The 56090-nt window shown below is 55.2% G+C and carries 58 protein-coding genes, 1 tRNA gene, 1 other RNA gene and 3 pseudogenes (1 of these 63 only partly in view); 31 read left to right on the forward strand and 32 right to left on the reverse strand.

The window, feature by feature from the left end; all coding sequences use genetic code 11:
- Positions 1–3 precede the first annotated feature (3 nt).
- Complete coding sequence (locus ABJI08_RS02465; RefSeq protein WP_348400530.1) at positions 4–600, reverse strand: IS6 family transposase; 597 nt, start codon at positions 598–600, stop codon at positions 4–6.
- A gap of 275 nt (positions 601–875) precedes the next feature.
- Between ABJI08_RS02465 and ABJI08_RS02470 the strand changes: the two are divergent.
- Positions 876–1046: pseudogene (locus ABJI08_RS02470) on the forward strand (IS3 family transposase); the annotation flags it as partial.
- A 21-nt stretch (positions 1047–1067) separates the two neighbouring features.
- Here ABJI08_RS02470 and ABJI08_RS02475 read toward each other — a convergent pair.
- The 4 genes and pseudogenes from ABJI08_RS02475 to ABJI08_RS02490 form a co-directional block, all read right to left on the reverse strand.
- Complete coding sequence (locus ABJI08_RS02475; RefSeq protein ID WP_348400531.1) at positions 1068–1331, reverse strand: amidohydrolase family protein; 264 nt, start codon at positions 1329–1331, stop codon at positions 1068–1070.
- A 46-nt stretch (positions 1332–1377) separates the two neighbouring features.
- Positions 1378–1692: pseudogene (locus tag ABJI08_RS02480) on the reverse strand (amidohydrolase); the annotation flags it as partial.
- A gap of 51 nt (positions 1693–1743) precedes the next feature.
- Positions 1744–1989 carry a hypothetical protein gene (locus ABJI08_RS02485; protein ID WP_348400238.1) on the reverse strand — a complete coding sequence of 82 codons (246 nt, stop codon included), beginning with the start codon at positions 1987–1989 and terminating at the stop codon, positions 1744–1746.
- Positions 1982–3022 (reverse strand): nuclear transport factor 2 family protein, encoded by a 1041-nt coding sequence (locus ABJI08_RS02490; RefSeq protein WP_348400239.1) that lies wholly within the window; start codon positions 3020–3022, stop codon positions 1982–1984. The genes ABJI08_RS02485 and ABJI08_RS02490 overlap by 8 nt, the downstream gene beginning before the upstream one ends.
- Before the next feature lie 129 nt (positions 3023–3151).
- On the opposite strand from ABJI08_RS02490, the gene ABJI08_RS02495 reads away from it, so the two are divergent.
- The 15 genes from ABJI08_RS02495 to ABJI08_RS02565 all read left to right on the forward strand — a co-directional run bounded on the left by ABJI08_RS02495 (position 3152) and on the right by ABJI08_RS02565 (position 18041).
- On the forward strand, positions 3152–4201 hold the full coding sequence (locus ABJI08_RS02495; protein WP_348400240.1) for an ABC transporter ATP-binding protein: 1050 nt from the start codon (positions 3152–3154) through the stop codon (positions 4199–4201).
- A gap of 82 nt (positions 4202–4283) precedes the next feature.
- Positions 4284–5510 carry an extracellular solute-binding protein gene (locus tag ABJI08_RS02500; RefSeq protein WP_348400241.1) on the forward strand — a complete coding sequence of 409 codons (1227 nt, stop codon included), beginning with the start codon at positions 4284–4286 and terminating at the stop codon, positions 5508–5510.
- Positions 5511–5625: 115 nt separating this feature from the next.
- A complete protein-coding gene (locus ABJI08_RS02505) occupies positions 5626–6654 on the forward strand; it encodes a sugar ABC transporter permease (protein WP_348400242.1) in 1029 nt (342 codons plus the stop codon).
- A 1-nt stretch (position 6655) separates the two neighbouring features.
- Complete coding sequence (locus tag ABJI08_RS02510; RefSeq protein ID WP_348400243.1) at positions 6656–7537, forward strand: carbohydrate ABC transporter permease; 882 nt, start codon at positions 6656–6658, stop codon at positions 7535–7537.
- A 113-nt stretch (positions 7538–7650) separates the two neighbouring features.
- Positions 7651–8616, forward strand: a complete 966-nt coding sequence (locus ABJI08_RS02515; protein WP_348400244.1) for an ester cyclase — start codon at positions 7651–7653, stop codon at positions 8614–8616.
- 127 nt (positions 8617–8743) lie between these two features.
- On the forward strand, positions 8744–9271 hold the full coding sequence (locus ABJI08_RS02520; RefSeq protein WP_348400245.1) for an ester cyclase: 528 nt from the start codon (positions 8744–8746) through the stop codon (positions 9269–9271).
- A gap of 14 nt (positions 9272–9285) precedes the next feature.
- A complete protein-coding gene (gene hisD / locus ABJI08_RS02525; protein ID WP_348400246.1) occupies positions 9286–10596 on the forward strand; it encodes a histidinol dehydrogenase in 1311 nt (436 codons plus the stop codon).
- Positions 10596–11648 (forward strand): ester cyclase, encoded by a 1053-nt coding sequence (locus ABJI08_RS02530; protein WP_348400247.1) that lies wholly within the window; start codon positions 10596–10598, stop codon positions 11646–11648. Before hisD ends, ABJI08_RS02530 begins: the two co-directional genes overlap by 1 nt.
- Positions 11648–12412, forward strand: coding sequence for an SDR family oxidoreductase (locus ABJI08_RS02535; protein ID WP_348400248.1), 765 nt, complete (start codon positions 11648–11650; stop codon positions 12410–12412). Before ABJI08_RS02530 ends, ABJI08_RS02535 begins: the two co-directional genes overlap by 1 nt.
- A complete protein-coding gene (locus ABJI08_RS02540) occupies positions 12409–13428 on the forward strand; it encodes a LacI family DNA-binding transcriptional regulator (protein ID WP_348400249.1) in 1020 nt (339 codons plus the stop codon). The genes ABJI08_RS02535 and ABJI08_RS02540 overlap by 4 nt, the downstream gene beginning before the upstream one ends.
- Complete coding sequence (locus ABJI08_RS02545; protein ID WP_348400250.1) at positions 13425–14399, forward strand: ester cyclase; 975 nt, start codon at positions 13425–13427, stop codon at positions 14397–14399. Before ABJI08_RS02540 ends, ABJI08_RS02545 begins: the two co-directional genes overlap by 4 nt.
- Before the next feature lie 150 nt (positions 14400–14549).
- Positions 14550–15512: an AraC family ligand binding domain-containing protein gene (locus ABJI08_RS02550; RefSeq protein WP_348400251.1), complete on the forward strand. Its 963-nt coding sequence runs from the start codon at positions 14550–14552 to the stop codon at positions 15510–15512.
- A gap of 19 nt (positions 15513–15531) precedes the next feature.
- Positions 15532–16653 carry a cobalamin-independent methionine synthase II family protein gene (locus ABJI08_RS02555; protein ID WP_348400252.1) on the forward strand — a complete coding sequence of 374 codons (1122 nt, stop codon included), beginning with the start codon at positions 15532–15534 and terminating at the stop codon, positions 16651–16653.
- Positions 16653–17345, forward strand: a complete 693-nt coding sequence (locus tag ABJI08_RS02560; protein ID WP_348400253.1) for an alpha/beta hydrolase — start codon at positions 16653–16655, stop codon at positions 17343–17345. Before ABJI08_RS02555 ends, ABJI08_RS02560 begins: the two co-directional genes overlap by 1 nt.
- Entirely contained in the window at positions 17346–18041 is a 696-nt protein-coding gene (locus tag ABJI08_RS02565) for an RraA family protein (protein WP_348400254.1), read from the forward strand. It abuts the gene before it with no gap.
- Between the two features lie 252 nt (positions 18042–18293).
- Here the strand turns inward: ABJI08_RS02565 and ABJI08_RS02570 are convergent.
- From ABJI08_RS02570 to ABJI08_RS02585, 4 genes and pseudogenes are all read right to left on the reverse strand, one after another.
- Positions 18294–18999 (reverse strand): annotated as a pseudogene (locus ABJI08_RS02570) (IS6 family transposase).
- 29 nt (positions 19000–19028) lie between these two features.
- Positions 19029–19340 (reverse strand): biotin/lipoyl-binding protein, encoded by a 312-nt coding sequence (locus tag ABJI08_RS02575; protein WP_348400255.1) that lies wholly within the window; start codon positions 19338–19340, stop codon positions 19029–19031.
- Positions 19321–20436, reverse strand: coding sequence for an AI-2E family transporter (locus tag ABJI08_RS02580; protein WP_348400256.1), 1116 nt, complete (start codon positions 20434–20436; stop codon positions 19321–19323). The genes ABJI08_RS02575 and ABJI08_RS02580 overlap by 20 nt, the downstream gene beginning before the upstream one ends.
- 364 nt (positions 20437–20800) lie before the next feature.
- Entirely contained in the window at positions 20801–21211 is a 411-nt protein-coding gene (locus ABJI08_RS02585; protein WP_348400257.1) for a hypothetical protein, read from the reverse strand.
- A gap of 202 nt (positions 21212–21413) precedes the next feature.
- On the opposite strand from ABJI08_RS02585, the gene ABJI08_RS02590 reads away from it, so the two are divergent.
- A complete protein-coding gene (locus ABJI08_RS02590; protein ID WP_348400258.1) occupies positions 21414–21725 on the forward strand; it encodes a hypothetical protein in 312 nt (103 codons plus the stop codon).
- A gap of 357 nt (positions 21726–22082) precedes the next feature.
- Here the strand turns inward: ABJI08_RS02590 and ABJI08_RS02595 are convergent.
- From ABJI08_RS02595 to ABJI08_RS02665, 15 genes are all read right to left on the reverse strand, one after another.
- Positions 22083–22172: transfer RNA gene (locus tag ABJI08_RS02595), tRNA-Ser, on the reverse strand.
- A gap of 71 nt (positions 22173–22243) precedes the next feature.
- Entirely contained in the window at positions 22244–22966 is a 723-nt protein-coding gene (locus ABJI08_RS02600) for an alanyl-tRNA editing protein (RefSeq protein WP_348400259.1), read from the reverse strand.
- Positions 22963–25377 (reverse strand): DUF3772 domain-containing protein, encoded by a 2415-nt coding sequence (locus ABJI08_RS02605; RefSeq protein WP_348400260.1) that lies wholly within the window; start codon positions 25375–25377, stop codon positions 22963–22965. The genes ABJI08_RS02600 and ABJI08_RS02605 overlap by 4 nt, the downstream gene beginning before the upstream one ends.
- Before the next feature lie 7 nt (positions 25378–25384).
- Positions 25385–26416: a cysteine synthase A gene (locus ABJI08_RS02610; protein ID WP_348400261.1), complete on the reverse strand. Its 1032-nt coding sequence runs from the start codon at positions 26414–26416 to the stop codon at positions 25385–25387.
- 53 nt (positions 26417–26469) lie between these two features.
- Positions 26470–27585, reverse strand: coding sequence for an NUDIX domain-containing protein (locus ABJI08_RS02615; protein WP_348400262.1), 1116 nt, complete (start codon positions 27583–27585; stop codon positions 26470–26472).
- 4 nt (positions 27586–27589) lie between these two features.
- Positions 27590–28030, reverse strand: coding sequence for a TrgA family protein (locus ABJI08_RS02620; RefSeq protein ID WP_348400263.1), 441 nt, complete (start codon positions 28028–28030; stop codon positions 27590–27592).
- Positions 28030–29238 carry a cyclopropane-fatty-acyl-phospholipid synthase family protein gene (locus ABJI08_RS02625; protein WP_348400264.1) on the reverse strand — a complete coding sequence of 403 codons (1209 nt, stop codon included), beginning with the start codon at positions 29236–29238 and terminating at the stop codon, positions 28030–28032. The genes ABJI08_RS02620 and ABJI08_RS02625 overlap by 1 nt, the downstream gene beginning before the upstream one ends.
- A gap of 65 nt (positions 29239–29303) precedes the next feature.
- Positions 29304–30722, reverse strand: a complete 1419-nt coding sequence (locus ABJI08_RS02630) for a deoxyribodipyrimidine photo-lyase (protein WP_348400265.1) — start codon at positions 30720–30722, stop codon at positions 29304–29306.
- 44 nt (positions 30723–30766) lie between these two features.
- Positions 30767–31987, reverse strand: a complete 1221-nt coding sequence (locus tag ABJI08_RS02635; RefSeq protein ID WP_348400266.1) for an aminotransferase class V-fold PLP-dependent enzyme — start codon at positions 31985–31987, stop codon at positions 30767–30769.
- A 39-nt stretch (positions 31988–32026) separates the two neighbouring features.
- Positions 32027–32443, reverse strand: coding sequence for an HIT family protein (locus ABJI08_RS02640; protein WP_348400267.1), 417 nt, complete (start codon positions 32441–32443; stop codon positions 32027–32029).
- 206 nt (positions 32444–32649) lie between these two features.
- Positions 32650–33642: an acryloyl-CoA reductase gene (acuI, locus tag ABJI08_RS02645; RefSeq protein ID WP_348400268.1), complete on the reverse strand. Its 993-nt coding sequence runs from the start codon at positions 33640–33642 to the stop codon at positions 32650–32652.
- A gap of 13 nt (positions 33643–33655) precedes the next feature.
- Positions 33656–34759, reverse strand: coding sequence for a dimethylsulfoniopropionate demethylase (locus ABJI08_RS02650; protein WP_348400269.1), 1104 nt, complete (start codon positions 34757–34759; stop codon positions 33656–33658).
- Entirely contained in the window at positions 34759–35268 is a 510-nt protein-coding gene (locus ABJI08_RS02655; protein ID WP_348400270.1) for a DinB family protein, read from the reverse strand. Before ABJI08_RS02655 ends, ABJI08_RS02650 begins: the two co-directional genes overlap by 1 nt.
- On the reverse strand, positions 35268–35954 hold the full coding sequence (locus ABJI08_RS02660) for a DUF1326 domain-containing protein (protein WP_348400271.1): 687 nt from the start codon (positions 35952–35954) through the stop codon (positions 35268–35270). Before ABJI08_RS02660 ends, ABJI08_RS02655 begins: the two co-directional genes overlap by 1 nt.
- An 18-nt stretch (positions 35955–35972) precedes the next feature.
- Positions 35973–36734 (reverse strand): DUF2182 domain-containing protein, encoded by a 762-nt coding sequence (locus tag ABJI08_RS02665; RefSeq protein WP_348400272.1) that lies wholly within the window; start codon positions 36732–36734, stop codon positions 35973–35975.
- A gap of 91 nt (positions 36735–36825) precedes the next feature.
- Here ABJI08_RS02665 and ABJI08_RS02670 point away from each other — a divergent pair, with 91 nt between their 5' ends.
- The 11 genes from ABJI08_RS02670 (at position 36826) to ABJI08_RS02720 (ending at position 44383) form a co-directional block, all read left to right on the forward strand.
- Positions 36826–37560 (forward strand): FCD domain-containing protein, encoded by a 735-nt coding sequence (locus tag ABJI08_RS02670; protein WP_348400273.1) that lies wholly within the window; start codon positions 36826–36828, stop codon positions 37558–37560.
- 231 nt (positions 37561–37791) lie between these two features.
- Entirely contained in the window at positions 37792–38208 is a 417-nt protein-coding gene (locus ABJI08_RS02675; protein WP_348400532.1) for a twin-arginine translocation pathway signal, read from the forward strand.
- Positions 38209–38221: 13 nt separating this feature from the next.
- The gene (locus ABJI08_RS02680) at positions 38222–38869 is read left to right on the forward strand and encodes a ferric reductase-like transmembrane domain-containing protein (protein ID WP_348400274.1); all 648 of its coding nucleotides are present in this window, start codon (positions 38222–38224) and stop codon (positions 38867–38869) included.
- Between the two features lie 5 nt (positions 38870–38874).
- Positions 38875–39229, forward strand: a transfer-messenger RNA (tmRNA) gene (gene ssrA / locus ABJI08_RS02685).
- A gap of 74 nt (positions 39230–39303) precedes the next feature.
- Entirely contained in the window at positions 39304–39732 is a 429-nt protein-coding gene (locus ABJI08_RS02690) for a nuclear transport factor 2 family protein (RefSeq protein ID WP_348400275.1), read from the forward strand.
- Between the two features lie 126 nt (positions 39733–39858).
- Positions 39859–40665, forward strand: a complete 807-nt coding sequence (locus tag ABJI08_RS02695; RefSeq protein ID WP_348400276.1) for a chromate resistance protein ChrB domain-containing protein — start codon at positions 39859–39861, stop codon at positions 40663–40665.
- A 1-nt stretch (position 40666) separates the two neighbouring features.
- Complete coding sequence (gene chrA / locus ABJI08_RS02700; protein ID WP_348400277.1) at positions 40667–41911, forward strand: chromate efflux transporter; 1245 nt, start codon at positions 40667–40669, stop codon at positions 41909–41911.
- 82 nt (positions 41912–41993) lie between these two features.
- The gene (locus ABJI08_RS02705; RefSeq protein WP_348400278.1) at positions 41994–42455 is read left to right on the forward strand and encodes a ClpXP protease specificity-enhancing factor SspB; all 462 of its coding nucleotides are present in this window, start codon (positions 41994–41996) and stop codon (positions 42453–42455) included.
- 130 nt (positions 42456–42585) lie between these two features.
- Positions 42586–43980 carry a class II fumarate hydratase gene (gene fumC / locus ABJI08_RS02710; RefSeq protein ID WP_348400279.1) on the forward strand — a complete coding sequence of 465 codons (1395 nt, stop codon included), beginning with the start codon at positions 42586–42588 and terminating at the stop codon, positions 43978–43980.
- A complete protein-coding gene (locus tag ABJI08_RS02715) occupies positions 43980–44156 on the forward strand; it encodes a DUF4169 family protein (RefSeq protein WP_348400280.1) in 177 nt (58 codons plus the stop codon). Before fumC ends, ABJI08_RS02715 begins: the two co-directional genes overlap by 1 nt.
- Positions 44156–44383, forward strand: a complete 228-nt coding sequence (locus tag ABJI08_RS02720) for a ribbon-helix-helix domain-containing protein (protein WP_348400281.1) — start codon at positions 44156–44158, stop codon at positions 44381–44383. The genes ABJI08_RS02715 and ABJI08_RS02720 overlap by 1 nt, the downstream gene beginning before the upstream one ends.
- Before the next feature lie 58 nt (positions 44384–44441).
- Here the strand turns inward: ABJI08_RS02720 and ABJI08_RS02725 are convergent, their stop codons facing one another.
- On the reverse strand, positions 44442–44852 hold the full coding sequence (locus ABJI08_RS02725; RefSeq protein WP_348400282.1) for a SufE family protein: 411 nt from the start codon (positions 44850–44852) through the stop codon (positions 44442–44444).
- 124 nt (positions 44853–44976) lie between these two features.
- Here ABJI08_RS02725 and ABJI08_RS02730 point away from each other — a divergent pair, with 124 nt between their 5' ends.
- Entirely contained in the window at positions 44977–45468 is a 492-nt protein-coding gene (locus ABJI08_RS02730) for a hypothetical protein (RefSeq protein WP_348400283.1), read from the forward strand.
- A 58-nt stretch (positions 45469–45526) separates the two neighbouring features.
- On the opposite strand, the gene rnd is transcribed toward ABJI08_RS02730, so the two are convergent.
- From rnd to zwf, 6 genes are all read right to left on the reverse strand, one after another.
- Positions 45527–46684 (reverse strand): ribonuclease D, encoded by a 1158-nt coding sequence (gene rnd / locus ABJI08_RS02735; protein ID WP_348400284.1) that lies wholly within the window; start codon positions 46682–46684, stop codon positions 45527–45529.
- An 87-nt stretch (positions 46685–46771) separates the two neighbouring features.
- Positions 46772–47365: a phosphoribosylglycinamide formyltransferase gene (gene purN, locus ABJI08_RS02740; RefSeq protein WP_348400285.1), complete on the reverse strand. Its 594-nt coding sequence runs from the start codon at positions 47363–47365 to the stop codon at positions 46772–46774.
- Positions 47362–48408 carry a phosphoribosylformylglycinamidine cyclo-ligase gene (gene purM, locus ABJI08_RS02745; protein ID WP_348400286.1) on the reverse strand — a complete coding sequence of 349 codons (1047 nt, stop codon included), beginning with the start codon at positions 48406–48408 and terminating at the stop codon, positions 47362–47364. Before purM ends, purN begins: the two co-directional genes overlap by 4 nt.
- Positions 48409–48598: 190 nt before the next feature.
- The gene (gene pgi, locus ABJI08_RS02750; RefSeq protein ID WP_348400287.1) at positions 48599–50197 is read right to left on the reverse strand and encodes a glucose-6-phosphate isomerase; all 1599 of its coding nucleotides are present in this window, start codon (positions 50195–50197) and stop codon (positions 48599–48601) included.
- Positions 50198–50201: 4 nt separating this feature from the next.
- Positions 50202–50873, reverse strand: coding sequence for a 6-phosphogluconolactonase (gene pgl / locus ABJI08_RS02755; protein ID WP_348400288.1), 672 nt, complete (start codon positions 50871–50873; stop codon positions 50202–50204).
- A complete protein-coding gene (zwf, locus tag ABJI08_RS02760; protein WP_348400289.1) occupies positions 50870–52321 on the reverse strand; it encodes a glucose-6-phosphate dehydrogenase in 1452 nt (483 codons plus the stop codon). Before zwf ends, pgl begins: the two co-directional genes overlap by 4 nt.
- Positions 52322–52500: 179 nt before the next feature.
- On the opposite strand from zwf, the gene ABJI08_RS02765 reads away from it, so the two are divergent.
- Positions 52501–53442, forward strand: coding sequence for a radical SAM protein (locus ABJI08_RS02765; RefSeq protein WP_348400290.1), 942 nt, complete (start codon positions 52501–52503; stop codon positions 53440–53442).
- Positions 53443–53468: 26 nt separating this feature from the next.
- On the opposite strand, the gene ABJI08_RS02770 is transcribed toward ABJI08_RS02765, so the two are convergent.
- A complete protein-coding gene (locus ABJI08_RS02770; RefSeq protein ID WP_348400291.1) occupies positions 53469–54164 on the reverse strand; it encodes a hypothetical protein in 696 nt (231 codons plus the stop codon).
- Positions 54165–54380: 216 nt separating this feature from the next.
- On the opposite strand from ABJI08_RS02770, the gene gyrA reads away from it, so the two are divergent.
- Positions 54381–56090, forward strand: the 5' portion of a protein-coding gene (gene gyrA / locus ABJI08_RS02775; RefSeq protein ID WP_348400292.1) for a DNA gyrase subunit A. It continues 1035 nt past the right edge of the window; the window shows 1710 of its 2745 coding nt (coding positions 1–1710); its start codon is at positions 54381–54383; the stop codon falls past the right edge of the window.

The raw sequence follows: 56090 nt of genomic DNA on the forward strand, positions 1-56090 counted from the left end.
GGTTCATCTTGAAATGTTCTCTTTGGGAAAGGCTGCGACCCTGATTGAAGTGATTGAAAATTGACGCGTGGACGAAGACGAATTTCTGTAAACTTCGCATGCGACGAAAACGGTGCATGGCCCTCTCTCGCCTTCGAAAAGGTAGATGTGAATTCTCAGCACGATTATTCTTCCAACGGCCCGTTTCTTGCCTGGTGAATTGCCGATGACCTTCATCGCAGCGCTATATGAATGCAATTTGTCAGTGACGACGACCTCAGGTTTGCCGTAGCGTTTCATCGCCTTTCTCATGAATTTAAGGGCTGCAGCGCGGTCTCGTCGTTTCGTGACATAGCTTTCCAGCACCTCACCTTCGTGATCAACCGCCCGCCAAAGGTAATGCTGGACGCCGTTGATTTTCACAAACACTTCATCCATGTGCCATTGCCAATTCGAGTAGCACCGCATCCGGCTGGCCCGTTTTCTACGGATCTCGGCTGCGAATAATGGGCCAAATCGGTTCCAACAAAAACGGATCATTTCGTGGCTCACATCGACGCCGCGTTCATGCAGAAGATCCTCCACGTTTCTAAGCGAAAGCGGAAATCGGACATACATCATCGCCACTAGGCGTATGACTTCCGGACTGGCTTTGAAATAGCGAAAGGGAGAGCGTTTTGTCAGACAACCAAGAGCCCTGGTGAGAAGATCGTTAAGGACCTTTGAATACCTCTGAGAACTGAACCGGTATGATCTAAAGTTGTCACTGAGAATTGCCCCATGTGAACGCACCGCCCTGATGTTTTTGCACAGGAAGAAATGGAGTGACGGACAGGATAGCACTAAAACCAAATGGCATGTGGCAACGGACCTATGCCCGGGCTTTGCATCCAGGTGAGCGTTGGTCGTTGGATTTTGTGGCCGACACGTTTGGTGCGTCCCGCAAGTTCCGTATGTTGGCCGTGAATGACGATTGCTGCCGTGAAAACCTGTGCCTGATGGCAGATACAAGCATCTCAGGTGCAAGAGTGGCACGCGAGCTGGATGCGCTTATGCGGATCTATGGCATCTTTGGTCATGGCGGAGCGCTACGAAACCGCTTTATCCGTCTCAAGTCGGTTTTGTCTGACAACGCCCCATGGAAACATGGAATAGAAATCTGCTGCGGTATCGTTGAAAACCGCTTGATGCATTTCGCGCGGAACAAGGTCGCGATGAGCATGAGCCAGTGTGGCATAGTTGGAATACAACTTGTCCACCGGAAAATTTGATCCAAACATCACGCGGCTCGGGCTGAACTGATCCAGGCAAGTTTCGACAATGGGACGAAAAGCTCTCTGTGCACCAATCATGATAAAACATGCCTAGACCAGATAGTTTGCACCGAACCTGCGGCTGGTCGGATAGCCCGTGCAGATCATTTGCCCAACGCGCCATCCCATCGCCGGTCCGGTCGTGCGGCGATCCGGCATGGCACAATGCCACGGCAGTATCAGAGGCCAGAGCAAGAAGCCTAGCGGTCTTTTCCATCAATTCCGGTATCAATTGTAGATCAAAACTCAGACCGCGTTGCCCTGCGGCTTGCAGACCGGCGACAAAGGCTCGGTTGTCGAGCAAGGTGTTTGTTCCTGTCACCGCGTCTTCGCCCGGATCACGTCCAACAATCTGGCGTATACCAACAACACTGGGCGGCGCTTGATAGGCATCCAGCATTGACTCCAGATCAGGCGCGGTAAGGTCAACAAACACCACTTGCTTTAGGGGTCAATCGGGGTTGGCATCCGCCACGGATTGTACCCAACGCGCCTCGGCCATGCTGTCTTCGGCACCCACCTGAACGTGCACCGATGCAGTTACCCCCTCGGCTGCAGCCTCAGCGCGGAATTCGTCAATCATGTAGTTGCGTTGAATTGGGGTCGGGTCTCCGAAAAACCGCTCCACACCGCGCGTCATCAGCCACGGATAATGAACCGTAGAAATATCCCAAAGGTGGTGATGTGCGTCAATCATATCTGACCCCTTTTGCACCAGTTTCACGGACCGCGTGGATGCCGGTCGCACGCCCCAGAATGTCAACACCCTGCATGTTCCAGAAATGCAGAAGATCAATGAAAATCCAATTCTCGGCCAGTTTGTCACCGTCTCTGCGGTAGATGTCGATCACCCGAAATTCGCCGGGGGTGTCGGTTGCGGGCATTCCCATGAAACCGCCCGACGGAGTGGCAGTGAAATTGGGCCAGCCGAAGAAGCCTCCGAAATTACCTTCTGCCAGGCGGGCGATATGTGACGTCTTGGACCGGTTGGAAAGCGTTGCGCGGAACGGGCCGGAATGCTGTTTGGCGTAACGTTCGATGGTATAGGTCGCACCGATACCCTCGGGTCCCCACCAGATCATGTTTTCACGCCATGTTCGGCGCAGTTCGTCCTCCAACCCAAGCCCGCTGTCCCATTGGCCCAGGTCGCGGATCATGGCTTCTATAACGGCGAGCGTTTTCAGCCCCGCGGCAGGATTTTGCTGTTCGAACATCAAGCCATCATGGGTCATAGGGCCGGGCTGCACCAGATGCGCAGCGGTTTGCGTCTGAAAAGGCTGAAGACCAGCCTGAACCATTATGTGAGGGATATCGAAATACATTGCCGTTTCGGTGATCTTGCCGTTTTCGACGCGGTGAAATTCGCAGTACCGCAACATGGCTATCTTTCCTGTTGGGGAAATACCAAGCCACGACTGATCAAACAGGCCCATCAGATGACCCATTGAAACGACCCATACGCCACCTTGTTCTGCAATGGTATTTTGACCGGCCATAAAGACATCCATGCGGCGCTGCATTGAGGTCAGAGCACCTCTCAGTGGGGTCCAGAACGATTCGGCGACGTCGCGCGCAGATGTAATTTCATTGAACGGATGAAACCCGCGCCAAAGATAATCTGGTGATGTGAACGCTTCCAATACCGCTGGAATACCGGCCCCGCGCGCACTGTCGAGGCGCGCATAGAAGTCCCTAACAATTTGTTTTTCTTCTTTAAAATTGCTGTTCATTGACGCAGTTCCTGGGTTTTCTCTAATTTTTGCATTCGATTGCAAAAACAAGTTGCCAAACAAATCGCCGCTTGTCTATGATCATTGCATACGCATGCAAAAATGTTTGCATTCCGTCAGGAGGAAAATATGGCCGAAATTCAACTCCGCAGTTTGTCCAAACGTTGGGGGTCTTTTGTGGGCGTCCACGAATTTGATCTGACCATTGCTGATAAAGAGTTTTTGGTTTTGCTGGGTCCCTCGGGTTGCGGAAAAACGACGACAATGCGGATGATCGCCGGACTTGAGGACGCCACTGAGGGCGATATTCTGGTTGACGGGAAAAGGGTCAACGATCTGGAACCCAAGGACCGCGACGTTGCGATGGTTTTTCAGAGTTATGCGCTATACCCGAACATGAACGTCTACGAAAACATCCGCTTCCCATTGCGGGTGCGAGGTGTTGACCCCAAAACCCACGATGAAAAGGTCATGCGCGCAAGCGCCATGGTTGAGCTTGACGATTTTCTACAACGCAAGCCGGCAGAGTTGTCCGGCGGTCAGCGTCAGCGTGTGGCGCTCGCTCGCGCCGTGGTGCGTGAACCCAACGTGTTCCTGATGGACGAGCCTTTGTCCAACCTTGATGCCAAGCTACGGGTGTCGACCCGCGCGCAGATCAAGAATCTCTCGCAGAAGCTGGCAGTGACCACGATTTACGTGACCCATGACCAGATTGAGGCAATGACACTGGCTGATAGGGTTGTGATCATGAAAGCGGGAATCGTACAGCAAGTCGGCACCCCGGTCGAGATTTACGACAAGCCCGCGAATGCCTTTGTTGCCAGCTTCATTGGCAACCCGGCGATGAACCTTATGGATGGCACGGTCAGCGGTGGGACATTCACCACGGAATGTGTGGAAATCCGCGGCCTTAATGCTCCGGATGGCCCTATGACCCTTGGCTTCCGAGCTGAGGACGCCAGCGTTGTCGACTCCGGCGGCCAAATTAACGCTCCGATCTACACTCAGGAGCTTTTAGGGGACAGCACCATGGTTTCGGTCCGCATCGGCGGCGCGCTGGTTTCGGTCAAGGCTGACAAGGCCTACCGCGCCGAGATCGACGACCAAGTCGCGATCCAGATCCATTCTGAACACTGCCATCTGTTTGATGCAGAAACAGGGGCACGCATAGAGGGTTAGTCCCTCTGACCAACACCTGAGTATCAGGGTCAACCCGGGTGCAGACTTCGAAGATGCACCCATTCTCTAAGGGAGGAACACAATGTTTCTAAAGAAATTCGCACTGGCAGGTTCAATGGCCGCCTTTGCCGCGACGGCAGGCCATGCTTGCGAAATCGGGGCACGGGTCAGCATTGTGGGCAACGAATTTGCCGCAATTCATGCCGTCGATTCCGCCGCAAAGGAATGCACGGGCGCCGAGGTGAAATCCAACCTCACCTCAGAACACCAGACCATCAACGTGGCTGGCTTGTCCGGCAATCCGTCGGAGTATACGACCGCCATCATTGCCAACAGCTCGATCGTGGCCCTGATGAACGAAGACGTCATCCGTCCGCTGAACGATTTGGTCGCCGAGCACGGCGATGGCTTGCTGAATAGCCAGATGATCAAAATTGGCGACGACATCATGGCCGTTGCTTTCATGGCCAATGCACAGCACCTGATGTACCGCAAGGACGTTCTGGAACAGGCTGGCGTCGAAGTTCCGACCACCTATGAAGAATTGCTTGAGGTTGCTGAAGCTATCCGCTCGCAGGGGATCATGCAGAATCCGGTCGGTGGTGCTTACAAATCTGGTTGGAATCTCGCCCAGGAATTCAACAACATATACCTTGGCTATGGTGGAACTCATTTCATGCCCGGTTCAGCCGAACCCAACGTGAACAACGAAGCTGGTGTCAATGCCCTCAACATGATGAAGGCGCTGTCCGAATACATGAACCCGGACTTCCTGACCCACGATTCCAACGCGACAAACGCCGAATACCGCGCGGGCAACGTTGCGATCATGAACATGTGGGGGTCGCGCGCGTCGCAGCAGGCCACCACAGAAGGCGTGCTTGAAGAAGTTGCGACCGGACATGCGATCGCCGCGCCACTGACTGTTGGTGGTGGCACGATCCCGGCATCCACCCTTTGGTGGGACGGCTGGACCGTCGGCAAAAACATCTCTGACGCAGAAGCCGAAGCCACCTTTATCGCCATGAAGCACGGTATCCGCCCCGAGATGCTCAACGACGAGACAAGTTCTCTGGCGGTTTGGTTGATTGATGGCTATGAGCCGACAGACGATGCGCAGGGCGTATTCGCTGCCGCTCAGATGGGCACGCCTCCTTATCCAATGCTGCCGTACATGGGTCTGATGCACGGCGCTCTGGGTGCAGAACTGTCAGACTTCATGCAAGGCAAAGAAAGCGCTGAACAAGCGCTTGCTGATATCGAAGCTGCTTATCGCGCCGCTGCGATTGAAAAAGGCTTCCTTCAGTAGGGCCGGCTTACATGGGCGGCCATTACATGGCCGTCCATTCCTTCGGTAGAGCCAACCCAGGTAGGCGACCAATACATGGCCGCCCACATTCTCAAAACCTCTCCGGGATTTCGCTATGCGCCATAAAACGTTCTTCTGGTTTTTCCTGCCCACCGGGCTCGCAATGCTGCTCTTTATTGCATTGCCGATTGTCTCGGTTGTGACGCAGTCGATATTCGCGCCCCATCCGGCGGTTCTCGTAGAGGTCGAAAGCTGCACCCCGCTTGTCGGGTGCACCACGGAAACCACCATCGATCAGGATGCCACCGCTGCTTTGCGCGCGGAAAAGCCACTGGGCCGCTTTGTCGGGCTCGACATCTATCTTGATCGGGGTCACCTGGCGGTCCAAGAACTCGGCGAGATCTGGGCCGCCAATGACAGCTGGGCCGGGTTTTTCTCAGACCTGAGCAACCTGCCGTTCTATCGCGCAATGGCCTTCACCCTGACCTTCACCTTTATCGTGACACCGCTCACCATTGTGATGGGGCTTGTCATCGCGCTGGCAATCAATTCATTGCACCGACACCTCAAGGGGCTGCTGATCTTCTTCTCGCTCCTGCCGATGATCGTGACCCCGCTGATCGGCTCGATGATCCTGTTCTGGATGATCGACAGTCGCGGTATAATTGGCACGGCCTTAGTCGGGCTGGCAGGAGATCCGGATTTCAGCCTCAAGGCCTCAACTGGGCTCATGTGGGTTGCATTGATGGTCTATGGTGTCTGGCACGCCGCCCCGTTTGCATTCGTGGTGTTTTATGCCGGACTTCAGACACTGCCAGGGGATCAGCTTGAAGCCGCCCAGATTGACGGCGCATCCCGCTGGCAACAGGTCAAATATGTAATCGTTCCACATCTGATGCCACTGGTCACTTTTGTTGCTCTCATCCAGTTGATGGATAATTTCAAAGTGTTCGAACCGATCGTGGGCTTCAATGCCGCCGCCCACGCGCAATCACTCAGTTATTTTGTTTTTAACGACATGAGTGGCGAAACCCGCCAGCTCTCCTCGGCATCTGCAACCTCGGTAATCACGATTATCGGCGTCGCCATTCTCTTGTCGCCAGTGCTTGTCCGCACCTGGCGCGACTTTAAAGGAGCAAAATAACATGGCCAGCCGTGCACAAAGAATGCCCAAAAGCCTGAGAATTGCCACAACACTTTTCGTGATCCTCTGGTTTGTCATTGCCGCCTTTCCCTTTGCCTGGACAGTCTGGGGATCGTTCAAAGTCGAGCTCGACTTTTTCTCGATTGCTGACTGGACCAATGGGTTTACCGGAGAACGCACGAAGGCGGTCTATGGGTCGGCTTTCACGGGTGCTGGCTATGAGGGCGCCTGGATTCAGGAAGAGTTTTGGCGCAGCGTCATCAACACCGGTATCGTCTGCTTCTTTGTTGTGACCATTTCATTAACGCTTGGAACGCTGGGCGGCTATGCATTGTCACGCTCGTCCCACAACTACACATTCTGGCTGCTGATGACGGCGCTGATCTTCCGTGCGATGCCTCCCATCACACTGGTTTCGGGCTATCTGCTGCCTTTCTACGAATGGAACCTCTGGGGCATTCTGCCAACCACCATCATCGTTCTGGTGGCGATCAACCAGCCGTTTACCCTGTGGATGCTGCATTCGTTCTTCAAGAACATCCCGAGTGAGCTGGACGAAAGCGCGAAGGTCGACGGCTGCAATCAATTTCAGGCATTTCGCCGCGTGATCATTCCGGTCATGTGGCCCGGGGTCATCACCACCGGTCTGTTCTCATTCCTTCTGGCCTATAACGACTTTGCGGTGTCTGTGATGCTGCTGTCGGAAAGCAACCGCACCATGGTTCCGGCCATTGCCGCGTTCCTCGGCACGACCCAGACCGAAGGTAATGTGATGTTCGCAGTCGCCGCCGTGGTTTCGGCCACCGTGCCACTGTTCATTCTTGTGATGTTCTTCCAGCGCCAGATTGTCGGTGGTCTGACCGCCGGTGCTGTCAAAGGCTGACCCGAGACTTCAAATAAACCTGCAAACAGATAGGAGAAAACCCCGCAATGTGCGCCATATCCGCCCGACCCCCGATGGGGATCGCAACAAAGACATCTCATGAAAACAAGCGCTTGTACGCGGATCTTCTGGAGAGTTTCACTGGCGGCTCGCTGGCATCTGTCGAACATGCGGTGGCGGAAGCCTTCGATCCCGTCGCACAGGTCAACGCCAGTCATCCGATCAACGAAGCCCGCGACGGCACAGGGTATTTCTCCGATATCATCGCGCCGATTGCCGACGCTTTTCAGGGGCTTGTTCGTCAGAACTATGTGATGATCGGTGGTGAATATCTGGGCACCGAATGGGTCACTTCAACGGGCTATTTCCATGGACATTTCACGCAGCCCCTGTTTGGCATCCCGCCCAGCGGCAAGCTTGCTTTTCTGCGGTTTGGTGAGTTTCACCGGATGGAAGGTGGCAAGATTGTTGAAACCCATGTCTACCTTGGGTTTGCCGAGTTGATCATCGCTTTGGGCCTTTGGCCCTTGGCGACAAGCCAGGGCTACGAGGGGGTTGTACCCGGGCCAGCCACTCATGACGGGATCGTCACCGGTGCGTCAGACCCGGTGCAGTCTCGCGCCTCGGCCGATCTGGTCGAGGGCATGCTGATGCAGCTTGCCACCGAAGACAACGCCTGGCGCCCGTTTTGGGATGCCCGCATGGTCTGGTATGGTCCTGGCGGGCTTGGTTCTTATCACACAGTGGATGCCTTTGCGGATTTTCAGCGTCCGTTCGAGACAACCTTTGACGGTTGGGGTGACGGCAAAGAAGACAGCATCAACGGCGTCGGTGCGAACTGCAAGGCAGGGGACGGCGGCTATGCCTTCCTGCACGGCTGGCGCATGATCACTGGCGTGCATGTGAAACCGTTTCTGGGTTTGGAACCAACTGGCAAACGTGTGTTCATGCGCGACTGCGACTGGTGGCGTTGTGAAGGCGGCAAGATCGTTGAGAACTGGTGTATGCTGGATATCCCGCATGTACTGATGCAACTGGGCTACGACCTTTTTGCCGAAATCTCGGAGCAGTCGGCATGAGCCGGTCCGCCCGAAGCAACGCGCAATCGCGCCATTCGGCCCTGAACAGGATGCCAAGGGATTTCTTGTATGTGGGGCCGCCCCCCACTGCAGCAAACCTCCCAAAGCAACCTGAAAGGATAAAGACATGAAGAGTTCACGCCCGGAACAGGCCGTGCTCACGCGTGACACGGACATGAGCAAAACCGACGAAACCCGCCGGGTGATCGAAACCATGGTGGACGGTCTGAACGACCACCGGATTGGCGATATAGGCGAGTTTTTCTCTGAGAACTTTCGCTGGATGGGCAATCAGGGATGCGGTACCAAAACCGGCCTGCGTGAGTTTCAGGACAATTGGCAGCGACCGTTTCAGGCCGCGTTTTCCGACAAGACATGCATCGACGAGGCGCGTCTTTATATGGGCGAGTGGGCGGCGGCCTTTGGGCGGCAGGAGGCGACGCACTCCGGTGAGTTTCTTGGCATCAAGCCGACCGGGAAACGGATTGAAATCCGCTATATGGATTTCTGGAAAGTGGTCGATGGCAAGATCGTCGATAACTGGGTGAACGTCGATTTCGCCCATGTAGTAGCACAACTCGGTGTGGACTTGTTCAACGGTGAGGGCTGGGAAGCCTATGATCGTGGCGATCGCATCGCCCCAAGACCAGACTAAGCGAGGAAAGAATAATGGCAGTAACCCACCTCAAACACGGCAGGCCCGAAGCAGACCGTGCTGAAGACGACGCCAAAACTGCGGCGGTTGTAACAGCGACGCTCAAGGATATTGAAACACGCGGCGATGTCGCCGTGCGCGAACTGGCCAACAAGTTCGACAGCTATGATCGCGACAGCTATCGTTTGAGCCAAGCCGAGATTGATGCGCTGATCGCCAAGGTCAGCCCGCGCGACCTTGAGGACATCAAGTTCGCGCAAGAGCAAGTCGTGAACTTTGCCCAAGCCCAGCGTGATAGCATGTTGGATATCGAAGTCGAAACGATGCCCGGTGTCATTCTGGGCCACAAGAACATCCCCGTGCAGTCGGTGGGGTGTTATGTGCCCGGCGGCAAGTTCCCGATGGTGGCGTCGGCGCATATGTCTGTTGCCACGGCTAAGGTTGCTGGAGTTCCCCGCATCATCGCCTGCACCCCGCCATTTAACGGCGAACCCAACCCTGCGGTGATCGCGGCGATGCACCTTGGTGGCGCGCATGAGATCTACGTTTTGGGTGGCATTCAGGCCGTGGGCGCTATGGCCATCGGCACCGAAACCATTGCGCCCGTGCATCTGCTTGTTGGCCCCGGCAATGCTTTTGTAGCCGAGGCCAAGCGTCAGCTCTTTGGCCGTGTCGGTATTGATCTCTTCGCGGGACCGACCGAAACCATGGTGATTGCCGATGAAAGGGTAGACGCTGAGATGTGCGCAACCGATCTGTTGGGGCAAGCCGAGCACGGCTATAACTCACCCGCGGTTCTGTTGACTAATTCGCGCAAGCTGGCCGAGGCGACGTTGGTCGAGATTGACCGTATTCTCAAAATTCTACCGACCGCTGGCACTGCTAGTGTTAGCTGGCAGGATTACGGCGAGGTGATCCTGTGCGACACCTATGACGAGATGCTGGAAGTTGCCGATGACATCGCAAGCGAGCACGTGCAGGTGATGACTGACCGTGATGACTGGTTCCTTGAGAACATGACCTGCTATGGCGCGCTGTTCCTTGGGCCACGCACCAATGTGGCCAACGGGGACAAAGTGATCGGCACCAACCACACCCTGCCGACCAAAAAGGCGGGCCGCTATACGGGTGGTCTATGGGTCGGAAAATACCTGAAAACGCACAGCTATCAAAAGGTAACAACCGATGAAGCTGCCGCCAAGATCGGTGCCTATGGGTCTCGTCTATGCCTGCTCGAAGGGTTCGTTGGCCATGCCGAGCAATGCAACCTGCGTGTGCGCCGTTATGGTGGACAAAACGTTCCTTATGGTGAGGCCGCCGAGTAATGACTGGCTATGACATAGTAAGGGCGCTTATTGTGCCTTTACGAACGGCTATGGCGAATTTTGATCCCGCTTCAGTGCGGACGGCACTTGGCGCGTTCATGGCACCCGATGCGACCGTGCATTTGTGCCATCCGTTCGGTGATTTGTCAGGACCTCAGGCGCTTTATGACGCTGCTTATGCCCCACTGTTTGAGGCTTTTCCTGATCTGGAACGCCGCGACTGGATTGTCAGCGCAGGCACTGATGCCGATGGCGAGGATTGGATCGGATGTGCCGGGCATTATGTAGGCACCTTTACCGAACCCTTCCTTGATATTCTGCCCACAGGGCATTTCGCCCATATGCGGTTTCACGAGTTCTACCGCGTGTCCGACGGCGTTGTGGTCGAGATGCAGGCGATTTGGGATTTGCCGGAGCTCATGATGCAAGCCAACGCCTGGCCAATGGTGCCAAGCCTTGGGCGTGAGGTGTATATCTCGGGACCCGCGACCCAAGACGGATTATCTTTTGACGAGCGCACGCCCGCACAAAGCGCACATAGTCTGGATATTGTGATTGGGATGCTGACGAACCTCTCGCGCCACCCTGCCGAGGGCGGGCCCGAGATAATGCAGGCTGAAAAATACTGGGACCCGCGCGTCAATTGGTACGGGCCTGCGGGAATCGGAACCGCGCGCGGTCTTGCCGGGTTTCGCCATTGGCACCAAATCCCGTTTCTGAACGCGCTACCTGATCGCCGCGGCGGCACAACCGGCACGCTCAACTGCCATTTCTACGGTGACGGAGCCTATGTGATAGCGACCGGGTGGCCGAATATGCAGATGACCGTCACCGGAGACGGATGGTTGGGGATCGCCCCTTCGGGTCAGGAGATCACTATGCGCAGTCTCGACTTTTGGCGTGTTGAGGGGGCGCTGATCCGCGAAAACTGGGTTCTGATCGATCTGCTGGACGTTTACGCACAGCTGGGCGTAGATGTGTTTGCTCGACTGCGCGAGTTTAACAAGGCGCGCGTACCCGGGTCTGTTACTGCACCAATTGGAGCTATCTGATGACTTTACCTAAAACCCCTTCGTTCCGTTTGGATGGAAAGCGCGCGCTGGTCGCAGGCGCAAGTTCCGGCATTGGATTGGCCTGTGCGGCAGCGCTGGGAGACGCGGGGGCAGAAGTGACGTTGGCGGCGCGCCGCGTGGATGTCCTAGACGGTCTGGTGACAGAGATGACGGCTGCGGGCATGTCGGTGCGTGCTTTGCCGCTGGACGTATCGGATGTGGCGCGCACACAGGCAGCTGTCGCCGAGAATGGTCCGTTTGATATCCTTGTGAATTCAGCCGGTTTGGCGCGCCACAGCCCGGCTGTCGAGACAACTGAGACTGATTTTGACGCGGTGTCTGACCTGAACGTCAAGGGTGCCTATTTCCTGACCCAAGCCATCGCCAAAGGGTTGGTGGCCGCTGGAAAATCCGGCAGCCTGATGAATATCTCCTCGCAGATGGCGCATGTCGGCGGGCCGGACCGTGCGGTTTATTGTGCGACCAAACACGCGGTTGAGGGTTTTACCAAATCCATGGCGATTGAGTGGGGTAAAGCGGGTATTCGGATCAACACAATCTGTCCCACGTTTATCTTGACCGACCTCACGCGTTCGACGTTTGAGCAACCCGGAAAACGCGCGTGGATTGAGGACAAGATCAAATTGGGCCGCGTCGGCGAGGTTGAGGACATCATGGGCGCTGTGGTTTATCTGGCTTCGCAAGCGTCGTCGCTTGTGACCGGAACATCCCTTTTGATCGATGGCGGATGGACGGCCGAATGAGCAAAAATCGCATCACGTCTGCTGAGGTTGCTGAACGCGCAGGTGTCAGCCAGTCCGCCGTGTCGCGCACCTTCACGCCTGGCGCGTCGGCGTCCAAGAAAACTGTCGAAAAGGTTCGCAAAGCGGCGGCAGAGCTGGGCTATCGCCCCAATGTTCTGGCGCGCGCTATGGTGTCGGGAAAAAGCCGGATTATCGGATTGGTCGTGGCCTATCTGGAAAACCAGTTCTACCCCGAAGCGCTGGAAAAACTATCTAACGAGCTGCAAAAACGCGGTTATCACGTGCTCATTTTCATGGCCGAGCAAACGACCGGTAATATCGACCCTGTGGTTGACGAGATTCTTGATTATCAAGTGGATGGCATCATCGCCGCATCGGTGGCCTTGTCGTCGGAATTGGCTGATAGATGCCGTGTGGCCGGTGTGCCAATGGTGTGCTTTAACCGTTCGCAAGACGATCCGAATATGTCTGCAGTGACGTCCGACAATTATGCTGGCGGACGCAAAATTGCGGAATTCCTATTGGCAGCAGGCCATCGCAAGATCGGCCACATCGCCGGTTGGGACGGCGCTTCTACGCAGCGCGACCGTGAAGCCGGATTTATCGCAGCCTTGGCCGAGGCAGGGGTCACACTGCACTCCCGCGCAAGCGGCGAATTCAAGATGGAAAAGGCTGCCGAAGCGACCCGCATGATGTTTGCTTCCGATCCGCCCGAAGCGCTGTTCGTTGCCAACGACCACATGGCTGTCGCTGTTATGGACACCCTGCGATACGAACTGGGGCTGCGGGTCCCCGAAGACGTTTCGGTTGTCGGATATGATGATGTGCCGGCCTCGGGCTGGCCGGCCTATGATCTGACCACAGTGCGCCAACCGGCGAACCGGATGGTCGCCAGCACGATTGAAATTTTGCTTGACCAGATCGAACACAACAGCACTGAAACACGTCGCATCGCAATCGACGGGCCTCTGGTGCTGCGCGGTTCCGCGAGAATTCCAGAAGGGTGGAACACATGAAGGGCTTTTCAAATCGATGGACCGATTTTCCCGATTATATCCTCGGGATCACCCGCGAAATCTGGGAAGATCGCGGCATCGCCACACTGAACCATCACTACACCGAAGACATCCCCATGCGGTTCCCCGAAGGCGTGTCGATCGGCAACCAGAAAACCATGAATAGCACGCTTGCCACCTTGGCCGAGTTCCCTGATCGTGAGTTGACCGGCGAGGATATTATCTGGTCGGGCAATGAAGATGACGGATTCCTGTCGTCGCATCGCCTATTGACGATGGGTACCCATACCGGCGGCGGGTATTTTGGTCCCGCGACGGGCAAACGATTTGTCATTCGCGCCATCGCCGATTGCGCGGCGATCAACGACCAGATCAACGATGAATGGTTGATCCGGGACACGGCAGGCATCGTGAAACAATTGGGAATGAAGCCCAGGAAATTCGCGCGCGATCTGATCGCCCGCGAAGGTGGGCCGGAAAACTGTGTCAAACCGTTCTGCCCTGCGGTGGACGTTGACGGCCCTTACAAAAGCCGTGGTAACGACAACGAGTGGGGCCAGCGGATGTCTGACATCCTGACCCGCATGATGGACAAGGACTTTGCAGTGATCCGCGCGGAATACGATCGCGCCGTTCACACAGAACACCCTGCCTCAACGACGGTGCATTCATGGGCCGATACCGAGAAACTGTGGATGGGTTTGCGGGCGTCTTTCCCCAATGCCGAATTCAAGATCGAGCACCAGATTGGCCGCGAAGATCCGATGCTATCGCCGCGCGCCGCTGTTCGTTGGAGCCTGCACGGCAAACACGATGGTTGGGGTTTGTTCGGTCAGCCAACGGGGGTTGATGTCTATGTCATGGGCTTTTCCCATGCCGAATTTGGCCCTCATGGTCTGCGCCGTGAATGGACACTGTTTGATCATGTGTCGATCTGGAAGCAAATCCTGATGCAGACAGGAGACGTATGAGTGCTGGCAAACGCCTCGTATCTTGATGCCAGTCGGCGCGCGCGCAGGTTTCACACCTACCGTGCATCCTTGCGCGCGAAGCGGCTTAACAACCGCCCACCCGGAGGTTGGGTTTGATCCACATTCAAACTCAATTCTAAGGAAAACGACATGAAGAATATCCAAGATCGCATCGTTCGCTACGGCGACCTGAAACCCTGTAAGACGGCGTTCATTGACGCCCACACACCGGGCTCGGACCAAAAGGAAAACTTTACCATTATCGGTGGTGGCGTTTCCGAGAGCCCCGATCAACACGTACATATTGCCGACCAGATCGGCTTTAATATCGGGGCCGCAGGGCAACCGCCCAAATGCCGAAATTCACTACACACACACACCACAGCCGAGGTGTTTTTCGTCCTCAAGGGCCGCTGGCGGTTCTTCTGGGGCCGTTACGGCACAGCTGGGGAATTTTTTGCTGAAGAGGGCGACATTTTCAACATTCCTACCGGGATTTTCCGCGGTTTCGAGAACATCGGCACAGATTACGGGATGATCATGGCCGTGCTTGGCGGTGATGATGCAGGGGGCGGCGTGACATGGGCGCCTCAGGTGATTGAAGACGCGGCAGATCATGGGCTGGTATTGGCCGAGACCGGACGGTTGTATGACACCAAAAAGGGCGAGACCCTTCCTGATGGCGTCAAGCCGATGCCCCTGTTGACCGAAGAAGAACTCAAGGCATTCCCGGAGGTGCCTGTTGAGGGTGTGATCCGCGACTATGTGGCGCGTTATTGGGACCTGATGGCATTGGCCGCAAAACAACCGGCCAAGGTGATTGGTGAGGATGGTGTGCTCAAGGACAAACCGGGCTTTGAGGTTGATTTTCTGACCCGTGGGTCGGTTGCCGACGATATGCACAGCCACGACAAACCAACCGTTCTGATGCCAATGCGAGGGCACTGGAAACTGCGCCTGCAAGATGGTGAAGAAGTGCTGAACGCTGGTGATACCTGCCTGATCAATCCCGGTGAGGCCCACTCGATTGCTCCGTCGATGACCGGCGAGGCAAGCCTTTACCGCATTCGTACAACGGATGATCCGGCCGGACTGACTTGGTCTGGAAACTAAACTCTGGGAGGAGCCCAAGATGACGCGAATTAAGACAACCCATGTGGGCTCCTTGCCGCGCACGCAAGATGTGGTGGATTTCATTTTCGCACGCGAAAATGAGACCTCATTCAGTCAAGCAGATTTCGACGCCTGCATGACCTCAGCCGTATCGGAAACGGTGCGCAAACAGGTCGAGGCGGGCCTCGACATCGTCTCGGACGGTGAGACGTCTAAGATTTCTTACGCGACCTATGTCAAAGATCGCTACACAGGTTTTGGCGGTGACAGTCCGCGCAACGCGCCTGCCGATCTCAAGATGTTCCCCGGATTTTTGCAGCGCCTCGCTGATGATGGCGGCACCCCGCAATACGCGCGTCCCATGTGCGTCGGCGACGTGAAATCCAAAGGACAGGGCGAGCTGGAAAAAGACATCGCCAACCTCAAGGCAGCCATGGCTGAACACGGTGCCGAGCGCGGGTTTATGAATGCGGCCAGCCCGGGTGTGATCTCGCTGTTCTTGCAAAACGATTACTATAAATCGCGCGAGGCCTATCTGGCCGCTTTGGCCGATGCGATGAAGGCTGAGTATGAGACAATTGTGGCTGCCGGTTTGGACCTGCAACTGGATTGCCCTGATCTCGCTCTGTCGCGTCATATGCTGTTTACCGATCTGTCGGATGATGAGTTCATCAAGGTCGCCAATATGCATGTCGAGGCGCTGAACCACGCGCTGTCTGATGTGCCCGCCGAAAAGGTCCGTGTTCACATTTGCTGGGGCAACTATGAGGGACCGCATTGCTGCGATATCCCGATGTCCAAGATGTTTGATACATTAATGTCGACCAAGGCGTCCTCGGTCCTGTTTGAAACATCCAATCCACGCCATGGCCACGAATGGGCGGTGTTCCGGGATCGCAAATCTGACATCCCAGAGGATAAAATCCTTGTTCCTGGTGTGGTCGATACCACGACAAACTTTGTCGAGCATCCCGAGCTGGTGGCGCAGCGGATTGAGCGGTTTGTCGGTATTGTCGGGGCGGACCGCGTGGTGGCGGGATCTGATTGTGGATTTGGCACGTTCGCAGGCTTTGGTGCGGTAGACCCCGACATTGCCTATGCCAAGCTAAAGTCGCTGGCCGAAGGGGCGGCGTTGGTCTGATGACACCGCTTGTCTTGCTCCCTGGTATGATGTGCGACGCGCGGCTGTTTGCGCCGCAGGTCGCCGCGTTCTCAGGGCGGCGCACAATTGTTTGCGCGCCGATTTCAGAGCATGCCGGCATCGCTGAAATTGCCGCGGACACTCTGCGCAACGCACCCGAAATGTTTGCTTTGGCAGGGCTGTCGATGGGCGGGATCGTGGCGATGGAAATCCTGCGACAGGCCCCGGAACGGGTTGAACGCATTGCCCTGATGGATACCAACCCGCTGGCCGAGGCTGAAGAGGTGAAAGCGCGCCGTTTTCCGCAAATGGTATCGGTGCGTGAAGGAGGCCTTGCCAAAGTCATGCGAGACGAAATGAAGCCGAACTATCTGAGTGACGGGCCAAACCGGGATGAGGTACTGGCGCTTTGCATGGATATGGCTTTGGACCTTGGTCCACATGTGTTTTTGAACCAATCGCGTGCGCTGATGGATCGGCGTGACCAGACCGACACCTTGCGCAATGCGCGTATACCCGCGCTTGTACTGTGCGGGAGGGACGACACGTTGTGCCCGGTATCGCGTCACGAATTGATGGCCGATTGCCTGGGCAACGCAACATTGGAAATTATTGACAGTGCAGGGCATTTGCCGGTGCTGGAAAGCCCTGAAAAGACGAATGGGGCACTTGCCCGCTGGCTGGAGGCCTGAATGAACGACTCGCTTTTGACGCTGCTGAAAAAGGTAGACACACCCACCGTTTGCAACGCGATTGAAGTCGCCCAGGGCAAACGCGGCTTTGATGCGTTTACGCGCGGTACGATGCTGGCCTCTCACCCTGATGCGCCCGCTATGGTGGGCTACGCCCGGACCGCTCGGATCGCAGCGGTGGCGCCGCCAACCGAGGCCCCGGACGAAATCAAAGCCCGCCGGATGGCGTATTACCGCCATATGTCTGAGGGTCCACGCCCCGCGGTTACGGTGATTGAAGACATGGATTACCCCAATTGCATCGGAGCCTATTGGGGCGAGATCAACACAAACGTTCATAAAGGATTTGGCCTGTCGGGTGCGCTAACCAACGGGGTAATGCGCGATCTTGGTGATCTGCCTGATGGCTTTCCCGTTGTGGCAGGATCAATCGGACCCAGTCACGGGTTTGTGCATGTAAAAGAAGTCGGCACGACGGTCATTGTCTTTGGGATGCAGGTTGCCGACGGTGATCTGATCCATGCGGATCGGCACGGCGCAGTGGTTATTCCGACAGATGTTCTGCCAACCCTGGAAAAGGCGATCCTCAAACTGTTGGACACCGAAAACCTTGTCCTCGACCCAGCCCGTCAAGATGGCTTTGATTTTGACGCGTTTGAGGCCGCATGGACGGCCTTTGAAAACGCCCGCATCTGACCCGTGAACGCAATAGACACCTGATATGCGTGGTACAAATTTCAGCAACGGGTTGCCGCTCTGAATACCCCATGGAATTGGCCCTTGCGCAGGTCACGTTGAAACCGGGGGCGGTATTGGCGGCAGGCTGAACCTGTGTTCTGAAACCGTCCGGGATGTCCCTATTGGTTGCGATCCTGCTGGCCGACGTAATGGGCGGGTACTGTCAGCACAAATTCGAACCAGTTTCTTCAAGGCCAGTAAGGCTGTCCTTTATGCCGCGCAAAGACCGCGCCACTCGGCGAGAGCCGCGGTACGGTTAAGCTTGAAATGGCATCTTTGTGGAAGGCTGCGCTCCTGATTGAAGTGATTGAAAATGGACGCGTGGACGAAGACGAATTTCTGCAAACTTCCCATTCTACGAAAGCGGTGCATAGCGCGCTCACTTCGTCGAAACGGTAGGTGCGAATTCTCGGCGTAATTGTTTTTCCAACGACCGGTTTCTTGCTTCTCCACATTCCCAATAACCTTCATCGCGGCTCCATATGAACGCAACTTGTCGGTAACGATGACTTCTGGCGGCCCAAATTGTTTCACCGCTTTCTTCAAGAATTTAAGGGCTGCAGTTCGATCACGCCGTTTCGTGACGTAACTTTCAAGCACTTCACCTTCGTGATCCACAGCGCGCCAATGGTAGTGCTGATCACCGTTGATCTTCACGAAAACCTCGTCGAGGTGCCACCGCATTTCGAGTAACATCGCATCCGAGTAACACGCTTCCTGCGAATTTCTGCGGCAAACATTGGGCCAAATCTGTTCCACCAAAACCGCACAGTTTCGTGACTTACATCAATGCCCCGCTCATGCAGAAGATCTTCGACGTTTCGTAGCGAGAGTAGAAATCGGACGAAAAGCATCACCGCAAACGGATGACTTCCGGACTGGTTTTGAAATAGCGAAAAGGAGAGAGTTTTGTCATCAAGCGAAGCTACGAAACCACCCTACCCTTCACAACCAGGTTTCCTCTGACATTGCCTCCAGAGCGGCTTCGGCCACGTCTACGGCTGTTTCAAACCGCGTGATTTCGAGTTGTAGCAATGCTTGGCCGGCCTCAACCAGAGCATTCTGTGATGCCGGCACATTCACGACAAATCCTGATACGTCAGACACCACCGGAACGGTGAACATCTTGACGCGCCCTGAAGACGTGTATGGGGTCTCATGATCGGCGACCAGGTACCAGACAACCAGCAGCGCAAACACAGCCAAAATGATGGCTGTGGTGCGATTTGTGGATTTGTCAGCCTGCTCCTGAGACATTGGCAACCTTTGTTTCTGCGGTTTGGTTTTCGGAATCGACCCATTTCATAAATACTTGGTATCCGGCGGACAGAAATGCCGCGCCGATGAACATGCCAAGAATACCGCCTGCCATCATACCGCCAATGGCGCCAATAAGCACAACCGGCATCGGCACATCCAGCCCGCGGCCCAACACCATTGGTTTGAGGAAGTTGTCGGTCAGGCTTGCGGCAATCAACAGGATTGTGAACGTGATATTCCAAGGGACAGAGTTGTCTCCGGCCCAAAGTAGCCCAGCCGCAACAATCGCGACCAAAGTAACCGGAACCTGCATAATGGCCAACATCAATGCCACGATAGTCAGGAGCGGCGCTGCAGGCACGCCGGCAATGAACATGACGATGCCAAACACAATGGCCGTGATAAAGGCGATGCCGATGATCCCAATTGCAACCTGGCGAATGGTTTTGGTAGCGAGGTCATGTAACTCCGGGCCGAGTTTGGCATCGGACAAGCCTATCAGAATGCGCCGGATCGATTTTGTGCCGGCTTCAGCCCACGCCAACATGATACCGGCAATGATCAACGCACCTATTAGCTGAAAGACACTGCCCGCAGTGCTGGATGCCATGGAGAGCACCCAAGAGGCAAATTTGCTCAGTTGAGGCTGTTTTGTTTCCAGAAAATTAGGAAGATCGGTGGCGGCGGCGACCCACGCGGCGTGCAAATCTTCACCAATGAGCGGCCATTCGGCAACGGACGGGTTGGCCGCAGGTACGGAAAGAGTTCCCGCCTCGTATGCCGAATAGGCCTCGAATGTTCTAACCGCAAATGCGTTGCCGATTGACCAGGTCGGGACACCGATGAGGGCGATGCCGATCAAAACGATCACAGTGGCCGTGCGCCCAGACGACCAGCCAAACCTTTTCTTGAGGGCTGTGTGGGCCGGGTAGAGCGCGACCGCAAGCACAATCCCCCAAAGCATAATTGGCAAAAAGGGCGCAAAAACCCACGTACACACCAAAAGCACAAAGGCGATTAAAGCGAAACGTATGAGGGAATCTGTGAAGGCATCAGTTAAGGCCTTGCTGAGGTCTTCCGTCGATCTATCCATGGGCGCGTCTCGCTATATAAAGGAAGTTGTTTGTCGGCGGCGTTTTCGCTTCGCTTTCTTATTTCGAGGCTTTGCCGTCACAGCAGTTCAAACTTCTGCACTCCCAAACTCCAAAAATCATTCCGATTTTTCAAGAATTTTATTTGATGTGAATGAACAAGATGATCGGGCGGCGCAAATCGGAACATATTGGGGACACACTCAAAGGCACTATGATCAGGTGTCGCGTTCACTCGTAACTTTTTCCGGAAACGCAGACATTGACGCATCTTGCAGCGAATTTCGGCTCTCCGCCCATCACAGCCTATGATGGTGCTTTCAGACAAGTTCGAACCAGTCTCTACTAGGCCAGTAAGGCTGTCCTTTATGCCGCGCAAAGACCACGCCACTCAGCGAGAGCACCGGTGCGGTTCAGCTTGAAATGGCATCTCTTCGAAAGGCCGCGCTCCGGATTGAAGTGGTTGAAAACGAAAGCATGGCGCCAAAGGTAATGTCGTTCACCGTTGACCTTCACGAAAACCTCGTCCAAATGCCATCTCCAATTGGAGTATGATCGAAGCTGCTGAATCCGCCTTTTCTTGATTTCGGATGCAAACAACGGGCCAAACCTGTTCCACCAAAACCGGATTGTTTCGAGGCTCACGTCGATGCCGCGTTCATGCAGCAAGTCTTCGACATTCCGAAGCGAAAGCGGAAACCGGACATACATCATCACCGCAAGGCGGATAATCTCAGGGCTGGTTTTAAAATAGCGAAAAGGCGAGCGTTTTGTCATGAGCAGAAGCTAGATCGCCGCCCTGCCCTTCACAACCGAGATTCCTCTGACACCGCCCTCCGGGACACTTCAAACCGGCAGGCTGCAGATCAGGTTATTCCCGGAAACTCTAGCGCAAGCCCTGAACACCGACAGGGCCACTCTTTCCCCAGACCTCCTCGACATCGACACCTCCTTTACATGCCGTCGGCGCGGTGCGGAAATGAAGATCATTGCAGCTGAGCAAACCGCCGATCCGGATCAAACGCTGATCAGGGCGCTAAAGAACGCTCATTCCTGGGTTGGACAGATGAAGGCCGGACTCTCAGTCAAGCAGATCTCAACCAGAAAATCCGTCTCAGAAAGCTACGTCACGCGCATCATTGCCATGGCGTTTTTGTCGCCAAGGATTCAGAGCGCCATTATGGATGGCAGCCAACCGGTTGCACTGACACTGGAAACCATCGCGCGCTCAAAGCTGCCAATGGATTGGCACGCTCAGGAACGCCTCTTGGGATTCGACCAAAACGGCTGATCCCTGTTCTTTGCGAAGTTTCCCTGTTCATCCCCTGAAAATTCCCTGTTCCTGAAATGAAATTCCCTGTTAAGTCGCTTAGGGAAATCACTCGTAAGCTCTTGTTTTAAGTGCAGGAAAACAGAGTGAACTCTCGCAAAACTTCCACTTTCCATCAAATTTCCCTGTAAATCGCCCTGTATCAGGGAAATCCCATGGCAAACCTCACCGACGAAATTGGCCAACTGAGACGGCTGGGATAATGCTGGGAATTACGCGCCCACGGTGAGTCTCAGCCAAAAAACGCGCCGCGTAACCGACGGAAATCCCGGCACTAATCGCAGCAATTTCTACAGGGAAAACACAGACCGGGGTCGGTGGCGGAGAGACAGGGATTCGAACCCTGGAGACGGTCTCCCGCCTACACACTTTCCAGGCGTGCGCCTTCGACCACTCGGCCACCTCTCCGTGCCGCGGTGTTTACCGTCAAATGGAACAGGCGCGCAAGTCACAAAAACACCAATTGGCGATAATATAGATCAGTCGTCGATCAGCAAATTCACGCGGCGGTTCTGACGCCCCTTTTTCTCGACCTTACCAATGCGAACACGGCCAATCTCTGACGTACGCGCCACATGGGTACCGCCACAGGGCTGCAGGTCAATTTGCGTATCCTCAGACCCAATGCGCACCAGACGCACCTTACCCGTTCCCGCAGGCGGTTTGACGGACATTGTTTTCACCAAACCGGGGTTGGCGGCCAGTTCCTGATCACTGATCCAGCTTTCGGTAACTTCCAAATCCTGTTCGATCAGATCGTTCAGCGCCACATTCAAAGCCTCTTTGTCACCCGGCGCTTCGGGCATGTCGAAATCCAAACGACCCTTTTCAGATGTGATTGCGCCGCCGGTCACTGGCAACGGAATGATAACCGACAACAAATGCAGCGCCGTGTGAACCCGCATCATCTTATACCGTCGCCCCCAGTCCAGCTTTTGTTGAACAAAGGTGCCCACAGGCGGCAATGCACAGGCTTCGGCAGGCACCAGTGCGATCCCCTGCCCGTCCGCTTTGACTGTCGTCGCCACGCTCAATGAACCATCGTTCCAGGTCAGGTTACCGCTATCACCCGGTTGGCCGCCACCTGTTGGGTAAAACACACTACGGTCCAGCACCACGCCACCTTCGGGTGTGTGTGCAATCACCTTTGCTTCAGCCGTACGAAGGTAAGCGTCATCGCGAAAAAGCAGTTCTGTACTCATCGGTCCTCCCCTTCGCCATCATTATCTTTGACCAAGTCCATTTCTCCCGGCTTCATAGTGTCACTCAAGGCGCCAGTTTCGCCCGATGAGGCGCCCGGCCCTGATGCGCTCGTTAAAGCCTCTGGATTGCGCAACCAGATATCGCGCTGCGCATACGGAATTTCGATGTTTTCTTCGCCAAAGCGGCGTGCGATTTCATGGTTCATGTCTGACTTTACAGACAATGACCAATTCACGTCCCGCAAGATCGCCCTGATCTCAAAATCAAGCGAGTCAGCGCCAAAGCCCTGAAACACCACACTAGGCGCCGGGTTTGCCAGAACCATTGGATGTGCCTCGGCGATCTCGCGCAAGATACCTTCGACCCACTTTGTGTCCGTCCCGTAAGCCACGCCAACCGGAACAATCACACGCCCAACCGTGTTGCCGCGGGTGAAATTGGTCACAGTACCAGAAATCAGATCCGAGTTCGGAACGATCACATCAGTCCGGTCAAAGGTTTCAATCCGCGTTGAACGTACCGAGATGTCGCGCACATACCCCATTTTGCCGCCAACTTCGATCCAGTCGCCTTCGGAGACCGGTCGTTCGATCAGCAAAATGATCCCGCTGACAAAATTGGACACCACGGTCTGCAAACCAAAACCAATACCAACCGAAAGTGCCCCGGCGAACAACGCGATATTGCCCAGATCAATCCCGGCTGTATTGATTGCAACCAATGCTGCAAAGAAAATGCCGATATAACCAAGACCCGACACAATCGCAGTTTGGCCACCCGGGTCAACTTTGGTTTTAGGAAGGATCGTGACCCGCATCACGTTTTGGGACAACCGGGTCAGCCCATACCCGAACAAGAACACCAGAAAGAAAACTGCAATCGCTTTAGGCGAAATCACAGTGTCCCCGATCCGCAAACCGGCCGCCATGCGTGACCAGAACTCGTTTAAATCTGAAACCCGAGCACCCCAGGTTAACGCAAGTATCGGCAGCGAACATAAAATCAGAAAGCTTCCGATTATCACCGGCGCCAAAAGAGTGTCTTCTTCGTCGTTCCCTTTGCCCGCCAAGGCCGCGAATATCTTTTTGATCAACCGTTGGAGAACCAAAAGAAAGGCGATCATCAAAACGGTCTTGCTGGTGGCGAAGACCAGAAATGCCGCGCCCCGCGTCATGCCTATCGCGCCGAGAATGATGGAAATGCCCGACGTGGCCAGCATGAATCGCGAAATCACATAAATAAGCTGGCTGATAGGCGAACGCATGCCATCCTGCAACTCGCGCAATTCATGCGAGTGCCGCCCAATCAGCAATGCCAGCCGCGCCAGCATAATTGCGGCAATAACCGTTAAAATGAAAAACACGATGGACTGCGTCTCAGGCGCCCAGTTGTCATATCGGGCCATAACTCCCAGCAGGGTATTTGCACCCAGTGCGATCCCCAGAAGCAGACTTGTCGACCGCCCAACGCGTTTTTCCTGCTCGCTCAGATGCACCGAAAGCAAAGGCGTTTCGCGACGCGAGAAAATCCGTTCTCCCAGCCATTTGGCGGTCAAAAGCTCAAACGTCACCAGCGGCAGCACCGACAGCGCGGCATCCCCCCTAAATCCGGGTAAATCTGTGGCATAAACTGCCTCGGTCAGCGCATAGACACCCAGCATCGGCAGGATCACCTGCCCAAAGGATAAGAAAAACGCCGCAACCCACGTTCCGGCGGACATTTCGTCTTTGACGATGGTTGTCAGAACACTGCGGGTCCAACGTATACCACGGGTGATCAGAACGATGGCGATGGCCAGAAACAACAACATCTTGGGCAAGGAATGCCGCAATTCCTGGCGTTGTCGTTCATGGACCCAGCCGGTGACAAACTCGACTGCGACCAATCGGAACGTTTTGCCAATTTCGCTGGCCGCATCGCCCCACGTAGAGGGGTTAATCGGTACAGGTCCCGGGGTGAGTAACAAGCTGGCTTGGCGATTGCGCAACAGGCTGTCAACCGCGCGGATCAGCTCCTCGGCTTCAATCCGGGCCAGCTCAGCCTTTTGTACCGGCGCACGTGCAATTGCCAAACTAGTGGTCAGTTGGTCCCGTTGCTCTGCCACTTCCGCAGGATCACCGCTTTCGGGTTCTGGTCCCAACCCTCTTAATTGCGCTTCCAGAGTCTGAACTGAGATCCGCAATCGCGAAGTTTCGTCACCGAACGTCTCACGCCAACTCACCAGTTGATTGCGCAACGTTTCCATTGCTGATTCTGATGCGCGATCGTTTTCGATCGCCTCTTCGGCGCGGGCAGTTACGGTCTTCCAGGCTTCATAATCAGGAACAACCTGATCCTGCGCCCAGACCTGACTGCTGAACATGACCGTCAGCGTGGCAAGTACTAATATCAGGCGCAGAATTGGTCTCATTCAAATCTCACACGTCTTCAAAAACACCCGGGATGCTGGTCGGTCCTGACGAGCCAAGCCATTCCGGCGTTGGCAGCCCCTTTTCGCGAAGGAATTCCGGGTTGAACAGCTTTGACTGATACCGCGTACCATAATCACAAAGCATGGTCACAATCGTGTTCCCCGGCCCCATTTCGCGCGCCATGCGCATGGCGCCAGCCACGTTAATGCCGGACGAGCCGCCCAGACACAGACCTTCTTCCTGAAGCAAATCAAACACCACAGGCAGTGCTTCGTCATCTGGCACCTTGTAACACATATCTGGAGTGAAACCTTCAAGGTTGGCCGTGATACGGCCCTGACCGATGCCTTCTGTGATCGAATCTCCGCCGTGATCCTCTCCGGTGTAAAGCTTAAACATGCCCGACCCGCCCGGATCCGCCAGCGCAACTTTCACGCCCTTGGGCTGCAACGCGTCGCCTACGCCCGCCAAAGTTCCACCTGATCCGATGGCACACACAAAACCGTCAACTTTGCCGTCTGTCTGTTTCCAGATTTCCGGGCCGGTTGTTTCGACGTGGGCCTGACGGTTAGCGACATTGTCAAACTGGTTGGCCCAGATCGCGCCATTCGGTTCCGTCTTGGCCAACTGCGCCGCCAGACGTCCAGAATACCGAATATAGTTGTTTGGGTTTTTGTAAGGCGCGGCAGGCACTTGAACCAGATCTGCCCCGGCCAGACGCAGCATGTCTTTCTTTTCCTGACTCTGCGTTTCCGGGATCACGATCACGGTCTTGAAGCCCATCGATGCACCGACCAAAGCCAGACCAATACCGGTGTTGCCTGCCGTACCCTCGACAATCGTACCACCCGGTTTCAAATCGCCGCGGGCAAGCGCATCGCGAATAATATACAGCGCTGCACGGTCTTTGACCGACTGACCCGGGTTCATGAATTCGGCTTTGCCCAAAATCTCACACCCGGTCTCTTCACTTGCCTTCTTCAGGCGGATCAAAGGGGTGTTGCCAATCGCTTCGGCCAAATCACGAGCAAACTGCATTCCGCGTCCTTTCAATACGTTCAAACTCTGTGTAGGCAACCCGCCCGGGGAACTCAAGACGCCGCGCGCAACCGCTCACGATGACGTGCCAGCCACAACGCCGCCAGAACGAGCGGCGCGTTCACAACCCGCCCCTCATCGACCAGTTCCATCAACGCGTCAAAGCTGAATATGAACGACCGGATGTCTTCGGCTTCCTCGTCCAAACCACTGACACCGTCAATGCCATCAGGCAGATCGGCCAAACCAAGAAAAATGTGATAAAATTCTGTACTGCAGCCCGGTGATGCATAGCACTGAGACACATCTTCCAAGGCGTTAAGCGTCAACCCAGCCTCTTCCATCGCTTCACGCCGTGCCGTCGCCTGAGCCGTTTCAGCCTTATCGATACGCCCGGCAATGGGTTCCAGCTGCCACGGCGTTGCGTCTTCTCTGGCAAAGGGACCGGGACGGAACTGTTCAATCAGCAAAACCCGGTCAAGCACCGGATCATACGGCAAAACAATCACGGCGTCCGTCGCCACAAAAACCGCGCGACGGACCATCTCGCTTTTCTGTCCATCATACCGGCGAAAACTCAGGTCGAATTCTTCTAAGGTAAAATAATCCGCATAGGGCCGCCGCATCACAACACTGTCGACATCGGCGCGTGTCATGCCACCCGGGCTGTATGCCGAATTGTCGTGACGCGCATTCATTTTTGCCGTCGCACGCGCCTGAATCATCGGCAGCATCTTGTCTACATCTGATCGAGTGCGCTGACCAAAGTAACTCATTTCCTCAACCGCACCAAGAACGGACCATTCACCGTGTTTCTCCTGCCAGTGCGACAAAGACCACGGGCCGTCAGGTTGCCAAAATCCTGGTTCGGAAAAGAAAACCTTGGTCACCACTTCGCGCGCGACAACAGTCACTGTGACCTCTTCGAGATCATAGTCAAAACCACCTTCGTAAAACCGAAGCCGCGCGATATCTTCGTCGCTCAGCCCCTCAACCAGAATACCATTAGCCCCGGATCCGCCGGACCGGATCATCGGAAATATCTCTCCCCGAACGGCCATGACCTCGTGGTCCGGGAAAACACCGGCCTGACCTTCTACATGTCGCCCCAGCACAACCGAGAGCAATGGCACGTGTCGCAACGTGCCGTAAAAAAACAATGAATTCATAAAGTTATCTCCAGCGCCGATAGGCTATCTCGGTGCATATTCCCGAAACGATCGCGCCCACTACAAGCGTCACAATGACGCTCACATCCAGAAAATACACGCTGTATTCCATCGCAATCGCGACAATTTGCTGAATAGCTTCAATCGGCTCGTCGTAAAATCGCATCATGGCCCGGTGCAACATTTCTGCCGCTCCAAAAAACAACAAACCCACGATCATCAGCGTCAAAACGCCAGTCACCCCATTGTTGACGGACATGGGCAACCCCTTGCCTGCGCGCGGGCCCATAATCTTCCACCCGACAGCCAGCCCCAAAGCCGCGCTGATCAATGTGAAATGACCGAAATCATACCCTTCGGGCATCTGAGGTTTGATCAGCTCGGAAACCACCGCGCCAATAATGGCTAGGCAGAAAGCGGCGACCAGGTTGTTGGCTGTTGGCATTATTCAGGTCTGGAAATTGTGATTTGCGTTACGTCACAGCTTCCACTGTGAAAGGCCGCAGCGCAAGAGGTCAGATAGAAATTCCACATTCTGCGAAATCGATCATCAAACCCCAGGCGCTGCACATCGTCCCATTTTGCGTTAAAGCTGTCATACCAACGACGCAGCGTCTGACTGTAGCTTTCGCCAAATTCCACTGAATTTTCAACGACTAATCCGGCTTTGCCTGCTTCTTGTCGCAACGCAGTTGGGCTTGGCAACATTCCACCTGGAAATATATATTTCTGAATAAAATCAACGCCTTTACGGTAGGTATCAAACCTTTTCTCATCGATTGTGATGATCTGCAGGGTTGCAAGCTTTCCCGGTTTCAACCGATCTCGCACAGTTTGAAAATACGCCGGCCAGTATTTTTCGCCAACCGCTTCAAACATCTCAATGCTGGCAATTCCGTCATATTGGCCAGCTTCGTCCCGATAGTCCTCTAGCTTGAACTCAACCATATGGGAAAGCCCCGCTTTTTCAACACGTTCTTGGGCATACTTTAACTGTTCTTCCGAAATTGTAAGCCCGGTCACCTTCAATCCGCGTTCTTTCGCAGCGTAAACCGCAAACCCGCCCCAACCACACCCGATTTCCAGAACGTGATCCCCCGGTTGCACGCCCATCTGATCCACCATTGATGCATACTTAGCGGTTTGCGCCGTTTCCATGCTTTCCTGCCCGGTTTGAAACAGGGCCGATGAATAGGTCATCGTGTCGTCCAGCCACAGCGCATAAAATTCATTCCCGAGATCATAGTGATGAGAGATGTTCTTTTTCGCCTGCGCGCGGGTGTTGGTGTTCATCCAATGGCGCAGGCGTTCAAAAGCCCTGACGAAAAACATACCCGGAAATCCATCATAAAGCGCATCATTGTCGGATCTCAGGAAATCGCAAAACGCCTGAAGGTCCGGCGCACTCCACCAACCCTCGATATAAGCGTCACAAAACCCCAACTCTCCTTCGCGCATCAGGCGGGCAAAGGTGTCCTCGTTATGTACATGCAGCGCGCAAACAGGGCCTGGCTGACTGCCTTCGGCCCGAAATACACGTCCGTCGGGCATCACAAAATCAATGCGCCCCTTGTTAATTTTCGTCGCCACTTCGTACACGGCCGAAAAATATCTGGGTAAATTGGCTTCGCCTTGCGTCGTCGTCAAATACATCCGCAATCTCCCCTTCGCGGTTTTGATGATAAAGCTAGGCGTGAAATGCCCATATCGGCAAGAATTTATTGCAATTTGAAGGTCTCATAGGCGCTTAAGGCTTGTTGTCGCCCTTCTTTCAAGCCGACAATCGGCGGCCCATATGGTGCATCTGGCTTCAAATTCCAGTGATTTGGAGCGGCTGCAAAAAATTCCAACGCCGTTGAACTTGGCACATTATAAGGCTCAGCCAGCCATCGTTTCCGGTAAGCTTCATCGGGATCAAACTTAGCAGCCTGCGTGTCCGGATTGAAAATACGAAAATATGGCGATGCATCCGGGCCACACCCGGCGACCCACTGCCACCCCATCGCGTTTGATGCCGCGTCCCAATCGATCAGGCACTCTTCGAACCATCTTCGCCCCAGCCGCCAGTGCACGCCAAGATGTTTGGTCAGATAACTCGCTGCGATCATTCGCGCGCGATTGTGCATTTTGCCTGTTACATAAAGCTCTCGCATGGCCGCGTCGACCAGCGTCACCCCGGTCCGTCCCTGACACCAACGCAAATAATTCACATCTTCAGGGTTTTCGATCCAAGAAAACCGAGCCCATTCAGGACGCCATGTTTGAGTGTCCAATGATGGAAAATGCCACATCAAATGCCACGCAAATTCCCGCCACGTCAGCTCCTTAAGAAAATGCTCAGCCCCCGGTGCGCCGCTTTCTTTGGCGCGCCAACCAGCATGCCAACACTGTGCGGGGCTGATTTCGCCAAGACTTAAGGCGTCTGACAGTTCAGATGTTGCGGCGCTGCCCATAAAATCTCGTTTGTCACGATAGGCGGCGACGCGTTCGTCAATGAAAGTGGTCAATTTATTCATGGCAGCGTCTTCGCCGGCCTGCATGTATTGTGCGACCACACGCGCCCCACCTTGCATGCGCCGCGATAAATCCCAATCCGCCGAAGTTTCGCTTTGTGGCCATGCACTTGGTGCGACCAATGAAGGGCGGGCGAGCGGTTGCGAAACGACACGGTCTCGCACAGCTTTCCAAAACGGAGTGTAAACGCGGTAAGGCCCGCCCTGCCCGGTCGCCACTGTCCACGGCTCAAAAAGCAATGTCCCGGCAAAACTTTTGGCTTTAACACCCCGTGTTCCCAAATCAGCCTTTAAGTTCGTATCACACGCCACACTTGGCGCGTCGTAGCGACGGTTCCAAAAAACTGCATCGGCACCGGTTTCTTGCACCAATTTGGGTAGGACCTGCTCGGCCTGCCCCCGTCGCAGGATCAGCCGCATACCGAGCGATTTCAGCGTTTCCTGAAAGGCTGAAAGCGCTTGGTCCAAACGCATCTGGGGCGCCGCCCCAAGTGCTCCGACCTGCGGGTCCAATATGAATACCGGAATGACAGCCCCACGCGCTGCGGCAGCTGTCAAAGCGGCGTTGTCGCTCAGACGGAAATCGCGCCTGAGCCAAACAATTGTCGTTGCGGAATAACTCATAAAGCCCTCGTTTGTTTCCAATACGCGCGTTAAACGCGGCCGGATCACAAAACGGCTTCAAGCCCTTCTAAAAGCTGGTCAATTTCGTCCTTGCTTGTGTAATGCACAAAACTCACTCGCAGCACACCCTTGGTCATATCAACATTCTGAGCTTCCAGCGCGCGAATGGCATAAAAATCGCCGCCTCCGGCCATAACTCCGTGATCCGCCAGTCTTGCGGCAAGGCTCTCGCCCGGCGTATTGGCCGCGATGGCCACTGTCGGGGCGCGCAGGCTAGCATCCTCCGGCCCGATCAGACGCACTGAATTGCGGGATTTGACGAAATCCAAAACCGGTTGCAGCAGTTCGGTTTCATGTGCGCGCATCAGATCGTGAACGGCCGCCCCCGTGACGGCGGGTGTTTGCCCTAGAATGCCGTGATGGGCTGCCAATGCCTCTGTATAATCCACCATGCCGGCACAGGCCGCGACCTGCGCGTGATCCGGTCCTGCAGGTGTAAATCGCTTGTACAATGACTCAGCGTTGAAATAGTGCCCCTGATTTGGCAACAGCATTCCCAGATTGCGCCGGATCACCATCACGCCTTGATGCGGACCGTAAGTTTTATAAGCCGAAAACAGATAGATGTCCGCTCCAAGTGCACCAACATCCGGCAAGCCGTGCGGCGCATAGCTGACGCCATCAACACACACAAACGCTCCGGACGCATGCGCCAAAGACGAGATACGCGCAATTGGGTTGATCTCACCCACAACGTTGGAACAATGCGGCAAGCAAACCAACCGCACCCGGTCATCCAACAAATTGGCCAGATCCTCGGGATCAAGATGCCCCGTCTCGGGGTCAACACGCCATTCCCGGATTTCGATGCCGTCATCAGCCAATCGCCGCCATGGGCCGGAATTGGCCTCGTGGTCCTGATTGGTCACAATCACAACATCGCCCGGATCCATCCATTGCCGAAACGCCTGTGCCAGAACATAGGTGTTTTGCGTAGTTGATGGCCCAAAGCTGACCTCGTCATTTTCGACACCCAACATCGCCGCAAGCCGCGCCCGCGCCTCGTCCATTTCCGCACCAGCCAACTCTGACGCCTGATACGGCGCATAGGGTTGCACCTTGCGTTGCTTATAAAACCGCGTCAGCCGGTTAATTACCTGCCCACAGGTATAGCTGCCACCGGCATTTTCGAAAAATGCCTGCCCATTCAGCGATGGTTCTTCAAAGGCCGGAAACTGGCTTCGTACAAAATTGACATCAAGCATATGTCTTCTCCCTGGTCGGCCAGAAAATGGCGATCAAACTTATCCCAGCGCGGCCCGTATTTTATCTGCGTGGTCTTTCAGCTCTGAGAAATCGGCCATTGTTCCGGGTGGGCGCAGTTTGATCCCGTCGTGGCGTGGCAACACGTGATAATGCAAATGAAACACTTCTTGCCCACCTGCGGCTTCGTTGAACTGCTGCACCATCACACCCTCGGCATCAAAGGCTTTCATGACAGCATGCCCCATGCGCTGAACTGTCTTCAGGGTGGCCGACAATTGCGCGGGCGTCGCGTCCAGCATATTACGGCAGGCCGTTTTGGGAATGACCAGACAATGCCCATCTGCACGCGGCATGATATCCATAAAAACAAAGGTGTCTTCGTCCTCATAGAGCTTTTCACAGGGAATTTCCCCGCGCAGGATTTTGGCGAAAATATTGTCTTTGTCATAGGCCATCGCCAGACTCCTCGTATCTAATTTCAGGCGCAGGCTTTCACGCAAACCCGATAAGTTCAAGCGTCCGATGTGTTTGGTGAAAATCGCAATTCAATCCTGCCTGAAAACTGCTTCAAAAAAATTGACCCAAAAACAAAAAGCCGCCCAAAAAAATGGGCAGCTTTCCTTTTTCTTTTCCATTGGTGCACCAGGGATGCGCCAACGATTCAGGCGTTAACATCGACCAGTATGCGGCCCTGCACCTGACCTTTCAGAATATCCGCCCCCAACTGAGGCAAATCCGAAAGCGTTGCGGGCCGTATCATTGCCTCCAACTTGTCCATGGGCAGGTCGCTGGCCAAACGCTGCCATGCGCGTACACGATTGTCATATGGCTGCATGACCGAGTCGATGCCCAAAAGGTTCACACCGCGCAAGAGGAACGGAATCACCGTCGCGGGCAGGCCGGCCCCACCGGCCAATCCAACAGCCGCAACCGACGCCCCGTATTTCATCTGTCCCAGAACGCGCGCCAACATGGCTCCCCCCACAGCGTCCACACATCCGGCCCAGATTTCGCTTTCCAGCGGGCGCTTAACGGTCTCGTTGATCTCTTCGCGGGCGACAATCTGTGTCGCACCAAGCGATTTCAGGTAATCTGCGGACTCCGGACGCCCCGTGACGCCAGCCACTTCATATCCCAGATTAGCCAGAATGGCCGTGGCAACGGATCCGACACCGCCCGCCGCACCAGTTACCAAAACCGGACCGTCACCTTTGGTCATGCCGTGATCTTCCAGCGCCATAACAGAAAGCATTGCCGTGAACCCGGCGGTCCCCACAGCCATCGCTGCCCGCGTATCCAACCCATCCGGCAGTGGCACCAACCAATCGGCCTTGACGCGCGCTTTCTGTGTATAGCCGCCCCAATGCGCTTCGCCGACACGCCAACCGGTCAAAACAACCTTGTCGCCCGGCTTGTAACGCGCATCGTCTGATGACTCGACAGTGCCGGAAAAATCAATGCCCGGTACGTGCGGGTATTTTCGCACCAATCCGCCGCCCGGACCGATGCAAAGCCCGTCTTTGTAGTTCACCGTGGAATAATCCACCGCAACCGTAACCTCTCCATCCGGCAGGTCATCCAGCCCGATATGTGTCACAGCGGCGTTGGTTTTGCCGCTTTCTTCGTCCTTGTTTACAATTAGTGCGTTGAACATGTTGATGTTCTCCTCAAATCCAAAATTTTTCGCGCACCAAAGCCGGGCGCATTCCGTCGGGTGTTTCCACCTCGACCTTTGTTTCATCATCCCAATGGGTCATGCGGATCATGCCGATCGCAACATTGGTTTCAAAATCCGGCGACCAGGCAGCAGACGTGACCTGCCCGACGCGTTTGCTATTGGAATAGACTGGCCACACCCGGTCACATACCGGAACCGGATCGCCGCTGATGGCTATTGCGCGGATTTGCTGAACCGGACCTTCGGTGGCTACCCGCAACAGCGCATCTCGCCCGATACAGCCAATTGCCGTGTGGGTATTACAGAACCGCCCCAACCCACATTCATGTGGTGTGTTGTCATCGGTCATGTCGTTGCCATAACTCAGCAACCCACCTTCAATACGCTCAATCGCGCTTGGGCACCCTGCCCGCACGTTCAGATCCTGCCCGGCCTCAAACAGCTTGCGCCACAGCGGCATGCCCCTTTCGCGGCCCTCAACGTAGATTTCGAACCCGCCTTGTTTGGAATACCCAGAGCGCGCAATCACAACGTCGCGGCCCTGAAACTGATAGATTCCAAAGCGGAAAAACCGGATATCTCGCACGCTGTCCCCGAATACCCGTGCCAGCAAGTCATCCGCCTTGGGACCTTGAATCGCGAGCGGTGACACATCCGGTTCATCCACCAGAACGTCCAGCCGCCAGCCGTTCACGACACCTTTGATCCAGAACAACAAATCGCTGTCCGCAATCGATACCCACCACCGGTCTTCGGACAATTTCACCGCCACCGGGTCATTCAGCATGCCGCCGGTTTCATCGACAATCGGGACATAACAACATTGCCCCGGCAACATGCCCCTCAGGTCACGCGGCGTCAGCATCTGCATCAATCGCCCCGCATCCGGTCCGCGCAGCTCGACCTGACGTTCACACGACACATCCCAGACCTGCACATATTGTTTCAGATGGTGATAGTCCGCCTCAAGACTTTCAAAGACCGTTGGCAACAGCATGTGGTTATAAACCGTATAGGCTTTGACCCCCGCTGCCTCTACCCCTTCGGAAAACGGTGTGCGCCGCAATCGGCGCGATGGCGAAATCAGGACCACTATATCCCCCCCGGCATCATAAACAGATCGGTATCTCCCGGGTTTTGTCCTGCCTCTGTCAGCATGGCATGGATTTGCCCGCGATGATGGGTCTGGTGATTGAACATATGCACCACACACATGGCCATCGGTGCCGTGACATCGCGGTTTGCTGCACCGGAGAACCAACTCAGATCGCGGGCCAGATCGTCTTGGTTGAGGGTATCTGCCCATTGCTGAATGCGGGTATCCATCCGAAATCGCTCTACACCCCAAACGGCCAGAGTTGGATACAATCCCACGCTCTCAGCGATCCCGCCCTCAGGTTTCTCACCGTCATCAAACCGGCTCATCCACGCCTGATCCCCCCAAAGCAGGTGGTTCAACGTGTTCATGATCGACCCGAAAAACGCGCCCTTGTCGGCCCGCAACTGCGCCTCAGTCAACCGCTCGCATGCCGCTTTGACCTGAGTGTTCTGCCACGTATTATAACGCGCCATCATCCCGCAATATTCCGGTGTGGCCAGCATCACCGCGGCCCTTTCCAGTCGATCTGGCAAATCTCGGCACTGCGTCCGCCAAAGTCCCAGACCCGACCAAAGGCACGCACTCGGCCTTTGCTGGCGGTGGCAACGGTAATATCCGGTCCCATCCAGTATTTGGTGTTCTTGATCACAATCTCTTCGTCGGGATCTTTGCCCTCAACCGGATAAACCACACCTTCGATTTTGCGGCCCACGGTGATGTGGCGCGTGTTGCCATCGGTTTCGTAGCTGACCGGCTGACGCTCAACGCCAATCACTTCGCCGACCAGCACCTTGAACAGCCCCGTCGTGCCCTTAGCCTTGCCCGAGAAGATGTCGACCAAGGCGTGATACGCATCATGGCTGGCGCGTTCGTCAATAAACAACGCGACTTTCCAATTGCCCCGGCTCATCATTCCGGGAATTTCAATCAGCAACCCGATGTTCAGCCCGGACAAATCGACATCGCCATAATGGCCCTCATCGATCCGCACACCGCCCCAGGTCTGACAATGCCCCTCTGTTGGTGGATGCAGTCCCAAACTGACCACACAAGGGCAAAAAACCGTGCAGTTACAGTTCAGGATCAGCTCGCCCTTGACCTCCCATGGAACCGTGCCCAGCCCGGATTTATGTGCGTTCGGGTGCCGGTTGTCGATCCGGGTCGCCGCCTCAATTTGATCAGATGCCATCTTATTTCCTCCAAAAACTCAAAGCGCGCCAAACGCTACAAAGCCAGCGCCGCCCAACAACAAAACGCCCAAGGGGCGTGTGACCCATCGCCCGATATCGGGCAGTTTCTCCAAAACCATGACCAGCGTCGCGAGCCCCATAAAGGCGATGTTCATCACCCCTCCGACAAACCCCAACAGCATCAACGCCCAGCAACACCCAAGACATGTCAGCCCCAGCCGCACCCCATTACGCGGCGCGCCTTCATCCCAATGCTGCATAAAGAACATCAGCGGCATCCGGCATTTGCTCAGACAGGAGTCCTTAAGGGGCGAAAACTGATAAAGCCCGGCCCCGGCCAGCAAAACAGCAGACAAAAGATCGGACCGGCTGTCGCCAAAAACGCTGACAGCGCCTCCCAGAAACAGCGCCATCTGCAACCCGGCTGCAAGAACCGAAAACCCAATCCATACGCTCAGGTATCCAACAACCAATTGCCCGAAATCCGCACCCGATGCCGATTTTGCAAGGTCATCATAAGTGGCAAAGGCTGGCAAAGCCGTGGGTGCCATCATCGCTGTCGACATCAGCATCCACATGCTCAGGATACGCAGAAAACCCTCCGCATCCGGTGTGACAACACACAAGCTGGCCCAGAAATCTGCGCCATAAACCGTTCCCGCATCGCGCAAATCAGCAGGCAACGCCATCAGGAACAACGCACTCCACGCGGCCAGAATAGCGCCAAACAAGGCGAGCCAATGCAAGCCGGTCATGGCGCGAATGCGATCTGCAATCATATCGCATCCCCTCCCGGATTATTGCGACTCACTCTCTTGATATTAAATTGTCAGACATTTAAACTTCGATCAAACATTAAATGTAAGACATATGAAAATTGACCCAAAAAATCGCGCCGACCTTTCCGCGCAAATCGCCAAAGCCATCCGGGATGCGATCATCTCGGGCGACCTGATTGTAGACGAACGCCTGCCGTCAGAATCCGAACTGGCCGATCAGTTTGACGTGTCTCGCCCGACCGTGCGCGAAGCCCTAAAACGTCTGGCCGCGCAAAACCTGATCCGCACACAACGCGGCGCGACCGGGGGCGCATTTGTGCGTCGGCTCGATTACGACGAAGCCCAATCCCAGCACGTCACAACATCCCGCCTGCTGTTGTCGATGAACGCTGTGGACTTTCAGACCGCCTGCGAAGCCCGTTTTGCGTTGGAAAGGGCCTGTTCGCCTCTGTCTGCCGAACGTCGCTCGCCCGACCATCTGGCCACGATGCGTGCCGAGATTCACCGCCAGTCGCAACCGGGCCTGTCGGACGAAGGGTTTTGTGACAGCGATGTCGCCTTTCACCGCGCCCTTGTCGATGGCGCGGGCAATCCGGTGTTGTCGTATCAACTGGCCGGCGCAGTTGAGGCAATGCAACCTCTGATGAATATGATCACCTTTACGGCGCGCTCCCGCGAGGAAATCATTTCGCTGCATGCCAGGATCGCTGACGCCATCGAGGCCAGTGATGCGACCGCAGCCGATGCCGCGCTGTCCGAGCTGACCACTTACACTTTGTCTTTGGGTCAAAAAGCGATGGCCGCACGCGCGGCCCGGTCACATTAGGGCGCGCTGTCGCTACTGTGCCACTCTCCGCCTATCAGGTCACAACACCGTGGGGTCGGTTTTCGAAACGGATCCAAGTGTGTATCGTTTGCCAAACTCACGTTTTCACGCGGCACAGATGTGCTGTTTGGATGTAGGGAATTGGAGAAAGTCATGAACGCACCTTTCTACAACCGTCGCGCCTTTCTAAAGTCAGCCGGGCTTGCCGCTTCGGCTCTCATCGGGGCGCAAATGGGTCTGGTGTCGCCTGCTTTTGCCAAAACCTACAAACCCACCCGCACCATGCGCGGTGGAAGCAACAACTACCGCCCAAATGCGCCTATGGTGGATAAACTGGGAGATGGATTCTGGATTTCGGGCAAGGTCCGTCAGGCGGGCAATGGTGCCCCTCTGTCCGGGGTGCGCATTCAGATCTGGGCTGCCACCACAATTGGCGGCGAACGCGAACCGCGCAATCATGGCAGCGTGCTGACCGCGCGTGACGGGTCGTACCGAATGGAGATGATGCAAATCGTGCCCAATTTCGGCCAACCCCATGCGCATCTCGCCTATGATGACGCCGCCTTTGAAACTGTGTTTCTGCGCCCGGTTATGAAAAGCGCGCGCGACACGTCGCTCAAAGTCGACTTTGTGCTGAAACACGCCTGAACCGGAGCCGATTATGGCATCCCGACCTACGCCTAAGTCAGCCAGACCCACACTAATTTGGCTGGCACTTTTGGGCGCGATGACGATGCCGATCATAATCGCAGCCTTCAGCCCCTACCTCGCTTATCGCGACCCGGCCTACATTATTGCTGGCTTTGCAGGTATCATCTGCCTCGCACTCTTCCTGATCCAGCCCTTGTTTGCCGCAGGCTATCTGCCCGGCTTACACCCGATGGGCGCCCGGCGCTGGCACCGCGGCATTGGTTCGGCAATTTTTCTGTGCGTCGTCCTGCACATTGGCGGGCTCTACATCACCAGCCCACCTGACACGCTCGACGCCCTGATGCTGGTCGCGCCAACCCCCTTTTCCGTCTACGGCGTCCTTGCCACTTTGGGCCTCTTACTGACCGCTCTGCTGCTGATCCTGCGCCGGAAACGCACCCTGCGTTATCCATTGTGGCGCATGCTTCACAACGTTCTGGCGTTAGGCATCGTTGGGGCCACCATCATTCACGCGCTCCAGATCCAGGGCACGATGGGACCCATTTCAAAATGGTTGCTATGCGGCGCGGTACTTGTGGTGACATGTGCAACGTTGCTTGATCAACGCCTGATCCGACCCAGTCGCGCCCGGCGCCATGCGCTGAACCACAACAATTGACCGAAATGCTTGCGACTCGTGCCCAGCTTGCCTATTTAAGGGATGTTCCCTCGGGAACTATGAACATAAACGCGCTCGCAATAAGCGGATCGGACCCGGGGGCGGTACCCGGCGTCTCCACCAACCATCCTTCATTTGGGGATCGATGGGGACGAAATAGGATCGACGGACGTCTAAAGGAGTTAGCTTTGTTTCGGCTGTCTGCCACCGTTATCGGCGAAACTTGTACAATTGCAAATGACAATCGTGCTCCGGCAATGGCAGTAGCAGCGTAAGCTGTTAATGTCGCCGAAACTTAACTCCTTGGGTTTAGCGACCTGAGGCGGGGTTCGCAGGCACCTGGCAACAGAAGCCTGCACTTCCAAAATTAACCTGCTGAACACCATTTGCCGTTAGATTCGAGCCTGAAATGCAATGCAACTCAGGTATTCATCATGGAAAAACGGGAAATCTTGGAACAATGGTATCAACGGGTCTGGATCGACGCGGATCTGGATGCCATCGATCAACTGTTCAGTTCGGACACACAGGCTCAGGGCGTATTGCCTGATCTTCAGGTCGGGCCGGATGATTTTCGCGAACTGGTGCCCATGTTCCTGGAGCTGGTCGAAGAGCCAGCTGTGTCATTGGACAAAGTTATGGAGGATGGGGACTGGGCTGCGGCGCTATACTCCATGCGGGTAACAAACCCGGCCAACGGCCAGCCGGTGATTGGATCAGGTCAGCTTTTTGCCCGGTTTGAAAACGACAAAATGGTCGAAACTTATAACAGCTTCGATTTCATGAGCTTCTTTGAACAAATGGGCCTGTTGCCGGAACAATCGTTGGCAATATGCCTGACCGGACAACGAATTGGCGCCTAGGATATCAATTCCACATTGACGAAACGGCCTGGAACATCCATTTTTACCACATGGGGTAACGCGACCACCCCGTGAGGCTCCGGCCCAAGGATCGCATCCACTGACCTTTTTCAGAAAGGATGCTTTATGCCGTCTCTCAATGAAATAACTGTTGCGCAGCTGATGCGCTTGTTCGGCGGGCCGTCGACCCCGGTGTTGCTCGATGTGCGCATCGACGAAGATGCGGATGCCATGCCATTTATCATTCCCGGTTCAATCCGTATTGCCCACAATGACGTCCTTGACCTGTTGCCGAAAATCAAAGGGCGCAAGGTTGTCGTGATTTGTCACAAAGGCAAAAAACTCAGCCTTGGCGCCTCTGCGATATTGCGCTCGGTTGGAGTGGAGTCAGAAAGTCTTACGGGTGGTGTCGTCGATTGGAAAGCGGCAGGTTATCCAATGACCCCGCGCTCTGCATTAACAGGCAAACCCGGTGAACCAACTCTTTGGGTGACCCGCCATCGTCCTAAAATAGACCGCATTGCCACTCCTTGGTTGATCCGGCGTTTTATTGATCGCGACGCTCGTTTCTTATATGTGCCCCCGGCAGAAGTGTTGGATGTGGCTGACCGATTCAGTGCCACAGCCTTTGACACCCCCGGTGCGCCTTTTTCCCATGTCGACGGAAAATGCACATTTGACGCCATAATCGGCGCATTCAACTTGAGCCACGAACCGCTGGATCGCTTGGCAGAACTTGTGCGGGCGGCAGACACCAACCAACTAGACGCCTCCCCCCAAGCCGCCGGGCTTATGGCCATGTCAGTTGGCCTGTCACGTCTCTACAAAGACGATCAGGATCAGCTAAACGCAGCCCTGCCCCTTTATGACGCGCTATATCGCTGGGCCCGCGATGGTTTTGACGAAGTTCACGACCACCAAGAGGCGCGCTAAAATGGCCGAAACATCGTATTCAGACCTGTTTCGGGTCTTTGGACGTATTGGATTGCTGTCTTTTGGGGGCCCCGCCGCTCAGATCAGCCTGATGCACCGTGAACTGGTCGACCGAACCGGTTGGCTCTCAGAAGAAGAATTTCTGGGATCATTGTCCTTTTGCATGCTGTTGCCCGGTCCCGAAGCCATGCAGCTGTCCACATTCTGCGGATGGAAATTGCGTGGAACACCGGGCGGCTTGCTGGCCGGGCTACTCTTTGTCCTGCCCGGCGCGGCCATAATATTTGCCCTCGCCGCGCTTTATCTCAGCGTTGGGGATCTCCCGCTGGTTCAGGCTGCCTTTCTTGGTATCAAGGCCGCCGTTGTCGCCATTATCCTTCAGGCGCTTTTGCGTCTCTCGCGCAAAGTGCTGCTTGGGCCGCTGGAATGGGGCGTCGCTTTGGCCAGTTTCGCCTGCCTTTATACCGGGATCGCACCATTTCCAGCAGTTATTGCGGCTGCTGCCCTTATCGGTTTTTTACGCCCGGCGACTGGTGATCCGGCGCCACATGTTTCACACAAAACAACGCTCACCCAAACCCTCAAAACGGTCGCCTTTTGGGGCGCCTTGTGGGCCTTCCCAATTCTGATTCTTGCCGCGCTCGACGCACAATTCCTGACCAACATCGCAATTTTCTTTTCCAAACTGGCCGTGGTCACATTTGGCGGCGCCTATGCCGTCCTTGCCTACATGGTTCAGGCGGTTGTGCAGGACTTTGGCTGGATCACAACGGGCGAAATGATGGATGCGCTTGGTCTGGCCGAAACCACGCCCGGCCCGCTGATCCTTGTCACACAATTTGTAGCGACGGTAGCCGGGCATCATCAAGGTGGGGCAACGCTGGCAATACTGGCAGGGATTACAGCGCTCTGGTGCACCTTTATTCCTTGTTTTCTATGGATTTTTGCAGGTGCCCCGCATGTATCCGGCATCCTGAACACCCCCAAACTGAAAAAGGCGCTGCACGTGATTTCGGCTGCTGTCACTGGGGTTATCATCAATCTCAGCCTTTGGTTCACGCTCTCCCTGCTGTTTGGCACTTTGTCGTCAGAAACAGGCATTCCCCTGCCCGATCTGACCCAATTTGACACAATGACGGCGGTCCTGATCGCTCTCGCCATCGCGTTGTTATTACTGGCGCGACTACCGCTTTTGATGGTGCTTGGTGTCTGTGCAGTTGCCGCTGCAGTTCCTGCGCTGATCTAACCCGTAAAAATTTGCGGCAGGTCGTCTTTCGTTTCCTGCCGAATCTACTATGGTGAGGTCAAAGACACTCAAGAAGGCCGCCATGTCCCGAACGATTGATTATGGAAACCTGATGCATCGCGCCATGCGCAGTCTCATTCAAGAGGTGTTGGAGGATGTTCAGAAAAACGGGCTTCCCGGTGAACATCATTTCTTTATCACGTTTGATACACAGCATCCCGACGTTGATATCGCGGATTGGCTTGCCGACCGCTATCCCGGCGAAATGACGGTTGTGATGCAGCACTGGTATGACAATCTCGAAGTGACGGATGAAGGGTTTGGCATCACGCTCAACTTTGGCGATTCCCCGGAACCTCTTTATATTCCTTACGATTCTATCAAAACCTTCGTTGATCCATCGGTTGAGTTTGGACTGCGGTTTGAAACACAGGATGATGAGGACGAAATCGAAGAGATTTTGGAAGAATCCGAACTGGAAGCCGAGGAAGAAGCGCCGCAAAAAGATGCGGACGTGGTCAGCCTGGACAGCTTCCGAAAGTAACACGAGCGATACAGGATCACGCCACCGCGACGTTTTGTGGCGAAACGTTAGCGGTATCCCACGGTATACAGTATTGCACTTTGCGCCCTTTAGGGTATGACATTCGTGACTTGATTTACCGGAGGTCACGATGGCTCAAACTCGCACCGAAACCGACAGCTTTGGCCCGCTGGAAGTCCCCACTGACAAATATTGGGGCGCCCAAACGCAACGTTCGATCATGAATTTCCCAATTGGCTGGGAAAAACAGCCCATCGCCATCGTGCGCGCATTGGGTGTGATCAAACAGGCGTGCGCCATGGCCAACATGGCCAGCGGCAAACTTGACGCCAAAATCGGCGAAGCCGTTATTCAGGCCGCGTCCGAAGTGGTCGCTGGCAAATTTGATGACAACTTCCCATTGGTCGTCTGGCAAACCGGGTCGGGCACTCAGTCCAACATGAACTCCAACGAAGTGATCGCCAACCGGGCCATCGAACTTCTGGGTGGCGTGATTGGTTCCAAAGACCCTGTGCATCCCAATGATCACTGCAACATGGGCCAGTCTTCCAACGACACATTCCCCACAGCCATGCATATCGCCACCGCGATGTCCGTGCGCGACGTGCTGATGCCCGGTTTGACCAAACTGGCCGAAGGTCTTGAGGCCAAGGCCGAGGAATTCAAAGACATCATCAAGATCGGCCGCACCCATACGCAGGATGCGACTCCCCTGACACTGGGTCAGGAATTTGGCGGCTATGCGCACCAGATCCGTCAGGGCATTGCACGTGTGAATGCCGCCCTGCCCGGCATTTATGAACTGGCGCAAGGCGGCACTGCCGTTGGCACCGGCCTGAATACACAACATGGCTGGAGCGAAACGGTTGCGGCAAACATGGCCGAAATCACCGACCTGCCTTTTGTGACTGCACCTAACAAATTCGAAGCACTGGCAGCACATGACGCCATGGTCTTCATGTCCGGCGCGCTCGCCACTGTGGCCGGGTCGATGTACAAAATCGCCAACGACATCCGTTTCCTTGGCTCCGGTCCCCGCTCGGGTCTGGGCGAATTGATCCTGCCGGAAAACGAACCGGGATCGTCGATCATGCCGGGCAAGGTCAACCCGACACAGGCCGAAGCGATGACACAGGTCGCCGCACACGTCATGGGCAACAACGCCGCCATGACCTTTGCCGGCAGCCAGGGTCATTTCGAACTGAACGTCTACAATCCAATGATGTCCTACAATCTGCTGCAATCGATCCAGCTTTTGGGCGATGTCGCAGACAGCTTTACGACGCGCATGCTGAACGGCATTCAGGCCAACGAGCCGCGCATCGACAAGCTGATGAAGGAATCGCTGATGCTGGTCACGGCGCTTGCGCCAACAATCGGCTATGACAACGCGACCAAGGTTGCCAAAACCGCGCATAAAAACGGCACCACCCTCAAGGAAGAGGCCATCGCGCTTGGCTTTGTCGACTCAGAAACATTTGACGCCGTGGTTCGCCCGGAACAAATGGTTGGACCCAAAGACTGATGTCTGAGCCGGTCAACCTGAACCGGTTTCGAAAACAAAAGACGCGGGCTGCCAAAAAGGCCCGCGCCGACCAAAACGCTGTCAAATTCGGCCGCACCAAAGCCGAAAAAGACAGCACGTCACATGCGGCTGATAAAGCAGCGGATCATGTCGACAAACACAAACTGGACGAGTGATGAGCGCGCGCCCCGTCAAACGCTCTCTGACCCTCAAAGGTCATCGCACCAGCGTCTCACTCGAAGACGATTTCTGGCACGCGTTTCGCGAGATTTCTGAAATTAAGTCGATACCAATCAACGCGCTAGCCGCCGAAATTGATGCGAAACGAGATCTGGAAACAGGCCTCGCCACAGCGATCCGACTATACGTTTTGGCCTATTACAAAAACCGCGCCCACCCCTGATCACACGCCTTCAGTAATCCCAAAATACGCGCGCCGCAGGCACCCAACAGACCAGAAATCAGACAGCGTCAGCCGCCACCAGGCGAATGCGTTCGATCATCGCCCGCAACCCGTTGGATCGCTGTGACGACAGATGTTCGTTCAGACCAAGCCGCTCCATCTCGGCGCGCGCATCCACTTTCAAAACATCTGCAACCGGCAATCCGCTATACAGCTTGCGCAACAAAGCAATCAGACCGCGCACAATCATCGCGTCGCTGTCACCTTCAAAACTGAATACACCGTTCTCAATACGCGGATGCAGCCAGACCTGACTGGCACAGCCATCCACCTTGGTGGCGGCCACCTTCAGCGCGTCATCCAGCGGTGGCATGTCCTTGCCCTGCTCGATGACAAAGCGATACCGGTCTTCCCAGTCGTCAAAAAACTCAAAATCTTCGACGATCTCTTCAAATGCTTCAGTCGCCATGCCGGTTCTCCTTTGATCGACAGTGACCTAAGCGGCCTTAAGCAAAAGGTCCACCCCGCCATTCACGCTTTTCAAGCCGTCCGGGATGCGGTAACTCAATGAGGCAAAGAATGAGGCCCGATTGATGCGCATTGCCCTGTCTGTATTGTTGATCTCCACGCTTACTCTCAGCGCCTGCCAGTCGCGTTGGAATCCGTCAACCTGGTTTGATGGCAATAACCAGGTGCCCAAGGGTGACGTGAACCCTTTGCTGCCGCCTGAAAGCCAGGGTCTGTTTTCGCCGGGACCGGATCCTGTTTATCCCGGCACACCTGTTTTGCAAATTCAATCTCTCAAAGTCGAGCGTGTCCCCGAAGGGGCTCTGATCACGGCTGTAGGCCTGCCTTTAACGCACGGTGTTTTTGACATTCGATTGCGTCCCAGAAATGAAGGTAAAGTCGAAAACGGTGTTCTGACGCTGGACCTTCTGGCCATCCAACCGCCCGGTTCACCGCGTGGCGGCAACGAACAGTCCAGGGAAGTCACAGCCGGTTATGTCGCGACCAATCAAGACCTGCAAGGTGTACGCACAATCAGGGTGGCTGGTGCACAAAACGCCCGAGAGGCGCGCCGTTAAACAGCACTTACACCGACGCAATACAGACGTTGTGCCGACACAGCCCAATTGAAGCTGTCTAAAGCGTCACGATCCGAACGGATCCGCCTTTTGCGGCCAGGGCAACGCGCCCTTCACATAGACGCAATGCATCCTCGCCAAACACTTCGTTGCGCCAGCCATGCAATGCGGCCACATCTCTGTTACCAGATGCCAGCAAATCCAGCTCTGACGCCGTTGCGATCAGCTTGGGCGCCACACCAGAGCTTTCGGTCTTGGCCTTCAACAGCACACGCAGCAGATCAGCCAAAGCCGGGTTAACCTGTTGTTTGTCATCGCGCTTTTCAACAACCGGCATATCTTCCGGTGCACAGTTTTTGCCAAGCTCAACGGCCTTTAGAATACCTTCTGCGATCTCACCGCGACGGGCTTCACGCAACAACAGCCGCGACCGGCCAAGATCATTCAGGCTGCCGGGTTTGGTCGAGGCAAGCTCAATTAACGCATCATCCTTGTACACCCGGTTTCTCGGCACGTTCCGGCTTTGTGCATACCCTTCACGAAAGCGCGCCAACTCTCTGACAATACTCAGGAATTTGGGAGAATTGGTGCGCGTTTTTACACGTTTCCACGCTTGGGACGGCTTAACAGTATACGTGTCCGGGTGGGTTAACAGCTGAAGCTCTTCTTCCACCCAATGACTGCGCCCGGACTCTTGCAAACGTGCGGCAAGAAATTCGTAGACGCGCCGCAAATGGGTCACATCCGCCAGCGCATATTTCTGCTGTGCGTCGGTCAGCGGGCGTCGGGACCAGTCGGTAAATCTACTTGATTTATCAACACCTTGCTTGACGATCTTACGAACCAGCGTTTCGTAGCCCACCTGTTCGCCAAACCCGCAAACCATGGCCGCAACCTGTGTATCGAACAACGGTTCCGGAAAAACCTGCGCCTCAACAAAGAAAATTTCCAGATCCTGGCGGGCGGCATGAAAGACCTTTACCACACTCGTGTCGCGAAACAGGTCGTATAATGGCTCCAGCGACAAACCCTCAACCAGCGGATCAATCAGAACGGCAGTGTCGTCATCTTCGCCCGGCACGGCCATCTGTATCAGGCACAGTTTGGAATAATACGTACGTTCCCGAAGAAATTCCGTATCAATCGTTACATAAGGAAACCCCCGCGCCATCTCACAAAACTGGGCAAGGTCTTCCGTGGTTGTCAGGGTTCTCATATGTGGAGGATCTTCTTTTTTCTGCGTTGCCTGTATTTGATAACAAGAATTACGCACAATCTAAGGGGAATGCAAACTTACCTTAGGTTACAAACGGATTAGCGACGTATCGCCACCAGCAAAGCGGCGCAAAACCGCCGGATAAAGCCTGTGCTCTTGCGCAAGAACGCGTGTCGCCAGCGTCTCAGCCGTATCGCCGTCCAGCACCGGCACATTGGCCTGTCCTAAAATCGGCCCATCATCCAACGCCGGTGTCACCAGATGCACAGTGCAGCCATGTTCACGATCCCCGGCTTCCAGGGCCCGAGCATGTGTATGCAACCCTTTATATTTAGGTAGCAAAGACGGATGGATATTCAGCATTTTCCCGTCCCAGGGTGCGACGAATCCCTCAGTCAGGACCCGCATGAACCCGGCCAGACATAGAATGTCAGGCGACACCTTGTCCAATTCAGCTTGCAAAGCGGCCTCAAACGCGGGGCGGTTGCCTTTGAACGGGCGATGATCCACCACCGCCGTTGCGACGCCCATCTCCTGCGCCTTTTTCAGACCGCCCGCATCGGCGCCATTCGCCAACACCAGCACAGGTTCGCCCGCGTGATCGCCGCTTTGCATGTCCTCGACAAGCCGGACCATGTTTGACCCGCCACCTGAAATGAATATGGCGACGCGTTTTTTCACAACAGGCTGCCCGAATACCGCATCCCGGCCCCTTGGGTGATATGGCCCATCCGATAGACTGTTTCGCCCTGCTCTTTCAGCAAAGCTTCCAACGCGTCTGCCCGATCAGCTGACACCGACAGGATCATGCCCACGCCGCAGTTGAACGTCTTGAGCAATTCCGCCTCTTCCATACCGCCGGTCGCTGCCAACCATTTGAACACGTCAGGCAAGCCCCACGCAGTCAGATCCACATCTGCGCCCAGCCCTTCTGGCAGAACACGTGGCAGGTTTTCCGTCAGACCACCGCCGGTGATATGCGCCAACGCGTGCACGCCACCCGCCCGCACTGCAGCCAGCGCTTGCTTCACATACAGCCGTGTTGGCGCGAGCAAGGCCGCCCCCAATGATCCTTCGGCCCAGGGACAATCGTCGTCCCACGCCAGTCCGGACAAATCGACCAGCTTGCGCACCAGCGAATAGCCATTGGAATGCACACCATTGCTGGCCAGACCCAACAAAACGTCGCCCTCAGCCACGCCATCCGGCAAATCCGCGCCGCGTTCCATCGCGCCCACAGAGAACCCGGCCAGATCGAAATCACCGGCTTCGTACATGCCTGGCATTTCTGCCGTTTCGCCGCCAATCAGGGCACAACCGGATTGGAAACACCCTTCCGCGATACCTTCGATGATGCGCGCGGCAGTTTCTGTCTCAAGCTTGCCTGTCGCAAAGTAGTCGAGGAAAAACAAGGGTTCAGCCCCCTGACACACCAGATCGTTGACACACATCGCCACCAGATCAATGCCAACACCGTCGACATTTCCGGTATCGATTGCGATGCGCAGCTTGGTACCCACACCGTCAGTGGCGGCCACAAGGATCGGATCGACATATCCGGCCGCCTTCAGATCGAACAACGCGCCAAATCCGCCCAGCCCGGCCATCACGCCGCTGCGTGTCGTGCGCTTGGCTGCTGGCTTGATCCGCTCAACCAATGCGTTGCCAGCGTCAATATCCACGCCTGCATCCGCATACGTTATGCCGTTTTTACCGTCGCTCATGGACCACTCCGTATTTGCTTGCGCACGCACTAGACCATCCCCGCGTTAAGGGCAACGACTTCGATACATTCGAATGTCGAATCAAGTGCGCGAATGGCCTGTTTTTTAGGCCATTCGCACACATTTTTTCGATTGGGATGTCGTTGACGCGACTCGCGCCGCATCCAGGTCCGGATCAGGTCCCGCGTAGTCAGACGGCTCCAAGAATATGGGTCAGCAAGGCCTTTGTTGAGTCAGACACATTATCCGAACAGGCACCGCCAGAAACAGCAGGAACAAGACCATTGGCCAGCTCCTTGCCCAATTCCACGCCCCACTGGTCAAACGAATTGATGCCATAGATAACGCCTTCGACGAACACCCGATGTTCATACAGCGCCACGATTTGACCCAAAACATAGGGCGTCAGCTTTGCGTAAACCAATGTTGTCGAGGGCCGATTACCAACGAACACACGATGTTTGGACAGTTGATCCAACTCCGCTCCGGTGACACCTTTGGCCTCCAGCTGCGCGCGCGCTTCGGCTTCGCTGCGCCCTTTCAACAAGGCTTCGGATTGCGCCAGACAATTGGCGATCAACGCGCGATGATGTTCGCTCAGCTCAGGCTCATGCCCGGACTTGCCAACCAGAAATTCACAAGGCACAACCTGCTGTCCCTGATGGATCAACTGGTAAAACGCATGTTGGCCGTTAGTGCCGGGTTCACCCCAGACAACAGGCCCGGCAACGCGCCCCAGCGTCGAACCATCAATCGCGACACGTTTGCCGTTCGATTCCATTTCCAGCTGCTGCAAATAGGCAGGCAAACGCGCCAGCCGTTGCTCATACGGCAGAACAGCGCGCGTTCCATGTCCACAAACCTGCTGATGCCAAATCCCGACAAGCGCGAGCAAAACAGGCATGTTTTGCTCAAACGGCGCATCGCAAAAATGGCGATCCATCGCTTGCGCACCGGACAAAAACTGTTCGAACTCATCCGGGCCAATGGCCAGCATCAGCGAGAACCCAATGGGACCCCAAACCGAATAACGTCCGCCAACCCAGTCACCAAACCCGAAAACTCGGTCTTCGGGGATGCCGAATTCAGCGCATTTATCAACTGCCGATGAAATGGCGACAAACCGCTCTAACGCGGCCTCGCCCCCGGCCCAGGCCAGAACAGAGCGCGCATTCAACAACGTTTCCTGAGTGGTAAATGTTTTGGACGCCACAATCACCAGCGTTGTCTCTGGATCAAGCGACGCAACCGTATCCGTCACATCCGCACCATCCACGTTTGAGACAAAATGGCACCGCGGCCCATCGTGATATGGCGCCATCGCCAAAACGGCCATCAGCGGACCGAGGTCTGAACCACCGATCCCAATATTGACGATATCCGTAATGCGTTTTCCGCCACCGGGAAAGCTGCCATCGCGCACAGCATGCGCCAGCTTGGCCATGCGTGCCCGGGTCGCCCGGATTTCCGGCAAAACATCTTCGCCCTCAAAAACAACCGGCGCACCGTCCAGATTGCGCAACGCCGTATGCAAAACTGCACGGTCCTCAGTCACATTGATCTTTGCGCCGGAAAACATCGCATCACGTTTATGCGCAACCTGCGCGGCCTCAGCCAAATCAACCAACGCCTTTCTGGCAGCATCATCAATGCTGGTCTTGGAATAATCAAACAGCAATCCGTCGCTATTTAACGTAAATTCCTGTGCCCGGCCCGGGTTGGTTTCAAACAAACCCATAATGGCGCGGTCCTGTGCTGCACCGCGCATATTGTCCAGATCATGCCACATAAAACTACTCCGTCCAGTGAATTTGCGCGCCGGTCATAACAGCGCGTATTGGGGCTTGTTCGACAGGCAAATGTTTTGCCTTTTCAAGCGCTTCCCGCTTGTCATTGCCCTTGATAAGAATATGTTTGCGAACGGCCCCTTCCAGAACCCGCGCCGACAACGTCACGCGGATATCAGGCAGATCGTCGCGACGCACCGGCAACAAAATCGGCGCATCCGGCGCCAGGGCAGCTTGCAGGCCGTCAGAATCGGGGAACATCGACGCGGTGTGCATGTCCGCCCCCATGCCCAACATCGCCACTGCCATAGGCAATTCCGGCGCAATCATCGCTTCGATCTCGGCCAAAACCTCTTCGGGTTCGTGGCTTGGTGCAAACAACGGAATAAACCGCGCACTCATCGCGCGGTTCACCAGCAAACGTTCTTTGATCAGGCGCGCATTTGAACGTTCGTGATCTTCCGGCACCCAGCGTTCGTCTGTCAGCATCACGTCAACGCGCGACCAGTCCAGATCAACGGCGCTCAACGCGTCAAAAACCGGCCCCGGCGTGGTGCCACCCGGCACAGCCAACAGCGCACGCTCTTCGTGATGCAAAGCTTCTGACAGGTCGTCAGCCAGTGCATTGGCAACATCGATCGACATCATGTCAAAGTCTGGATACTCATTAAAAATCAATGTGTTATACCTCTCCATTCACGTCCGTCGCGCCGCATCAACAAGGCAGCGTCATCCGGACCGGCTGAAAATGAATCATAGGGTTTGGGCACATCTCCACGTGCCTCCCACCCGCGAATTATCGGATCGGTCCAGGCCCATGCAGCCTCGACCTCATCATTGCGCATAAACAACGTCTGATTTCCCCGGATCACGTCCATAATTAGCCGTTCATAGGCATCTGGTGTGTGGGCATCCGGCCCCAGCGTTTCGGCAAAGCTCATATCCAGCGGCACGTCCATCAACCGCATGCCACCCTGGCCCGGTTCCTTGATGGTCACACCCAGTGTTATGCCCTCATCGGGTTGCAACTGGATCGTCAGCTCGTTGCGATGGCGTCCTGCCTCGGGGCCAAAAATCGAATGTGGGGTATCTTTGAACACCACGGTGATTTCACTGTCCTGCTCATTCAATCGTTTACCTGTACGCAGATAAAACGGTGTCCCGGCCCATCGCCAATTGTTCAGATGGCATTTAAGCGCAACAAAACTTTCGGTTTTTGAACGCGGATTATCCACATCTTCGCGATAGCTATTGAACCCGTCTGCCGCAGTATACTGGCCCCGCACCAGATGATGCGGCTGCACCGAATCCAATGCCCGGATCACCTTAAGTTTTTCATCCCGCACTGCATTTGGCTCAAAAAACGAAGGCGGTTCCATCGCGATCAAACACAGCAATTGCATCAGGTGGTTCTGAACCATATCGCGCATTGCACCTGCTTTTTCGTAATACTCGCCGCGCCCACTCACACCAACCGTCTCAGCCACTGTGATCTGAATGTGGTCGATATATTGCGCGTTCCACAACGGTTCAAAAAGCATATTACCGAACCGTACCGCCATCAGGTTCTGCACTGTTTCTTTGCCAAGATAGTGATCAATGCGGTAAATCTGCGTTTCGTCAAAATGCCGGGCAAGCTCGCGGTTCAGTGCGCGCGCGGTATCCAGATCGTGACCAAAGGGTTTTTCGACAACAATCCGGGTCTGCTCATCGACCAGCCCGTATTTGTGCAAGCGTTCAGACAGGTCCGAAAACACGCTGGGACCCACCGAATAATAAAACGCCCGCACTTTGTCAGGGATCATCATCTCGCCAAGCGCCTGCCACCCGCGATCTCCGCGCGCATCGACCGATACATAGTGCAGCATGTCGCAAAACGCGTTAACCGCCACAGTATCAAACGCGGCTTCTCCGGCGAATTCTGACAAGGCGCTTCGCACAAAATCGCGATATCCTAGGTCGTCCAATTCTCTGCGCGCGACGCCAATCAATCTGGATTCGCCCGGCATTTGGCCGCCACAAAACCGTTTGAACAGCGCAGGCAGGATTTTGCGTCGTGCAAGATCCCCTGTTCCGCCAAATACGATCAAATCAAAAGAGTCGACTGGTATGATCCGTGCAACCATAGCCTGATACTTCTCCCGCCGGTCTGCCCGGAACAAAACGTTAGCGCTAACGAAGGTAATAACACCCCAATACTATCACGGCAACCCGCCTTCACAACTGCGTCAAGCTCAAGCAAATCAGTTTAACGCGGACCGTTTTTTCGATAGGACAAATTAAAGCAGATGAAAATGGCAGGCACATGAAAGACAACGCAAAATTCGGAAAATTTCGGGATCCGTATGTCACCGCAACCGGTGAGACACGCGCACATGTGCCCCTTTCCGATCCACAGACTCTTTGGTTCAACACTGGAACGTTGTGCAATATCGAGTGCGAAAACTGCTATATTTTAAGTTCTCCCACCAATGACGCGCTGGTTTACCTGACGACCGACGATGTCACTTCGTTTCTGGACCAACTTGAGGCCCGAAAATGGGGTGTGCGTGAGATTGGTTTCACAGGCGGCGAGCCGTTTATGAACCCAAATATGATTGCGATGACCGAACGCGCACTGGAACGCGGGTATGACGTTCTTATCCTGACAAATGCCATGCGACCCATGATGCGAAAATCGATGCGTGCCGGATTGCTAGCGCTGCACAAAACCTATGGTGACAAGCTGACGTTGCGCATTTCAGTTGACCATTGGAGCGCGGAATTACACGACAAGGAACGCGGAACAGGCAGCTTTCAACGCACGCTGGAAGGTATGCAATGGTTGCGTGACAATGGCATAAAGATGGCCGTCGCCGGGCGTACAGTATGGGGCGAAAACGATGCAGAATCCCGCGCTGGATACGCGTCTTTTTTTGACAGACATGACTTTAAGGTCGATGCGCAAAATCCTGCTTTTACTGTGCTTTTTCCAGAAATGGACGACCAGGCAGAAGTGCCAGAGATCACCACAGGCTGTTGGAGCATTCTGAACAAATCACCAAGTCAAGTTATGTGCGCGTCGGCGCGTATGGTGGTGCGACACAAAGGGGCGGATAAACCGTCGGTCATCGCCTGTACTTTGCTGCCATATGACGCTCAGTTTGATCTGGGCTCCACACTGCAAGAGGCTGAGAAACCGGTTCAGCTCAACCACCCGCATTGTGCCAAGTTCTGTGTACTAGGTGGCGCGTCCTGCTCTGCCTGAGCTTGGACGCTTTTAACGCAACACCCCTAATTCAGCTCCGGTGAACGCCAGTATTTGGTGCCGCTGGCATTTGCATTCACGCGCCAGCCTTTCTTGCTCAGCGCAAAGAACGAACGGCCGTCCACGAACCGAACGGATTCATTGCTGTTGCCTTCGCCCTGCATGGATCCCGCCTCGGCGCTGGCGTCATAGCCATGAGCGACAAAGCTTTCGAAATCGGCCTGTGTTTCAAACAAAATGACAAATTGCTTGGCAAACCCGCCAATTCCTATCGCCAATCCAACACCACCAGACCCCATATTCATGTAAGTCCGCGCGCCATTGCCCAAGGAAATTGCGACGCCGCGCCCATAGGCCGCCGAAACGGGAATGACCGAAACCTGTCGTGAATCAAACGCAGCATAGCCTGCGCTGATCTCAAACAGTTCCCTGGCTTCGGCGTTTTCGCTAATCAGACGGGCGATAATGTCATCCGCCATGGCGTCCAAACGCGCACGGGTGTCTGCCGGGGTGGCTTCGTTCGAAACCAACTCTCCTGTGGATACAAACGCGTCGCCAACAGCTTCTGCGCCGCTTTCTACCGCGCCGCCAACAGCCTGAGCGCCATCACCAATGGCCTCTCCAGTAGTTTGCGCGCCTTTTTTGACCTTGTCCCACACAGATTCGGCCTGCACCGGTCCAACCAGCCCCAAAATCAGTGCAATTCCCCAGAAATTCTTCATAATCTGCCCCCTGAATTCACCCATTGTAGGTTCTGGAATTCTTACACGCAATATGGTCCGGAAATCCGCAAAAAGTCACCAACAAAATCAATTGGTTAACAAGTCGCCCTTCAGGATCATTCACCCAGCATCCCTGCCCCATTGCACCCTATATCCTGCCTCTGATATAACATGCACAACAACATATGGACCGCCACAAAGAAGCGAGCACAGGACTTGAGCGACACGCCAGAAATACCTGAAAACGAAGAAGAAAATCCAATTCACGAACGGATGCACCACGACGGCCCATCGATCTCGATCGAAGACGAAATGCGCACGTCCTACCTCGATTACGCCATGAGCGTGATTGTGAGCCGTGCCATTCCTGATCTGCGAGACGGTTTGAAACCTGTGCATCGCCGGATTCTCTATGCCATGCACGAGACTGGCAACACTCACGAAAAATCCTACCGCAAATCGGCCCGACCGGTTGGCGACGTGATGGGTAAATACCACCCACACGGCGACGGCGCGATCTATGACGCTCTGGTGCGCATGGCGCAGGACTTTTCGATGTCACTGCCTTTGCTGGATGGTCAGGGCAACTTTGGCTCGATGGACGGCGATAACCCTGCCGCGATGCGCTATACCGAGGTGCGCATGGACAAACCGGCAGCCTTTATGTTGGCTGATATCGAGAAAGAAACCGTCGATTTCCAAGACAACTATGATGGCAAGGACCGCGAACCCACCGTTCTGCCGTCGCGCTTTCCCAATATGCTGGTCAATGGCGCCGGCGGTATTGCTGTTGGTATGGCCACGAACATTCCGCCCCACAATCTGGGCGAAGTGATCGATGCAACGCTGGCGCTGATCGAAGACCCTGACCTGACCAGCGAACAGCTGATCCAATATGTCCCCGGCCCTGATTTTCCGACAGGTGGTATTCTGTTGGGCCGGACCGGTGCGCGCAAAGCCTATCTCGAAGGCCGTGGCAGCGTCATCATCCGATCCAAGACCCGGGTCGAAGAGATCCGAAAAGATCGCTATGCCATTGTTATTGATGAGATTCCATATCAGGTGAACAAGTCTTCGATGATCGAAAAGATCGCCGAAGCCGCGCGTGAAAAACGCATCGAAGGCATCGCCCATGTTCAGGACGAATCCGACCGCAACGGTGTGCGCGTAGTTGTCGAGCTGAAGCGCGATGCCACTGCCGAAGTGGTGCTGAACCAATTGTTCCGCTTCACCCCGATGCAAACGCATTTTGGTTGCAACATGCTGGCTTTGAACGGCGGTCGCCCCGAACAGCTGACTTTGCGGCGTTTCCTGACATCGTTTCTGGATTTCCGTGAAGATGTTGTCGCGCGCCGCACCGCGTTTGATTTGCGCAAAGCCCGTGAGCGCAGCCACATCCTGTGTGGTCTGGCGGTGGCTGTATCCAACGTCGACGAAGTGGTTGCCACAATCCGCAGTTCTGCGGATGCTGCCGAGGCGCGTCTCAAGCTGATGACACGTCGCTGGCCCGCGGCTGACATTGCCGCCTATATTCAGCTGATCGACGATCCGACCCATACCATGAACGACGATGGCACTTATAACCTGTCTGAAACGCAGGTCCGCGCCATCCTTGAATTGCGTCTGCAGCGCCTGACTCAGATTGGCGTGAAAGAAGTCACAGACGAACTTGAAGAACTGGCCGGTAAGATCAAGGAATACCTTGAAATTCTCGGGTCACGTGAACGCATCATGGGAATGATCACAGACGAGCTGCGCGAGGTTCAATCCAAGTTTTCTGTGCCCCGTCGGACTCAGATTGTTGACTGGTCTGGCGACATGGAAGACGAAGACCTGATCGAACGCGAAGACATGGTCGTAACCGTGACGTCCGGCGGCTATATCAAACGCACGCCACTGGCCGACTTCCGCGCGCAGAAACGCGGC

Origin of the sequence: Shimia sp., assembly GCF_039969785.1 — a bacterium.
Classification (GTDB): domain Bacteria; phylum Pseudomonadota; class Alphaproteobacteria; order Rhodobacterales; family Rhodobacteraceae; genus Shimia.

What these genes read in the sequence shown, in the direction of transcription:
- ABJI08_RS02465 (WP_348400530.1), bottom strand. Translation starts at nt 600, where the DNA reads ATGATGTATGTCCGATTTCCGCTTTCGCTTAGAAACGTGGAGGATCTT.
- ABJI08_RS02475 (WP_348400531.1), bottom strand. Translation starts at nt 1,331, where the DNA reads ATGATTGGTGCACAGAGAGCTTTTCGTCCCATTGTCGAAACTTGCCTG.
- ABJI08_RS02485 (WP_348400238.1), bottom strand. Translation starts at nt 1,989, where the DNA reads ATGATTGACGCACATCACCACCTTTGGGATATTTCTACGGTTCATTAT.
- ABJI08_RS02490 (WP_348400239.1), bottom strand. Translation starts at nt 3,022, where the DNA reads ATGAACAGCAATTTTAAAGAAGAAAAACAAATTGTTAGGGACTTCTAT.
- ABJI08_RS02495 (WP_348400240.1), top strand. Translation starts at nt 3,152, where the DNA reads ATGGCCGAAATTCAACTCCGCAGTTTGTCCAAACGTTGGGGGTCTTTT.
- ABJI08_RS02500 (WP_348400241.1), top strand. Translation starts at nt 4,284, where the DNA reads ATGTTTCTAAAGAAATTCGCACTGGCAGGTTCAATGGCCGCCTTTGCC.
- ABJI08_RS02505 (WP_348400242.1), top strand. Translation starts at nt 5,626, where the DNA reads ATGCGCCATAAAACGTTCTTCTGGTTTTTCCTGCCCACCGGGCTCGCA.
- ABJI08_RS02510 (WP_348400243.1), top strand. Translation starts at nt 6,656, where the DNA reads ATGGCCAGCCGTGCACAAAGAATGCCCAAAAGCCTGAGAATTGCCACA.
- ABJI08_RS02520 (WP_348400245.1), top strand. Translation starts at nt 8,744, where the DNA reads ATGAAGAGTTCACGCCCGGAACAGGCCGTGCTCACGCGTGACACGGAC.
- hisD (WP_348400246.1), top strand. Translation starts at nt 9,286, where the DNA reads ATGGCAGTAACCCACCTCAAACACGGCAGGCCCGAAGCAGACCGTGCT.
- ABJI08_RS02530 (WP_348400247.1), top strand. Translation starts at nt 10,596, where the DNA reads ATGACTGGCTATGACATAGTAAGGGCGCTTATTGTGCCTTTACGAACG.
- ABJI08_RS02535 (WP_348400248.1), top strand. Translation starts at nt 11,648, where the DNA reads ATGACTTTACCTAAAACCCCTTCGTTCCGTTTGGATGGAAAGCGCGCG.
- ABJI08_RS02540 (WP_348400249.1), top strand. Translation starts at nt 12,409, where the DNA reads ATGAGCAAAAATCGCATCACGTCTGCTGAGGTTGCTGAACGCGCAGGT.
- ABJI08_RS02545 (WP_348400250.1), top strand. Translation starts at nt 13,425, where the DNA reads ATGAAGGGCTTTTCAAATCGATGGACCGATTTTCCCGATTATATCCTC.
- ABJI08_RS02550 (WP_348400251.1), top strand. Translation starts at nt 14,550, where the DNA reads ATGAAGAATATCCAAGATCGCATCGTTCGCTACGGCGACCTGAAACCC.
- ABJI08_RS02555 (WP_348400252.1), top strand. Translation starts at nt 15,532, where the DNA reads ATGACGCGAATTAAGACAACCCATGTGGGCTCCTTGCCGCGCACGCAA.
- ABJI08_RS02560 (WP_348400253.1), top strand. Translation starts at nt 16,653, where the DNA reads ATGACACCGCTTGTCTTGCTCCCTGGTATGATGTGCGACGCGCGGCTG.
- ABJI08_RS02565 (WP_348400254.1), top strand. Translation starts at nt 17,346, where the DNA reads ATGAACGACTCGCTTTTGACGCTGCTGAAAAAGGTAGACACACCCACC.
- ABJI08_RS02575 (WP_348400255.1), bottom strand. Translation starts at nt 19,340, where the DNA reads ATGTCTCAGGAGCAGGCTGACAAATCCACAAATCGCACCACAGCCATC.
- ABJI08_RS02580 (WP_348400256.1), bottom strand. Translation starts at nt 20,436, where the DNA reads ATGGATAGATCGACGGAAGACCTCAGCAAGGCCTTAACTGATGCCTTC.
- ABJI08_RS02585 (WP_348400257.1), bottom strand. Translation starts at nt 21,211, where the DNA reads ATGACAAAACGCTCGCCTTTTCGCTATTTTAAAACCAGCCCTGAGATT.
- ABJI08_RS02590 (WP_348400258.1), top strand. Translation starts at nt 21,414, where the DNA reads ATGAAGATCATTGCAGCTGAGCAAACCGCCGATCCGGATCAAACGCTG.
- ABJI08_RS02600 (WP_348400259.1), bottom strand. Translation starts at nt 22,966, where the DNA reads ATGAGTACAGAACTGCTTTTTCGCGATGACGCTTACCTTCGTACGGCT.
- ABJI08_RS02605 (WP_348400260.1), bottom strand. Translation starts at nt 25,377, where the DNA reads ATGAGACCAATTCTGCGCCTGATATTAGTACTTGCCACGCTGACGGTC.
- ABJI08_RS02610 (WP_348400261.1), bottom strand. Translation starts at nt 26,416, where the DNA reads ATGCAGTTTGCTCGTGATTTGGCCGAAGCGATTGGCAACACCCCTTTG.
- ABJI08_RS02615 (WP_348400262.1), bottom strand. Translation starts at nt 27,585, where the DNA reads ATGAATTCATTGTTTTTTTACGGCACGTTGCGACACGTGCCATTGCTC.
- ABJI08_RS02620 (WP_348400263.1), bottom strand. Translation starts at nt 28,030, where the DNA reads ATGCCAACAGCCAACAACCTGGTCGCCGCTTTCTGCCTAGCCATTATT.
- ABJI08_RS02625 (WP_348400264.1), bottom strand. Translation starts at nt 29,238, where the DNA reads ATGTATTTGACGACGACGCAAGGCGAAGCCAATTTACCCAGATATTTT.
- ABJI08_RS02630 (WP_348400265.1), bottom strand. Translation starts at nt 30,722, where the DNA reads ATGAGTTATTCCGCAACGACAATTGTTTGGCTCAGGCGCGATTTCCGT.
- ABJI08_RS02635 (WP_348400266.1), bottom strand. Translation starts at nt 31,987, where the DNA reads ATGCTTGATGTCAATTTTGTACGAAGCCAGTTTCCGGCCTTTGAAGAA.
- ABJI08_RS02640 (WP_348400267.1), bottom strand. Translation starts at nt 32,443, where the DNA reads ATGGCCTATGACAAAGACAATATTTTCGCCAAAATCCTGCGCGGGGAA.
- acuI (WP_348400268.1), bottom strand. Translation starts at nt 33,642, where the DNA reads ATGTTCAACGCACTAATTGTAAACAAGGACGAAGAAAGCGGCAAAACC.
- ABJI08_RS02655 (WP_348400270.1), bottom strand. Translation starts at nt 35,268, where the DNA reads ATGCTGGCCACACCGGAATATTGCGGGATGATGGCGCGTTATAATACG.
- ABJI08_RS02660 (WP_348400271.1), bottom strand. Translation starts at nt 35,954, where the DNA reads ATGGCATCTGATCAAATTGAGGCGGCGACCCGGATCGACAACCGGCAC.
- ABJI08_RS02665 (WP_348400272.1), bottom strand. Translation starts at nt 36,734, where the DNA reads ATGATTGCAGATCGCATTCGCGCCATGACCGGCTTGCATTGGCTCGCC.
- ABJI08_RS02670 (WP_348400273.1), top strand. Translation starts at nt 36,826, where the DNA reads ATGAAAATTGACCCAAAAAATCGCGCCGACCTTTCCGCGCAAATCGCC.
- ABJI08_RS02675 (WP_348400532.1), top strand. Translation starts at nt 37,792, where the DNA reads ATGGGTCTGGTGTCGCCTGCTTTTGCCAAAACCTACAAACCCACCCGC.
- ABJI08_RS02680 (WP_348400274.1), top strand. Translation starts at nt 38,222, where the DNA reads ATGGCATCCCGACCTACGCCTAAGTCAGCCAGACCCACACTAATTTGG.
- ABJI08_RS02690 (WP_348400275.1), top strand. Translation starts at nt 39,304, where the DNA reads ATGGAAAAACGGGAAATCTTGGAACAATGGTATCAACGGGTCTGGATC.
- ABJI08_RS02695 (WP_348400276.1), top strand. Translation starts at nt 39,859, where the DNA reads ATGCCGTCTCTCAATGAAATAACTGTTGCGCAGCTGATGCGCTTGTTC.
- chrA (WP_348400277.1), top strand. Translation starts at nt 40,667, where the DNA reads ATGGCCGAAACATCGTATTCAGACCTGTTTCGGGTCTTTGGACGTATT.
- ABJI08_RS02705 (WP_348400278.1), top strand. Translation starts at nt 41,994, where the DNA reads ATGTCCCGAACGATTGATTATGGAAACCTGATGCATCGCGCCATGCGC.
- fumC (WP_348400279.1), top strand. Translation starts at nt 42,586, where the DNA reads ATGGCTCAAACTCGCACCGAAACCGACAGCTTTGGCCCGCTGGAAGTC.
- ABJI08_RS02715 (WP_348400280.1), top strand. Translation starts at nt 43,980, where the DNA reads ATGTCTGAGCCGGTCAACCTGAACCGGTTTCGAAAACAAAAGACGCGG.
- ABJI08_RS02720 (WP_348400281.1), top strand. Translation starts at nt 44,156, where the DNA reads ATGAGCGCGCGCCCCGTCAAACGCTCTCTGACCCTCAAAGGTCATCGC.
- ABJI08_RS02725 (WP_348400282.1), bottom strand. Translation starts at nt 44,852, where the DNA reads ATGGCGACTGAAGCATTTGAAGAGATCGTCGAAGATTTTGAGTTTTTT.
- ABJI08_RS02730 (WP_348400283.1), top strand. Translation starts at nt 44,977, where the DNA reads ATGCGCATTGCCCTGTCTGTATTGTTGATCTCCACGCTTACTCTCAGC.
- rnd (WP_348400284.1), bottom strand. Translation starts at nt 46,684, where the DNA reads ATGAGAACCCTGACAACCACGGAAGACCTTGCCCAGTTTTGTGAGATG.
- purM (WP_348400286.1), bottom strand. Translation starts at nt 48,408, where the DNA reads ATGAGCGACGGTAAAAACGGCATAACGTATGCGGATGCAGGCGTGGAT.
- pgi (WP_348400287.1), bottom strand. Translation starts at nt 50,197, where the DNA reads ATGTGGCATGATCTGGACAATATGCGCGGTGCAGCACAGGACCGCGCC.
- zwf (WP_348400289.1), bottom strand. Translation starts at nt 52,321, where the DNA reads ATGGTTGCACGGATCATACCAGTCGACTCTTTTGATTTGATCGTATTT.
- ABJI08_RS02765 (WP_348400290.1), top strand. Translation starts at nt 52,501, where the DNA reads ATGAAAGACAACGCAAAATTCGGAAAATTTCGGGATCCGTATGTCACC.
- ABJI08_RS02770 (WP_348400291.1), bottom strand. Translation starts at nt 54,164, where the DNA reads ATGAAGAATTTCTGGGGAATTGCACTGATTTTGGGGCTGGTTGGACCG.